Genomic DNA, 57,489 nt, shown 5'->3' on the forward strand with positions numbered 1-57,489 from the left:
CCGACCTGGACTCGAACCAGGGACCTGCGGATTAACAGTCCGTCGCTCTACCAACTGAGCTATCAGGGAAAAGAGGCAATATTATATGTCGCTTGTTTCATATTTGCAAGACTGATACTGCATCATCACAAACACGGCCATCGCCGACTTTCTACTGCCATCAGCGCCGCACTTGCATGCAGCGCCGAAGAAGCAAGATCTTAAAGCACTTTGGCGATCGCGTCAATAACGATGTCGATATTGCGCGAATTCAATGCTGCCACGCAGATACGGCCCGTGTCGACGGCGTAGATCGACTGCTCGCGCAGCGACGCCACCTGCTCCTTGGTGAGACCGGAGTACGAGAACATGCCGATTTGCTGGCGCACGAATTCGAAGTCGTGGCCTGGCGCCTTGGCTTTCAGTTTTTCCACGAAGGCATTGCGCATTTCGCGGATGCGCACGCGCATGCCGGCCAGTTCTTCTTCCCACAGCTGGCGCAGTTCCGGCGTGGCCAGGACGGTGGCGACCACCTTGCCGCCATGGACTGGCGGGTTCGAGTAGTTGGTGCGCACGACGCGCTTCAGCTGCGACAGCAGACGGGCAGCTTCATCGGCGCTGGCGGCGACGACGCTCAGGGCGCCCACGCGCTCGCCGTACAGCGAGAACGATTTCGAGAACGAGTTCGACACCAGCAGCGGGCCGCCCGCGTCGGCAAAGCGGCGCACCACGGCGCCGTCTTCGGCGATGCCGTTGGCGAAACCTTGATAAGCCATGTCCAGGAACGGCACCAGGCCGCGCGCGGTGACGACGGCGATGATCTGATCCCACTGGGCCACACTCAGGTCGGCGCCGGTCGGGTTGTGGCAGCAAGCGTGCAGCACGACGATGGAACCGGCTGGCATGGCGTTCAGGCTGGCCAGCATGCCGTCAAAGTTCACGCCATGGGTGGCGGCATCGTAGTACGTGTAGTTATTCACGACGAAACCGGCGTTTTCGAACAGCGCGCGGTGGTTTTCCCAGCTCGGGTCGCTGATGTAGACCTGGGCACCCGGCGCGAAGCGCTGCAGGAAGTCGGCACCGATCTTCAGTGCGCCCGTGCCGCCGATGGCTTGCACGGTGACGGCGCGGCGCTCTTGAATTACGGCGCTGTCGGCGCCAAATACGAGTTCCTGCACCGCCTTGTCGTAGGCAGCCAGGCCTTCGATCGGCAGATAGGTGCGTGGCGCAGCCTGTTCGATCAGGATGGCTTCCGCCTTGCGTACGCAAGCTAACAGAGGCACCTTGCCGTTGTCGTCATAATAGACGCCAACGCCCAGATTGATTTTGGCGGGATTCTGGTCCGCGTTAAATGCTTCGGTGATGCCCAGGATCGGGTCGCGTGGGGCCATCTCGATGGCGCTAAACAGACTGGCAGAAACAGTTGGGTTCGTCATGATAAGATTGGATTCGATTGGAAGCAGGTTCACAGCGGAGTTGTAGACAGCGCCCCAAAATACAACGCCAGGGCCGCCAGCAGAGCACTATTCTAACAAAGGTCTGATTCACATGCCCGAATTATCTACCGCCAGCGAGGCGGAAAGCGCAATTATCTCTTTCCCGGACTCCCCCTTCAAGCTGCACCAGCCCTTCCCTCCGGCCGGCGATCAGCCCACGGCGATCGCCCAGTTATCCGAGGGGATTGCCGACGGGCTGGCCTTCCAGACCCTGCTGGGCGTGACCGGTTCGGGCAAGACTTACACCATGGCCAACGTCATCGCGCGCATGGGCCGGCCCGCCATCGTCTTCGCGCCGAACAAGACCCTGGCGGCGCAGCTGTACAGCGAGTTCCGCGACTTTTTCCCGCAAAACGCCGTCGAATACTTCGTCAGCTACTACGATTACTACCAGCCCGAAGCCTACGTGCCGCAGCGCGACCTGTTCATCGAAAAGGATTCGTCGATCAACGAACATATCGAGCAGATGCGCCTGTCGTGCACCAAGTCGCTGATGGAGCGGCGCGACGTCATCATCGTCGCCACCGTCTCGGCCATCTACGGTATCGGCAATCCGAACGAATACCACCAGATGATCCTGACCCTGCGCGTGAAGGACAGGGTCGCCCAGCGCGACGTCATTGCGCGCCTGATCCAGATGCAGTACACGCGCAACGAGGTCGATTTCGGCCGCGGCACCTTCCGCGTGCGCGGCGACACCATCGACATCTTCCCCGCCGAGCATGCGGAACTGGCCGTGCGCCTGGAAATGTTCGACGATGAGATCGAGTCGATCCAGCTGTTCGACCCGCTGACGGGCCGCGTGCGGCAAAAAATCCCCCGCTTCACCGTGTACCCGGGTTCGCACTATGTGACGCCGCGCTCCACCGTGCTGCGCGCCGTCGAAACCATCAAGGACGAGCTGCGCGAGCGTCTGGAGTTCTTCCGCAAGGAGAATAAGCTGATCGAGGAACAGCGGCTGGAACAGCGCACGCGCTTCGACCTGGAAATGATGGCGGAAATCGGTTTCACCAAGGGTATCGAGAACTATTCGCGCCATTTGAGCGGCGCGCTGCCGGGCGAACCGCCGCCAACGCTGGTCGATTATCTGCCGCCCGACGCCCTGATGTTCCTCGACGAGTCGCACGTGCTGACGGGCCAGCTGAGCGCCATGTACAACGGCGACCGCTCGCGCAAGACCAACCTGGTCGACTACGGCTTCCGCCTGCCGTCCGCGCTCGACAACCGGCCCTTGAAATTCGAGGAATTCGAACAGAAGATGCGCCAGACCGTGTTCGTCTCGGCCACCCCGGCAGACTACGAAAAGAACCACTCCGACCAGGTGGTCGAACAGGTGGTGCGCCCCACGGGCCTGGTCGACCCGCAGATCATCGTGCGCCCCGCCAGCAGCCAGGTGGACGACCTGATGTCGGAAATCGTCGAGCGCATCAAGAAGGACGAGCGCGTGCTGGTGACGACTTTAACCAAGCGCATGTCGGAGCAATTGACGGAATACCTGGGCGACCATGGCATCAAGGTGCGCTATCTGCACAGCGATATCGAGACGGTGGAGCGCGTGGAAATCCTGCGCGACCTGCGCCTGGGCACCTTCGACGTGCTGGTGGGGATCAACCTGCTGCGCGAGGGCCTGGACTTGCCGGAAGTGTCGCTGGTCGCCATCCTCGACGCGGACAAGGAAGGCTTTTTGCGTTCCGAGCGCAGCCTGATCCAGACCATCGGCCGCGCCGCGCGCAACCTGAATGGCACGGCGATCCTGTACGGCGACCGCATCACGGACTCCATGCGCCGCGCCATCGATGAAACGGAACGCCGCCGCGCCAAGCAGATCGCTTTCAATACGGCCAACAACATCGTGCCGATCGGCGTGAAAAAATCGATCCGCGAAATGATCGACGGCGTCTACAGCCCGCAGGAAGCGCGCGAAACGCTGCAAGTGGCGCAGGAAGCGGCGAAGTTCGAAGCCATGAGCGAAAAGCAGGTGAGCAAGGAAATCAAGCGCCTGGAAAAGCTGATGGTCGACCACGCCAAGAACCTGGAGTTCGAAAAGGCGGCGCAGGTGCGCGACCAGCTGCATGTCCTCAAGCAGCAGCTGTTCGGCGCGCCCGGCACCGACAACGTGGCGTCGATCCTGGGCAAATAAACGGCCGGGCGCTTCGCCCAGCACCAGCCAGCTGCCGACGCCATCCCCATTGAGTCCCGGCAGCTCGACGATCCGCGTGCGCAGGCATTCGAAGTCCACGCGCCGCACTTCCTGTCGACGATGGCCTGAGGCCGGATAGGACAGCTTGACAAAATCACCGCGCGGGCGCGTTTTCCGGCACCTCGGGGAGCGCCGGCTGCATACTTTGCGAAAGCTGTTTACAGTACTGTTGCAAATTTGCATACTAGTGCCATCTTACTCCTGGGAAACATGAACAGATGAGCACCGTCCCTGCGCAGCACCGCCTGGCTTTCCGCCCGCGCCGTCAAGGCTGGGCCGTCGCAGCCGTTGCCGTCTTGCACCTGGCCTTGCTCTGGGCGGTCATGCGGCCAGTCCACAGGAGCGTGGAGCACGATGAGCGCGTCTGGCTGCAGCTGATGCCGCCATTGCCAGCGCCACGGGGATTCGTTGCGCCTGTCGAGCCTGAGCCTGCGCCGCCACGCCCGCAGGCGCTTCCTGCCGATCCGGCAATAGCCACATCGCCACCCAAGGCAACGCCTGCCACCACGCCGCCAGAACAGCCGCCAGACGCGCCCAAGGCTGGCGCCCTCACCCTGGCGCAACGGGCCCTGCAAGCGGCCGGCGCCATCGACCGCCAGCTGCGCGCCGAGCATCCGCAGGAATTTGTAGCGCCGCCCGATACGGCGCAGACGCGCCTGGCGAAAGGCTTTGCGGAAGCGCATGCGGCGGTCAAGCCGAAGTGGTTCGAAGCGGCCCGCATCGAATTGTGGAGCGCGCCGAACGACCCCAAGCGCATTTACCGCATCATCACGGCGACCGGAGAATATTGCATCTACATGCCGGACAAGGGCAACATGACGCTGAACCTCAGCGCACGGTCCGGCTATGCCGGTTTTGGCGAAGGGACTGCGGCACCTTGTCCGATACGGTTCTAGGGCGCAGAAAGCGAGGCGCCGTCCCCTCATGCCAAAATAACAGCCCCGGAACCTGGCGCCGCCAGCGGTGCCACTTGCGCTTCCAGAAACAGGCCGGCACTGCCTGGCAGCAGAGCGCAGACCGGCGTCAAGCAGCCTCAGCAACTATCCACATGAGACCGCATTTCACATCATTATCATGATGCAATAGTGCGTATTTAGCAACAAGTGTAAAAATATAGTTTTTGACGCAGTTGGCGCCACGGCGTAGTGTCGGTCGTCCCGACAACCACGTAATGAGGAGCCTCCCATGGCAAATCCACTGTGCTTAATGATGCCGGTACTACCCGGCACCAATCCGACCGCCATCGCCGCAACATTGGTGGAATACCAGGCGAAGATCAATGCCGCCCTCACCGATATCGGTACCGTGCACTTTGCCCGCTTCACCCTGTTCGACCGCTCCCAGCCCAATCTGCTGCCCAACCTTCAATCGACGGGTACTTCCGATACCCTGATCATCGGCGTGATCACCGAGTATGACGGCAGCTTCAACGACTACATCGAAGATTTCGTGGACCAGCTTGGCGACGTATTCGACGCACTGCTGCAGTTTGTCGTGGGTGGCAAGGCGCTGATGCCCGTTGCCACGCACGTGACCGCATTTGAGGCCTTCATCACGGCCAACGACGCCGCGCAGCACGTGCCCAATACCGGCCTGTATAGCGCCTATCCGCAGACCGTCCAGAAAATCCTCGCCTCGGTCTGAACCGAACACCACGCCGGGGCTGCGCAAGCGGCCCCACCACCCTGCCAGCCACCACCCCAGCCCCCGGAGACAGCATGGCCGATCCCACCATCGATTACGACGACGTGCAAGGCACGATCTTGCGCGGCTACCGCGTCAACCTGGCGCGCCATTTCATCTTCAGCATCACGGATGCGGCGCAGGCACGGCGCATCATCACGGCCCTGCTCGACGGCAGCGACGGCCTGCCATCCATTACCACCGCGCGCCATATCCACCCTAAGCCGCCCTGCTTCCTGAACCTCAGCTTTACCGCTCCCGGCCTGTCGGCGCTGGGCGTTGCCGCGACCGACCTGGCCACCTTTGACCAGGCATTTCAACGGGGCGCCGCCGACCCGGCCAGCGTGAAAGCCGTGGGCGACGTGGGCGACAGCGCCCCCGAACACTGGCTCGGCAACCTGGGACCGGCGACCGAGGCCGGCCAGGTGCATGCGCTGCTGAGCCTATGGGTCAGCGAATCGGCGGAAGTGCTGCAGGCGACCTCGGTCAAGCTACGCCGCGCCTTTGCCGCCGGCTGGCGTGAACTGTATGCGCATGATGGCGTGGCCCTGCCAGGCAACCGCGTGCATTTCGGCTACCGCGACAGCATCGCCCAGCCGGACGTCGATGGCGCCCCGCAGCGCAAGCGCGAGCATGACCCTGATCCGCTCAACAGCGTCATGACGGGGGAATTCCTGCTCGGCTATCAGAATGAGAACGGCGGCACCTACCAGGTGCAGCCGCCGCAGCTGTCCACCAATGGCAGCTATGCCGCCTTCCGCATCCTGGAGCAGGACGTGCCCCTGTTCGACAGCATCCTGAGCCAGGGCGCGGCCAGTTCCGGGCTCAGCACCGAAATGGTGGCCGCCAAGATGTGCGGGCGCTGGCGCAATGGCAATCCGCTCGTGCTCAGGCCGGACGAGGCCGGCCCCGTGCTGCCGGACGCCAGCCTGAACCGCTTTCACTATGTCGATGGGCAACCGGAACTGGATGACACGCTGGGCCTGAAATGCCCGATCGGCGCGCATATCCGCCGCAACAATCCGCGCGACGAAGCCGTCGTGGGCGCCTCCGCCCGCCACCACCGCATCGTGCGGCGCGCCATGCCCTACGGTAGCGAATATGATCCGGCCACCCCCATCGCAGAGCAGCGCGGCCTGGTCGGCTATTTCATCAATGCCAGCCTGCGCAATCAGTTCGAATTCCTGATGAAGCAATGGAACAATGATGATACTTTCGTCAAATCGGCCGTCGGTCCAGCCGGTCCCGAGGCGGGCAATGCCACGCTCAACATCAGCGGCCAGGACGTGTTTCTGGGTGTCAACGACCCGGCCGTCAGTTCCTTCACCTTGCCCGGCGTGGGCCCCAAGGGCAGCGGCAACACGGAACTGCAACATTTCTCGCGCAGCGTCATCACGCGTGGCGGCGTGTATTGCTTTTTCCCCAGCATTACGGGACTGCGCTATCTGGCGAGCCTGGGCTAAGGTGCGGCTGCAAGCGAAACGGCCGCGCGCGAACGGCCAGGTTCGCTTGCACTGATACGGTCATTGCACTATCGTTGCAGCACGCGCGTGTTGCCAACCTGAAAATGTGATGGACGCCGGGGATCGGACACGGGGAACGACAGCTTGCCGGCATTGCCGCCAGCGCATTGCCCCCCCCCGGCGCGCCAGGTGCGCTCGCGCACGCAGCGCGACAATTGTATGGCGCAGCGCGCCACGCCTCGCTTATGATGGGCCAACTCAACCCCTATCATAGCGCTACCGCCCATGCAAACCCTCACGCTGCACCAGAAAGTGTTCTTGCTCCTCTTGAGCATCGTTACCATCGGCTTTGGCTGGATACTGGCGCCGTATGCGGGCGCCATCTTCTGGGGCGTCATCCTGGCGATCCTGTTCGCGCCCGTGTACCGCTGGCTGCTGGCCAAAACCAAGGGGCGCGCCGCCCTCGCGTCGCTGCTGACCTTGCTGCTGATCATCGTCATCGTCATCCTGCCGCTGTCGCTCATTTCCGTGTCGCTCGTGAACCAGGCAGCCAGCGTCGTGGAAATGGTACGTTCGGGCGAGATCACGGTCGGCATGTTCTTCAATAAAATCATGGCAGTGCTGCCGCAATGGCTGATCAACCTGCTCGACCGCTTCAACCTGACCAGCCTGGCCAGCCTGCAGGACAAGCTGGCCGAGGGTGCAACGCAGGTGAGCCAGGTGGTGGCAGTAAAAGCCATCAATGTGGGCCTGTACACCTTCGAATTTCTCACCAGCCTGTGCATCATGCTGTATCTGCTGTTTTTCCTCATGCGCGATGGCTCCGCCCTGTCGGCCCGCATCAAGAACGCCGTACCGCTGAGCCGCAAGTACAAGCAGCGCCTGTTCACCAATTTCACCACGGTGATCCGCGCCACCGTGAAGGGCAACATCCTCGTTGCAATCGCCCAGGGCGCCCTCGGCGGCCTGGCGTTCTGGTTCCTCGACGTGCCCGCGCCCCTGCTGTGGGCCGTGCTGATGGCCTTCCTGTCGCTGCTGCCGGCCGTCGGCGCCGCCCTCGTCTGGGCGCCGGTGGCCGCCTACTTCCTGGCCACGGGCGCCATCTGGCAAGGCGCGGGCCTGGCCGCCTTCGGCGTCTTCGTCATCGGCCTGGTCGACAACGTGCTGCGCCCCATCCTGGTGGGCAAGGATACCAAGATGCCCGACTACGTGGTGCTGCTGTCGACCGTGGGCGGCATGGCCCTGTTCGGCCTGAACGGCTTTGTCATCGGCCCCGTGGTGGCGGCCCTGTTCATCGCCTCGTGGGACCTGTTCGTCTCGGCCAAAGAGTTCCAGGCCGAGGATTGAGACCTGGCACTGGGGAGCGGGCAATGCCACGCCCGACATCAGCATGACCCGGAGCGCTTGCATTGATACGGTCATTGCACTATCGTTGCTGCACGCGCGTGTTGCCAACCCTTTCGCAATGACAGGAGATCCCATCGTGTCGCTGATCCTCTACGGCCATCCCTTTTCCTCGTACACGCAGAAGGTGCTCATCGCCCTGTACGAAAACGCCATACCTTTCGACTTCCGCTGCCTGGCGCCGGACATGCCCCGGCACCTTCAGGAATGGCTGGAGCGCTGGCCGCTGCGCAAGTTTCCCCTGCTGGTGGACGGAGAGCGCAACGTCGCCGAGACCAGCATCATCATCGAATACCTGCAACTGGCCCATCCCGGCCCGCTGCGCCTGCTGCCGGACGAGCCCATGCAGGCGCTGGACGTGCGTTTTCTCGACCGCTATTTCGACCTGCACGTCATGACGCCCGTGCAGCATGCCGTCGGCGCCGCCCTGACCGGCGACCCGGCAAAGACCCGTGAAGGCCGCGCGTTTGCCGGCGAAAAGCTGAACCTCGCCTACGCCTGGCTGGAAAATCACCTGGCCGGCAGGACGTGGGCCGCCGGCGACCACTTCAGCCTGGCCGACTGCGCCGCTGCCCCATCGCTGTTCTATGCGGACTGGACGCAGCCGATTCCCGCCACCTTGCCCCTGCTGCGCGCCTACCGCGCCCGCCTGCTGGCCCGTCCATCGTTCGCCCGCGCGGTAGAAGAGGCACGCCCGTACCGCCACCTCTTCCCCCTGGGCGCGCCGCAGCGCGATTGAGGCAGATCAAGCAAACACAGGCCTGAAAAAACTGCGCTCGTAGCTGACGATGCAGCGCGTCTCTTCTGCATAGCGGAAAGCGGCCTGGCATTCGGCGTCCTGCATCGAGTCGCTGCGGTACTGCTCGTACAGGGCCAGGCTGGGAAACGAGAACATGGCCAGCGCCACGTTGCTGGCCCCCTCGGATGGCAAAAAATAGCCGTGGTGCTGGCCGCCGAAGCGCTCGACCAGCGGTATCCACAGCTTGCCGTAGGCTTCGAATTCCCGCAATTTGTACGGGTCGATGATGTAGCGCAAATAACAGGTGATCATGCGGTTTCCTCGTGAATGTTCAACTCCATCAGCATGCCGGATTCCCAGGAGCCGATGGCGGCCAATGGCGAGCCGGGCAAAAAATCCAGCGCGCAGGGATACATCAAAGCGTGTTGTGTCAGCACGTCGAGGCCCGGCCAGCAATAAAACAGCAGCTTGCCCTTGCCGATGCGTCCCAGCGCGCTGCCGTCGGGTAGCCAGTGCAGGGCGTCGCCCGTGCCGCCGCCCGCCTCCACCGGCACCCTGGCCAGACAGCTCCCATCGGCCAGCGCATACATCGACAGATACTGCGCGCCGCCCGTGTGGTGCAGCACGGCCAGAAATTCGCCGTCCGGCGACGGCGCACATGACATCATGCCCGGCAGCGACAGCGCCACCGTCCCTCCTCCCGCCTGCAGGGGCCAGTCCCACACGCTGCAGTAGTCGGGCGGCTGCACCTGCCCTTCGTCCACCGACTTGACGCCGTGCTGAACCAGCAAACGCCGCCCGCCATCGATGGCGTCGATCGTGTGCATGGCGCGCAGCATCTGGCCCGGGTGCTCCTGCATGAAAAGCACCTCGCCCGTCTGCGCGTCGCGCACGCGCAGGCGGCCATCCCAGCCGCCGTCGGCAAGATACCGGCCGCAGGGTGACCACGCGGGGCCGCAGCCTTCGCCATCCTTCTTGTTCTGGAAGTTCACCAGCAACTGGCCCGCCTCGGCATCCACCACGGCCATCTGGCCCGTCGTGCTCTTGATGGCCAGCCGGCCACCGTCGGGCGAAAACGCCATGCCCGACATGTGCGCGATGAATTTGCCGCGCCACAGCTTCTGGCGCGCCGCCACGTCCCACAGCACCAGGTCGCGCCCCAGCACGGCCAGATGCGCGCCATCGGGCGAGAACCGCACGCCGTAGCTGCAGCCCAGCTTCAAGGGCTTGCGCGTCGCCGTCATGGACGCGCCAGGCGGTACACCACGCTGTCGATATCGTAATGGCGTTCCATGCCCACGTATTGCATGCCCAGGCGCGTCATGACCTTGATCGAGGCGGCGTTGCCGGGATGGGCCACGGCCACCACTTCGGGCGCGCCGACGACGTCGAACGCATGCGCGACGATGGCATTGGCCGCCTCGCTGGCGTAGCCCTGGCCCCAGCTGGTCCGCGCCAGGCGCCAGCCGATTTCAAGGGGGTTGGCCCTGTCGCCGGAGAGGTGCTGCAGGCACGCCATGCCCACCAGCTCACCGTCATCGAGGCGTATCAGCGCCCACCACGAATAGCCCCATTCGGCCCAGCGGCCCATGGTGCGGGCGATGGCCGCGCGCGTCACCTCTTCCGACTCGGGCTGGCCCGCGTTCAGGTAAGTCATCACCTCGGGATCGGTGTTGAGCGTGCGCATGCGCTCGTAGTGGCTCTCGTTGATCGGTTCCAGGCGCAGGCGCGCCGTCGTCAGTATGGTCATCGCATTTCCTTGGACGAAAAAAAAGACGATACACGATCGTCTTTTTTTTGCAAGCGCGCACGCAATTACTTGCCTGCTTCGCCCTTCTTGATCCACGCCGCCAGCTGGTGCGGACGCAGGCCGTCGTAGTCTTCGAACGGCTGATGGATCCACGGATTGTGCGGCAGTTCGTCGAGGAAGTAGTCGGGACGCACGACGGAGCAGCCTTTGAGCCAGATCACGGCCGATTTGACTTCGGTCACGTCAGGGAAGTTTTCCTTCAGGTGACGCGTGACCTTGTCCAGCGTGACGCCCGAATCGGCCAGGTCGTCAACCAGCAGGATGCGGCCGGCCAGCGGGCCCTTGGTCATGGTCATGTACTTGGCGATATCGAGGTCGCCGCGCACCGTGCCCGCGTCTTCGCGGTAGGAGCTGGTCGACAGGATGGCCAACGGCAAATCAAAGATGCGCGAGAACACGTCGCCGGGACGCACGCCGCCGCGCGCCAGGCACAATACCTGGTCGAATTTCCAGCCCGATTCGTAGACCTTGAGCGCCAGGCGCTCGATCAGGCGGTGGTACTCTTCCCAGTTGACCCAGAGATGTTGATCGTTCGATTGTGGGGTAGTCATGATAGTGAAATCTTATTATTAGCGTGATTAAAAAAATCCGCCTTGCGGCGGATTGTGTCCAGCAGCTTACTCGAATGGGTGGCGCAGCACGATCGTTTCTTCACGATCCGGGCCGGTCGAAACCATGTCCACCGGTACGCCGACCAGTTCTTCGATGCGCTTGATGTAAGCGCGCGCCGTGGCCGGCAGGGCCGCCAGCGATTTCGCGCCGACCGTGCTTTCCGTCCAGCCCGGCATCTCTTCGTACACCGGTACGCAACGGGCGGCTTCTTCAGCGCCCGATGGGAAGATGTCCGTGGCGACGCCGTCGATGGTGTAGCCGGTGCACAGTTTCAGCGTTTCGATACCGTCCAGCACGTCCAGCTTGGTCAGGCACATGCCCGTCACGCCGTTGATCTGCACGGAGCGGCGCAGCAAGGCGGCGTCGAACCAGCCGCAGCGGCGGGCACGGCCCGTCACGGTGCCGAATTCATGGCCGACTTGTGCCAGGTGGTGGCCGACGCCCGCATCCGTTGGCAGTTCCGAAGGGAACGGGCCGGAACCGACGCGCGTCGTGTAAGCCTTGGTGATGCCCATGATGTAGTGCAGCATGCCAGGACCGACACCCGAACCGGCGGCGGCATTGCCGGCCACGCAGTTCGACGAGGTGACGAACGGATAGGTGCCGTGGTCGACGTCGAGCAGGGAACCCTGCGCGCCTTCGAACAGCAGGTTCGCGCCGGCCTTGTGCGCCTTGTACAGCGCGCTCGATACGTCGGTGACCATCGGACGCAGACGCGGCACATAGGCCAGCGCGTCGTCGAGGGTCTTCTGATAGTCGACTTTCGGCGCCTTCAGGTAGTTTTCCAGCACGAAGTTGTGGTAATCGAGGTTTTCGGCCAGCTTTTCGGCAAAGCGCTTCTCGTTCAGCAGGTCGGCGATACGGATCGCGCGGCGCGCCACCTTGTCTTCGTAGGCCGGGCCGATGCCCTTGCCGGTGGTGCCGATCTTCGCATCGCCACGCTTGGCTTCACGCGCCAGGTCGATCGCGGTGTGGTAAGGCAGGATCACAGGCGCCGCGTCCGACACTTTCAGGCGCGAGGCGACTTCGACGCCGACCGCTTCGAGCTTGTCGATTTCGCGCAGCACGTCCGGCACGGAAACGACTACGCCGTTACCGATGTAGCAGGCAACGCCTGGACGCATGATGCCCGACGGGATCAGCTGCAGCGCGGTTTTCACGCCGCCGATGACCAGCGTGTGGCCTGCATTGTGGCCGCCCTGGAAGCGCACCACGCCTTGGGCGTGATCGGTCAACCAATCGACGATCTTGCCTTTACCTTCATCGCCCCATTGGGTGCCGATGACAACAACGTTCTTTGCCATAATTTTCTTTGACATCACTCAACCTAAGTTTTTAAGAATCCAGCTACTACCATTATCGGCAAGTACCAGCACGCGATCGCACTCGAACTCGTCTTGTTCATTACTGTGACCCGGCATGCTCTGGATCACGACCTCGCCCGCCTTGCGCAACTCGGCGATTTTTTCCTTCAATTCTGGCGCACTGCCCCACGGCGCGCGGATCGAATGCTTCCGTTCCGCGGTCGGCAACAGGCGCGCCAGTTCGCGCAAATCGAGCGAGAAGCCGGTCGCGGGACGTGCCCGGCCGAACGCTTCGCCGACGTGGTCATAACGGCCGCCGCGCGCAACCGCGTTCGGCAAGCCAGGTACATACAGCGCAAACATCGCGCCACTTTCATATTGGTAGCCGCGCAGGTCGGCCAGGTCAATCGCCACTTCGGCGCGGCCCAGGGCCGATCCTGCCAGCGCGGCCAGTTCGGCCAGCGCTTTCAGCACGCCCGGCAGCGGCGGCAGCACTTCGCGCGCACGTGCCAGCACGTCGATGTCGCCGTACAGGTTCGGCAAGGCCAGCAGCGCATCGCGCGTGACGGCGTCGTAACCGGCAGTCAGGGCGCGCAGGCCAGGCGCATCTTTCGCGCGCAGCAGGCTGTACAGCGCAGCTTCGTCGCGCACGGCGTTCGCGTCTTGCGCAATGATAGCGCGCAACAGGCCGACGTGCGACAAATCCAGGCGCACGCTGTCGAAACCGGCCAGCGCCAGCGACGCGAGCGCCAGTTCCTGGATCTCGGCATCCGCTTCCAGGCCGGCGTGGCCATAGATTTCGGCGCCGATCTGCAGCGGTTCGCGGGTGGAGTGCAGGCCCGACGGACGGGTATGCAGCACGCTGCCGGCATAGCACAGGCGGGTGACGGTGGCACGGTTGAGCAGGTGCGCGTCGATGCGCGCCACTTGCGTCGTCATGTCGGCGCGCAGGCCGAGCATGCGGCCCGACAGCTGGTCGACCAGTTTGAACGTGCGCAGGTCGGTATCCTTGCCAGCGCCGGTCATCAGCGATTCCAGATACTCGAGCAGCGGCGGCATCACCAGTTCATATCCGTACAGACGGAAATTATCCAGCATGAGGCGGCGCAGCTCTTCGATCTTGCGCGCTTCCGACGGCAGAACATCGGCAATATTTTCGGGCAAAAGCCAATTCGGCATGAGGGAGCGAGATACGGAAGAAAGTTGAAAAAATGCATCATGCGAGGCAGCGGCGGGCGCGCCAGGCAAGAGGCCGAACCTGATATTTTACGCGAAAACACGGGCCTTTAGGGATAAGTTGTCCGAATCGCTGCCGCACAGCCCTAAAAACACCGCATTTTACGCCTTCCCGCAACAGCTTGGCAGGCACAAAAAAAACGGGGCCGGCATCGATGCCGGCCCCGCTGCTGCCGCCCCCGTCCTTGCGGCCCGGTGCAGTGCGATGCTGCCTTACTTCTTGGACGGAGCGGCCGTGCCGTTACCCTTGAAGTACTTGAAGAATTCCGAGCTCGGATCGACCACCATCACGTCACCCTTGTCCTTGAAGGTGGCGCGGTAGGCTTCCAGGCTGCGGTAGAACTTGTAGAACTCCGGATTCTTGCCAAACGCTTCCGCATAGATCTGCGACGCCTTGGCATCGCCCTCGCCGCGGATCTTCTCGGCTTCGCGGTAGGCTTCGGCCAGGATCACCGTGCGCTGCTTGTCGGCGTCGGCGCGGATTTTCTCGGAGTCGGCCGAACCGGTCGAACGCAGTTCATTCGCCACACGCACGCGCTCGGACTTCATGCGCTCGTACACGGAGTTGTTGATCTGCTCGACGTAGTCGACGCGTTTCAGGCGCACGTCGACGATGCCCACGCCGATGGCCTCGGCCTCGGCCGCCACCTTGGCCTTGATCGCCTGCATCACCTTGCCACGCTCGCCCGAGATCACTTCGCGCACCGTGCGCTTGGTGATTTCATCGTTCAGCGCGGCCTTGACGATTTGCGACATGCGGTTGCGGGCGCGGCTTTCATCGCCGCCGAAGCTGCGGAAATAGGTCTTCGGATTGACGATGCGCCACTTCACATACGCGTCGACGAGGATGTTCTTCTTCTCGGCCGTGATGAAGCGTTCCGGCTCCGGCGTGTCCAGGGTCAGGATGCGCTTGTCCAGGTAGATGACGTTCTGGAACGGCGGCGGCAGCTTGAAATACAGGCCCGGCGCGCTGATGACTTCCTTGACTTCACCGAGGGCGAAGACGACCGCGTATTTACGCTGATCGACGACGAACACGGTCGAGGACAAGAGCATGATCGCGATAAAGCCCGCGATCAGGGCGGCGACGATACGGTTCATTAGCGGCTCTCCCGTTCACGCGAAGAGCGGCTGTCGCGACGCGAATTGACTTCTACTGTCTGCATGGCTTCCTGTGGCATTACGGTATTGGCTGCGGGTGCGGCCGCTGCGGCGCGCGCTGCCGCGGCCGAGGCGTCCGACGCCGCCTGCTGGGCGATCAACTTGTCGAGCGGCAGGTACAGCAGATTGCTGCCCGTCTTCGCGTCGACCATGACCTTGCTGGCGCTGCTGAACACTTGCTGCATCGTTTCCAGGTACATGCGGTCGCGCGTGACGGCCGGCGCCTTCTGGTATTCGACCAGCACCTGCTTGAAGCGCGACGCATTACCTTCGGAGTTCTCAGTCACCATGGCCCGGTAGGCCTCGGCTTCCTGCAGCAGGCGGAATGCTGAGCCGCGTGCTTTTGGAATGACGTCATTGGCGTAGGCCTGGCCTTCATTCTTCTGGCGCTCACGGTCCTGGCCTGCCTTGACGGCATCGTCGAAGGCGGCTTGCACCTGCTCCGGCGGCTGCACGGCCTGCATCGTCACATTGTTAATCAACACGCCAGCCTTGTAACCATCAAGAATCTGCTGCATCAATTTCTGCGTGTCAAAGGCCACTTTCTCGCGACCTTCATACAGCACGAAGTCCATCTTGCTGCGGCCGACCACTTCGCGGATCGCCGTCTCGGCGACCTGGCGCAGGGTGTCTTCCTGGTCGCGCACGCTGAACAGCCATTCCACCGGATCTTTCAAGGTGTACTGCACCGCGAACTGGATATCGATGATGTTTTCATCATCCGTCAGCATCAGCGACTCGCTGGCCTGCTTGTTGCGCAGCGACTGGCGGTAACCCACTTCCACCGTGCGCACCTGCGACACGTTGACGGTTTCATCGGTCTGGAACGGATACGGCCAGCGCCAGTTGAGACCGGCCGGCGCCGTGCGCGTGTATTGGCCAAACGTCAGCACCACGCCGCTCTGGCCCTCTTGCACGATAAAGGCGCCGCTGGCGAGCCAGATGAAGACGGCGATCACGCCGACCACGCCGGCGGTGATGCCGGCGCCCTTCATGTCGGGACGCGGGCCGCTGCCGCCACCGTTGTTATTGCCGCCGTTGTCGGGACGGTTCTTCTGTCCGAAAAACGCGTTCAGGCGCTGATTGAAATCGCGCCACAGCTGATCGAGGTCCGGCGGACCTTCGCCGGGCTTTTTGCCTTCTTGGGCTTTCTTGCCGTCGTCCTTGCGATTGCCCCAGCGGGGATCGTTCAGGGACAACTTCAAGCCTGTTTTTTTGAGTAGGGAGACAAGCATAACTATCGTGTTCCGACTTGGGAGTGGGTGGAAATCCTATCGTCCTCGCCAGGCTCTTCGTCCTGGTCCGGGGCGGCGCCATCGTGCTGGTCGTACTGACCGTCAAACTGATCTTCCTGTGCTTCATCGTTCTGGTACAGATGGGCCGAACCGGGCGCCTTCCTGGCCATCTCGACGATCGCATCGCGCAGCAGGTCGAGCCCGCTACCCTTCTGCGCACTGACGAACACGCGACTGATCGTAGCATATTCGTCGCGCTCCACCGAAGGCTCCAGCCCGGCCGCATCGATCTTGTTCCACACGAGGATTTGCGGAATATGATCGGCGCCGATCTCTTTCAAGACCAGGTTGACCTGCTCGATCTGCTCCATGCGCACCGGCGACGCGGCGTCGACGACGTGCAGCAGCAGATCGGCATGGATGGTTTCTTCGAGCGTGGCGCGGAAAGCAGCCACCAGCTGATGCGGCAATTCGCGCACGAAGCCGACCGTGTCGGAGATCACCACATTGCCCACTTCCTGGCCCAGGTAAACCCGGCGCGAGGTGGTGTCCAGGGTGGCGAACAGCTGGTCGGCGACGTACACGCCGGCCTTGGTCACGGCATTGAACAGGGTCGACTTGCCGGCATTGGTATAGCCGACGAGGGACACGGAGAATGTGTGATTGCGGCCGCGCGCGCGGCGCTGCGTTTCGCGCTGCTTGTGCAGCTTTTCCAGACGGGCGCGCAAGGACTTGACGCGCTCGCCGATCAGCCGGCGGTCGGTCTCGAGCTGCGTCTCGCCGGGACCGCGCAAGCCGATACCGCCCTTTTGCCGTTCCAGGTGGGTCCAGCCGCGGATCAGGCGCGTGGCCAGATGCTGCAGCTGGGCCAGCTCGACCTGCAGCTTGCCCTCGTGGCTCTTGGCGCGCTGCGCGAAGATGTCGAGGATCAGGCTGGTACGGTCGAGCACGCGCACATTCAGGCGCTTTTCCAGATTGCGCTGCTGGGCGGGCGAGAGGGCGTGATTGAAGATGACGATTTCCAGGCCATCGTTGACGACGGCGTCGCCAATTTCATCGGCCTTGCCGCTGCCGACGAAATACGCGGAATCGGGACTGGAACGCTTGGCCGTGATGGTGGAAATCGGATCCGCACCAGCCGAACGCGACAACAGCATGAGTTCCTCCATGCTGGCGGCGAAGTCGCTGTGACCGAAGTCAACCCCGACTAGTGCCGCGCGCATGATGGCATCTGATGAGTTGCGGCGGACGCCGACGCCGATGCAAACGCATCAGCGCCGCTGGCGCGGACGGGGGCGATGGAGGGTGAAAGGCGCTGGGCCGTCAAGCTCAACGCTTTACTCCGCTTCAGATTCAATATTGAGATTGACGGCACGGGCCGGCACCACTGTCGAGATGGCATGCTTGTACACCATCTGCGTAACCGTATTGCGCAGCAATACGACATATTGATCGAACGATTCGATATGGCCCTGCAATTTAATGCCATTGACCAGGTAGATCGAGACAGGAACATGCTCTTTGCGTAATGCATTGAGGAATGGGTCTTGTAACAGTTGCCCTTTGTTGCTCATAACAGCTCCGTTGTTTATGTTGTTGTGTAAGAATTGGAGGCGACTCGCTTGATTTCAAGTGCTCTCACACCTTTCAAAGAAAGAAAGATGCGTCATAGCTACTGTAACCTGTTTTCGCGATCGCTGTCGCGCATGGCGCATTAACACTTTATTATTTCCGTGCAAAAGCCATTGAATTGGCTGTCGGCGCCGCATTATCTCTGCGGCGCCTTAATATGCACTTAATTTTACTTGCTTGGCGTGCGTGCAAACGGATTTTTACCCGTACGCAGTTCGATGCGCAGCGGCGTGCCGACCAGGGCAAACGTATCGCGGAAATGCTTTTCCAGATAACGCTTGTACGGATCGCCAACGGCGTCGAGCGCATTGCCGTGAATAACGATCACAGGCGGGTTCATGCCGCCCTGGTGGGCATAGCGCAGCTTCGGACGGATCGAGCCCTTGCGGCGCGGTTCCTGCTTCTCCACGGCCTCGATCAGGGCGCGCGTCAGCTTCGGTGTCGACAGGTCGCACATGGCGGCCGCGTAGGCGGCGTTGAGCGATTTCATCAGTGGACCGATGTTGGTGCCTTTCAGCGCCGAAATGAAATGCATCTGCGCGAACGACAGGAAATCGAGCTTGCGGTCGATATCGATCTTGATTTCATCGCGCTGGTGCGATTGCAAACCATCCCATTTGTTCACGGCCACGACCAGCGCGCGGCCCGATTCCAGGATGAAGCCGGCGATATGCGCGTCCTGCTCGGAAATATCCTGCTGCGCGTCGAGCATCAGCACGACCACGTTGGCTTCGGAAATCGACTGCAGCGTTTTCACCACCGAGAATTTCTCGATCGCTTCAAACACCTTGCCGCGGCGGCGGATACCGGCCGTGTCGATCAAGGTGTATTGCTGGCCATCGCGCTCGAACGGAATCTCGATCGAGTCGCGCGTCGTGCCCGGCATGTCGAAGGCGATCACGCGCTCTTCGCCCAGCAGGGTGTTGATCAAGGTCGACTTGCCCACGTTCGGACGGCCGACGAGGGCGATCTTGATGCCGCGGTCGGTCTTTTCCAGCTCTTCAGGCTCATCCGGACGCTGCGCGAACGCCAGGTCCAGCATCACTTCGACGAGGTCGTTGACGCCGTCGCCGTGCGCCGACGAGATCGCATACGGATCGCCCATGCCCAATTCATAGAATTCGGACACGACGGCCGTGTAGCGCATGCCTTCGCTTTTATTAACCACCAGCAAGACCGGACGGCCGCTCTTGCGCAGGAAGTCGACGATGGTCTTGTCATGCGGGGTCAGGCCCTGACGGCCGTCCACGATGAACACCACCACGTCGGCCTCGGCCACGGCCTGCTTGGTCTGCAGTGCCATCTGGTGCATGATGCCTTCCTTGGCGACGGGTTCGAAACCACCCGTATCGATGACCAGGAAGGGACGTTCGCCGACACGGCCTTCACCATAGTGACGATCGCGCGTCAACCCAGGCAAATCCGCCACCAGCGCATCGCGCGAGCGGGTCAGACGATTGAATAAAGTCGATTTCCCAACATTGGGTCGACCTACTAGTGCAATTACCGGCTTCATTGTATTACTCGACCGCGAGAGCGGTCACTGTCCCTGATTGGGTTTGAAAAATCAAATTCGAACCGGCAACAACAGGAGCCGAAACAATCGGGCTACCGTCGGTGCTGACACGACCTATTAATGCGCCATCTTCCCGTGACAGGAAGTGGATATAACCTTGATAGTCGCCGACGGCGACGCTGCGGCCGTAGGAGGCCGGCGTCGACAGGCGGCGGCGCGCCAGCGCCTCATTCTTCCAGGCGCTCTGGCCGCCTTCGCGGCTGAACGCCACCACGGCGCCCTGGGCGTCGGCGACGAACACGAAACGCTGGTCGACGGCCACGCCCACATCGGACGAAACCGGCTTGGTCCAGCGCGGCACGCCCGTGGCGGCATCGAAGCAGCCCGCCTTGCCCTGGTAGGTGACGGCGCACACTTCGCCTTCGAACACCACCGGCGCGCCGGCGATGTCGGAGACGCGCTCCAGTTCGGTAGCGCCGCGCGGTTCGCTGACGACGATCTCCCAGCGTACCACACCGGTGGCCGCCGTCAGTGCCAGCAGCTTGCCGCCCGGCTGGGCCACATAGATATTCGCGCCGCCCAGCACCATGCCCGGCGCATTGCGCAAGGTCAATGCTGGCGTGGCGCGCTGCACCGTCCACTTGCGTTCGCCCGTCTTGGCGTCGAAGCCGACGATGCGGTTGTCCACGCTGCGCACCACGACCACGCCCTGCCCCACGACGGGCGCCGTCAATACTTCGCTGGAGGCCTGTGCCTTCCACAACTGTTTGCCATCGGCGTCAAACGCCAGCACGGCGCCCTTGGCGGCGCCCACGGCCACCACACTGCCATCGCTGCCAGCGCTCGACGTGATGTCGCTGCCGGCCTTGATGCGCCACGTTTCACGGCCGCTGGCCGCATCCAGGCGCGCCAGCGCGCCATCGGCGTTGACCACGTACAGGCTGTTGCCGGCCAGCGCAGGCGTAAACGCGTACACGCCGGCCTTGCCGATCGAATACTTCCAGGCGTCGCGCACGGCAATGCTCGATTTTAACTCGACCAGCTTGGCCGGTTCGGCTTTCGGATCTTTCGAGGCGAACGGGTTCCAGGACGAGCAACCGGCCATCAGGGCCAACAGACTTGCAGCTACCAGCTTTTCAGTGACACGCATAAGTGTTATCCAACCTTTTTCTTGTACTTGTAAGGGCACGGCAGGCGGCGCACAACGCCGCGCGGCCGCACCATCAGTGTTCCTGTCAGGCGGCGGCCTTGTCAGCCTTGGCCTTGTCTTCCGGCACCGTACCGCCGATCGCTTCCAGTTTGACCTGGATCAATTGACGGCCTGGATTGTTCTTGTCCGTCGCGGCTATCGCGGCCAGGTAGGCCGTGCGGGCATCGGCCAGCTTGTTTTGCGCCACCAGGATGTCGCCCTTGCGGTCGGCCACGGCGCCGGCAAATTGCGCCACGGATGCCGTCGCCAGCACTTTCAACGCTTCATCGTAGGCTTTTTCGTCCAGCAAGACACCGGCCAGGCGCAGCTTGGCGATGGCCTTGTACTCTTCCGTGCCATGCTCGGCCACCCATTGCAGCTGGGTCTTCGCTGTTTTCAGGTCGTTCGCGTCGAACGCCACCTTGGCCGCAGCCAGGGCGCTCATCTGCGCATATGCCGTGCCGCTGAAGCGCGATTGCATGTCGCCAGCCGCGCGCATCACCTTGGCCGTGTCCTTGGCGGCGATGGCGTTTTGCAGTTCGTCGTACAACTGGCCCGCCTGCGCCGCCTGCGTGCGCTGGTAATACTGCCAGCCAGCCCAGCCGCTGTAGCCGGCCAGCGCCACGATCAGGACCCAGGAGGTCAGATTGCCATTGCGCTGCCACCAGGCCTTGAGGGTTGCCAGTTGTTCTTGTTCTTCGTGATCGTATGCCATGGGTCGTCAGTTTGAATGAGTAGTTGATCGAGGGTAGTACGGTCTTGCTGCAAATTAATGGTGGTGATGCACGTGGCCGCCAGGACCATGGTCGTGGCCGCAATCGTGGTCGCCGATGATCTGGTCCACCACGTAATCGACGACATCGTCGAACGGCACCGTGTTCTGCTGCGCGCCCGCATCGGCTTCGCGCATGGCTTTCACCGTGGCAACATTGTTGGCGATTTCATCGTCGCCCAGGATCACGGCAAACGCCGCGCCGCTGGCATCGGCTTTTTTCATTTGCGTCTTGAAGCTGCCGCCGCCGTTGCTCGCTGCGCAATGTAGCACAACGTCCAGGCCCGCATCGCGAATCCGCTCGGCCAGCACGAACGCTTGCAAGCCAGCCTGCTCGCCCTGGTGCACCAGGTACACGTCGCACTGGGCCGGGGCTTCCGGTTCAGCCGCATCCTTCATCAGCAGCACCAGGCGTTCCACGCCCATGCCGAAACCGACGGCGGGCGTCGATTTGCCGCCGAACATTTCCACCATGCCATCATAGCGGCCGCCGGCGCAGACCGTGCCTTGCGCGCCGAGCTTGTCGCTGACCCACTCGAACACCGTGCGGTTGTAGTAATCGAGGCCGCGCACCAGGCGTGGATTGATGGTGAACGGGATATTATTGTGGTTCAAGATCTTCTGCACGCCGTGGAAGTGGGCCAGCGATTCTTCGCCCAGGTAGTCCAGCAGCTTTGGCGCGCCATTGACCAGGTCCTGCATGGCAGGATTCTTGGTATCGAGGATGCGCAGCGGATTGCTGTGCAGGCGGCGCTTGGCTTCTTCGTCGAGCAGCTCGCTGTGGCTTTCCAGGTAGGCGATCAGGTCGGCGCGGTGGCGCAGGCGCTCGGCCGCGTCGCCGATCGAGTTCAGTTCCAGGCGGATGCCTTCCAGGCCCAGGTCATCCCACAGGCGGCGCGACAGCATGATGATCTCGGCGTCGATATCAGGGCCCGTGAAACCGATGGCTTCCACGCCGAACTGGTGGAACTGGCGGTAGCGGCCCTTTTGCGGACGCTCGTGGCGGAACATCTGGCCCTTGTACCACAGGCGTTTCGGGCCTTCGTACACGAGGTTGTGTTCGACCACGGCGCGCACCACGCCGGCCGTGCCTTCAGGACGCAGGGTCAGGTTGTCGCCGTTCATCGAGTCGGTGAACGAATACATTTCCTTTTCCACGATATCGGTGACGGCGCCGATGGCGCGCGCGAACAATTTCGTCTCTTCCACGATCGGCGTGCGGATCTGCTGGAAACCGTAGCTTTGCAGCACGGATTGCGCCGTGTTTTCAAACAATTCCCACAGCGGGGCGTCGGCGGGCAGGATATCGTTCATACCTTTGACGGCAGTGATCTTATCGAGTTTTTTATTTTCGGACATAGTGTTCTTCTTTACTTTTTTATCGGATCAGGCTCAGACGGCAACCGTGTTTCCATAGTGACTCTGTACATACTTCAAGACGATGTCCTGGAATTCCTCGACGATGCGTTCGCCGCGCAGGGTGACGACTTTTTCGCCATCCACAAACACGGGGGCGGCCGGCGACTCGCCCGTGCCGGGCAGGCTGATGCCGATGTTCGCATGCTTCGATTCGCCGGGACCGTTGACGATGCAGCCCATCACGGCCACGTTCATCGCTTCCACGCCCGGATACGACTTTTTCCACTCCGGCATCTGCTCGCGCAGATACGTCTGGATATTGTCGGCCAGTTCCTGGAAGGTGGTCGACGTCGTCCGCCCGCAGCCTGGGCAGGCGATCACCATGGGCGCGAACTTGCGCAAGCCCATGGTTTGCAGGATTTCCTGGCCGACGATGACTTCGCGCGTGCGGTCGCCGCCCGGTTCGGGCGTGAGCGAAATGCGGATGGTGTCGCCGATGCCCTCTTGCAGCAGCACGGCCAGGGCCGCAGTGGACGCCACGATGCCCTTGCTGCCCATGCCCGCTTCCGTCAGGCCCAGGTGCAGCGGATAGTCGCAGCGCTGCGCCAGTTCGCGGTACACGGCGATCAGGTCTTGCACACCAGAAACTTTGCACGACAGGATGATCTTGTCGCGCCCCAGGCCCAGCTCTTCGGCGCGCACGGCGTTTTCAATCGCCGACGTCACCAGCGCCTCGTACATGACGGCTTGCGCCGGCCATGGCTCGGCGCGGCCCGCGTTTTCGTCCATGATGCGTGCCAGCAAGGCTTGATCCAGGCTGCCCCAGTTCACGCCGATGCGCACCGGCTTGTCGTACTTGCAAGCCGCTTCGATCATTTGCGCAAATTGCGTGTCGCGCTTGGCGCCCTTGCCCACGTTGCCCGGATTGATGCGGTACTTCGACAGCGCGCGCGCGCAATCGGGATAATCGTTGAGCAGGGTATGGCCGTTGTAGTGGAAATCGCCCACCAGCGGCACGTCGATGTCCATCTTGTCGAGCTGCTCGCGGATGTAGGGGACGGCCGCGGCCGCTTCCGGACGGTCCACCGTCAGGCGCACCAGTTCCGAACCGGCACGCGCCAGTTCCTTGATCTGGATCGCCGTGCCGATGGCGTCGGCCGTATCCGTGTTCGTCATCGACTGCACCACCACGGGGGCGTCGCCGCCCACCCAGATCTGGCGCTGGCCATGCGAGATCAGTACCTTGCGGCTGTCGCGGCGGCCGGAAGGGCCGGAGCCGATCGCTGTTTTCGAGGTAGCCATAATATTATCTTGTGAGTTTGCTTATTTAAACTACTTGCTTAAACGACTGATTTCAATACCTGATTGATGCTTGTTTGATAATTATTTAATGCTCACGCGCGAAATCGTACCGCCCGCCACGGTCGGCAAGTCCAGCTTGGCGCCGCGCAAAGTTGCCTGCACGACACCCGGCTTGCCCACCACCAAGGTGGCTGGGCCCGTGATATCGAATGTTTCCGTGCTGCCCGCCTTGACCATGCGCGAAATCAGCGGCGAAGCGCCGGGACGGCGGATCTCGACCCAGGAATCCTGCTCCACTTTCAGCACCAGCGCATTCGCGCCCACGGCAGGGGCGGCGGCGGCGGCGGGCGGCGTGACGGCGGCCGTCGCCGCTGGCGGCGTTGCCGGCGCAGCTGCTGGCGGCACGGCGGCGGCCGGCGCCGAAGCGGCGGCGGAGGCCGGTGCGCCCGTCTGCGTATCGTTGCCCGGCGGCGGCGGCACGGAAATCAGGGGTACGGATGGCGTCTGCACAGGCGTCAAATCCTGGCCCGGCTTGATCAGGGTCGTTTCCACGGGGCCCACGTCCGCATGCGCCGTTTCTTTCCCGGCCTGCGAGGACAGCAGGCTGGCCGGCACATAGCCGAGTTTATAGGCGCCAAAGGCGGCCGCCACGACGACGGCCACGGCGCCGGCAATCCAGAGGGGAGTCTGGTTCGACGAGCGCTGCGTCATCGACGGGAAGCGCGATTCCGAGAACGTGGCGGAAATCTCGCGCCGTACGGGCGCGGCCGGGTCTTGCGCCGGCGCCGGGTGGACTTCGATCATGGCCACCAGCGGCGCCGCGTCGAGACGCACCACCTTGGCATAGGCGCGCACGAAACCGCGCACCACGGCCACGTTCGGCAAGGCCGCCATGTCGCCCTCTTCCAGCGCGATCACCTGGCGCGGCGCCAGCTTGAGCTGGTCGGCCACCTGTTCCACGGGCCAGCCCAGCGCTTCGCGCTGCGCCTTTAATTGTGCACCTGCCAACGCAAGATTGCCCTGGGGCTGCTGCTGAGGCGTTTCTGCCCACTCTGAATTCATTGGTATCCCTGTCTCACTCATCAAACGCCCCATTTTGATAAGCAGCATATTCGGGGGAGGCGGAATGGTGGTTGCGCAAATGCGCCCCCAGGCCAGCTTCCGCACCCGCATCCCCGAGCTTATGCTGCACCTTGATCCCGAGCCACAGCACATCGGCCGTCTGGCTCTCCATTGTCGCTACTTTACCGAGCCGCTCAAGGTAATGAGCCGCTTGCCGGTAATCCTGCTGTTGGTAATACACGCGCACCAGGCCGGCATAGGTCATTGCCGCGCCAGGTGCGATGCGCTCCGCCTTGAGCCAGTAGCTGGCGGCGCGCGGGTAATCTTTCATGAGCAGGCTGCACGCGGCCGCATTATGCAGCGCAAGTTCAGGCGTGCCATAGGCGGCATCTTGCAATGCGGCATCAAAATACGCCAGCGACTGCGCCGCGTGCCCGGTCTGGCACAGAAACAGGCCATAATTATTGCTCAACTCGGGATTGTGGGGCGCGAGGCGCAATGCGTAAAGAAAATCTTTTTCAGCAGCCACAGGTTGACGCATGGCAGCAAAAATCAGGGCGCGCATGCCGCGCACCTGGGCATTGTCCGGCACCAGCTGCACCGCCTGCTCCGCTTCGGCCAACGCCACCGCAAACTGGTCTTGCATATAATAGGCGCTGGCCAGCTGCAAGCGCAAGGCGGCGCGCTGCTCGACAGAGGCAGCTTGCTCCTTGTCCACGGTGGAAGCACAGCCGGCCAGCAGCACGCCCAGGCTGACAACAGCCGCGGCAAGTACGCCAGGATAAGCCATGCTTCCCCGCATCAGGAGCGGATCTCCACGATCTTGCCGAAGTTGGCGCCAAATTTCTGTTGATACTCAGTCATCTTTTCCATGCGTTCCTGCACCCGCGTGCGGTCCTTGACTTCGCCGGCCAGCTGGCCGCAGGCCGCATCGATATCGTCGCCGCGCGTCTTGCGCACGGTGGTGATGATGCCGCCATCCATCAGCACCTGGGCAAACGCCTTGATGCGCGGGTTTTTCGAGCGGAACAGGCCCGACTCGGGGAAGGGATTGAACGGGATCAGGTTGAACTTGCAGTTCACGCCGAACTCGCGGTCTTGCACCAGCGCCAGCAGTTCGCGCGCGTGCTCGTCGCTGTCGTTGACGCCGTCGAGCATGCAGTATTCGAAGGTGATGAAATCGCGCGGGGCGAATTCCAGATAGCGTTTACAGGCCGCCATCAATTCCTTCAGCGGGTATTTCTTGTTCAGTGGAATCAGCCCGTCGCGCAAGGCATCGTTCGAGGCGTGCAGCGAGACGGCCAGGGCCACCGGCACTTCCTGCGACAGCTTGTCCATCATCGGCACCACGCCCGAGGTCGACAAGGTTACGCGGCGGCGCGACAGCCCGTAGGCGTTGTCGTCGAGCATCAATTTCAGGGCCGTGACGGTCGGCTCAAAGTTCAGCAGGGGCTCGCCCATGCCCATCATCACCACGTTGGTGATCTGGCGCTCGCCTTTCGGGCCTGGCTCAATGCCCTTGGTACGGCGCAATTCGAATTCCGCCATCCACAGCTGGCCGATGATTTCGCCAACGCGGAGGTTGCGGTTGAAGCCTTGCTTGCCCGTCGAGCAGAAGCGGCAATTCACGGCGCAGCCGGCCTGGGTCGAGATGCACAGGGTGCCGCGGTTTTCTTCCGGGATGAACACGGTTTCCACGGCATTGCCATTGCCCACGTCAACGAGCCACTTGCGCGTGCCGTCCGTCGACGTATGGTCGCTGATGATGGCCGGGGCGCGCACTTCGGCGCGCGTGGCCAGCTTGTCGCGCAGCGACTTGGCCAGATCCGTCATGGCGTCGAAATCGGAAGCGCCGAACTGGTGTATCCAACGTTGCAATTGTTTCGCACGAAACGGTTTCTCTCCCAACTCGGCGCAGTAGGCGATGAGTTGCGCGGGATCAAGGTCCAGCAAGTTGGTGAGGGTCGTCGTATTCATGATCTTGTCTATTCTAAAAATCCGTCCCCGCGCGCATCAGGGGCAAAGCACCACAGCGCAGCGGGAACAGGGGGTGATAAGTTATTTCACAGATAACGCCAGGAAATAACGTTATCTAAGGCAATTAAGCCTTCAGTTCTGGGAAGAAGTAAGCGATTTCCACTTTAGCAGCTTCGACAGCGTCGGAACCGTGTACGGCGTTGGCGTCGATCGAATCGGCGAAATCGGCGCGGATCGTGCCTTTTTCTGCTTTCTTCGGATCGGTCGCGCCCATCAGGTCACGGTGGGCCAGAACGGCGTTTTCGCCTTCCAGGGCTTGGATCATGACTGGACCGGAAACCATGAAGTCGACCAGATCCTTGAAGAAGCCGCGCTCTTTGTGCGCTGCGTAGAAACCTTCAGCTTGTTCGCGCGACAGTTGGGTCATGCGTGCTGCAACGATTTTCAGGCCAGCGTTTTCAAAACGGGTGTAGATTTGACCGATTACGTTTTTTGCAACTGCGTCTGGTTTGATGATCGACAGGGTGCGTTCGATTGCCATGTGTGAAAACTCCAATAAAAAGAAAGGTTTAAAACGGTAAATTGATAACTCAATCAACCTTTGATTTTACCATACTCCACCCCATATCACCCAGACAGGCAGGGGGCATCCTTCCCTGCCGCTTGAGTTTAATGAAATCTTAAGCTGCTTTTTTGGCAAATTCCGGCCCTCATGCTATCCTTGGGCAAAGCAGTAATTTGAATTGACAACACGGAGGCACTATGAATCAGAACATGCAACGCACCTTTGACCTGTCGGGGGGCATGCAGCAAGTCCGCCATCAGGTCTTGCGCAACACTTACTGGCTGCTGGCACTGTCCATGATACCGACCGTGCTGGGCGCCTTCATCGGCGTGCAGATGCACTTGCCGATGCTGACCGGCGGCATGGGCTTCATCATCTTCATGGCCGTCGCATTCGGTTTCATGTACGCGATCGAAAAAACCAAGAACTCGGGCCTGGGCGTTGCCGTCCTGCTGGGCTTTACCTTCTTCATGGGCCTGATGCTCACGCCTATCCTGACGCGCACGCTCGGCTACTCGAACGGCGGCATGCTGATCATGACGGCATTCGGCGGCACGGCCACCATCCTGGCCGTGATGGCGACGATCGCCACGGTGTCGAAGCGCGACTTCTCGGCCATGGGCAAATGGCTGTTCGCCGGCGTGATCGTGCTGATCCTGGCATCGGTGGCGAACATCTTCCTGGGCCTGTCGGCACTGTCGATCGTGATCTCCATGGTCGCCATCGCCATCTTCTCGGCCTACATCCTGTATGACGTGCAGCAAATCATCAACGGCGGCGAGACCAACTACATCTCGGCCACCCTGCGCATCTACCTGGACGTGTACAACATCTTCACCAGCCTGCTGTCACTTTTAGGTTTCGCTGGCGGCAGCCGCGACTAAGCGCTGCGATTGAAACAGCAAAAAGCCGACCCGCGGGTCGGCTTTTTTACGTCTGTTTAAACTACTTGATCTTCTCCGCCACCTCCAGCAGGCAGGCGCGGGCGCGGTCCAGGGTCGGGTTGTCGCGCTGGGCCGCATACACGGCATAGGCGGAATGCGAGAATTCGGGCGCGTCGCGCACGCGGTACAGCAAGCCCCCGTCGAGATAAGGCTGCGCGCTGCCGATACGAAAGTAACTGGCACCGCCCACTTCCAGCAGGTAGACGAGGGCCAGCGGCCCCAGCGAAATCGACACGGGCGGGCTGCTCAGCTCCGGATACGCCGCCTGGTGGTTGGCCGCAAAGCTGGGTCCCCAGTCCACGTACACGTACTTATCGGCAAGCATCTGCCCGTCCGCGCGCGTGGTCACCATCACCAGTTTTTCCTCGGCCAGCAACTCGCTGACGAGGCCCGGACGCTGCGGCGGGTTGTACAGCACGGCCAGATCCAGCGAGCCGTCGTGCACGGCGTCGAGCAGGCGCGCGGGGCTGTCGACTTCGGCGCGCAAGGCGATCTCGGGGCAGTCGCGGCTCATGCGTATCAACCAGTCGCCGAGCAGCGGCTGCCACAGGCTCAGCTCGCAGCCGATGCTGACGGCGTCGTCGCGCCCCGGCGGCAAGGCCACCTGGTGGCGCGCCCGCTCCCACACCTGCACCATGGTGGCAGCATGGCGCATGAAGCGTTCGCCGGCTGGCGTCAGGCGCGCGCCCGCCTTGTTGCGCACGAATAGCTGGCGCCCCAGCTGCTGCTCCAGCGTGCGGATGCGGGCGCTGACGGCCGTCTGCGTCACGTGCATGCGTTCGGCAGCCATGATGAAACTGCCGCAGGAAGCCACTTCCAGGAAGGTACGCGCTTGATTGATATCCATCAATCCATCATATCAGGTGCCGCACATCTCAACTCACGCGCTCGTAGCCACCGAGCACGCCCTGCTTCGACAACACCCATTGCCACAGCTGCAAGTCGCGCGCGCGGAAGGCGCCCGCGCACGACAGCAGATAATATGACCACATGCGGTGGAAGCGCTCGCCCAGCTGGGCGGCAAAGCGCGGCCACGCCTGTTCAACATTCGCATGCCAGGCCATCAGAGTCTTGTCGTAGTCGGCGCCGAAGTTATGCAAGTCTTCGGCGACAAACAGGTCGTCGATGGCGTCGCCGATCTGGCCGATAGACGGCAAGTCGCCATTCGGGAAGATGTATTTGTCGATCCACGGGTCGCACGTGGAATGGCGTTTATTTTTGCCGATCGTGTGCAGCAGGAACAGGCCGTCGTCCTCCAGGCAGCGGTGCGCCACTTCCATGAAGGTGCGGTGATTCTTGTGTCCCACGTGCTCGAACATGCCGATGCTGACGATGCGGTCAAATTTTTCATCGGTGTCGCGGTAATCCTGCAGGCGGAAATCCAGCTTTTCGCCGCCCGGCATGCCGCGCGCATACGCAACCTGCTCTTGCGAAATCGTCACGCCCACGCACTGCACCCCGTATTTCTCCGCCGCATAGCGCATGAAACTGCCCCAGCCGCAGCCGATGTCGAGCACGCGCATGCCTGGCTCCAGGCGCAGCTTGCGGCAGACCAGATCGAGCTTGGCTTCCTGCGCCTCGGCCAGATTATTCGCATCCTTCCAGTAGCCGCACGTATACGTCATGCGCGGATCGAGCATGGCCGCATAGAAGGCGTTGCCCAGGTCGTAATGCTCCTTGCCCACCATCCACGCGCGGCGCTCCGTCTGCAGGTTGAACAGGCGCGCATACAGCGCGTGGAAGGCCAGGCGCATGGGGCGCACGTCGTCGGCCACGCGGGCGCGCAGCAGATGGCAAAAGAATTCATCGAGCTGCTGCGCATCCCAGTCGCCATCCATGTAGGCTTCACCGAGGCCCAGGTTGCCGCGGGCAAAAGCCCGCTCGGGCACGCCCGGCTTGCGCAACTGCATGTCCCAGGCGGCGCGGCCATTCAGGCGGATGTCGGCGCGGGCCAGCAATTGCGCCGCTTCGCGGGTGAGGCGCGTGTCGCGCTGGAGTTCAGTATTACTTGCCGGTGCTTGCTGTAACTGTGTCATTTGCTGCGTGTTCATGCCCTGCCGCCTCCAGATGGTTGTCGGTGCCGGCGCGCGCCGACAAGTCCACTCAGAGGCCCGGCGGCACACCAGCCATCAAATTATCCGCCCGCCATGACCATCTGGATAATGAAACATCATGGCCATTCATATCAAAATAATTGCTGCAAAATGATTTCAATCAATTATTTTATGGAAATATCTTATACAAGAAGCGCACCGTAGCATGAAAAAAGCCGCCTGTTCGGCGGCCATTCCCTGCGCGTTCGAGGCAATCCGGATGACGATCAAAAGTCGTGATTCGGTGGATACTTGCTGTAAAAATCGTTATCCCATTTGAAGTTGGTAAACGCCACCGTCATCGATACATCGAGCGCTTCGACGAAATGCCAGCAGCCGACGGGCAGGAACAGGATCTCGCCCGGCGCCAGCACGCATTCGCGCACCTGCACGTCGGCCATCAGCGGATAGCGCCGCACATCGATGTCGCGTCCGTCGACGGGCGTAAAACAGTGGCGCTGGTTGTACACGCGCGCCACTTCGCAGGCGGCCATGATGCGCAGGCGCTTGCGCCCCTTGACTTGCGCCATGAAATTGTTCGTCAGGTCGTGGTGGAACGGCGTCACCGTGCCGGCCGGGCCAAACCATAAAAAACCCGTCGGGCCGCCACTCTGCTCCAGATACTCGGGCAGCTGGCCGATATCGTCCCACAGCTCGCGCAAGGCTTGCCGGTTCTGCGAATTGTTATTCGCCGTCATATAGAAATCATTGGTCGCGCCGCTGTTCTCGACCAGGCTGGCGTACTCGCCGAACGCCATCTTGCGCTTGTGGGCCACGCTGTTCATTTCATACTGGGCGTCCGCTTCGCGGCCGAACTGCACTTCCACTTCGCGCTGCGCGTAATGTTCGCGGAAATACGCCGGACTCCATTTACTCAAGGCGGGCCAGTCGTCCAGCATGCCCGTGATGATGACGGGCTGGTTGGTCGAATAGTATTCGTCGAGGAATTCCTGCGCGGAAAGCCTCTCGCGGCGCGGTATCTCGGGCGGGCGCAGCTGGTTCAGCTTGCGCTGGATGTCGATCACCCAATCGCGCTTGGCCAGGCGGTTCGACAGGCGCACGGCGCCGGCCAGGTAGGGACTCTGCAGCGCCAGCTCCACTTCGCGGCGCGCCAGGGGCTCGGCGATGCCGGCCTGCTGCAGCACCGGCATCAGCGCCGACGGGTGGCTGCCCAGCATGAGGTTTTCCGCGATCCAGCCGCGCCACTCGCGGCTCAGTTCCTGTTCCTGCTGCAGCTCGTGCTGCTTGACTCCGAATGCCGATACCGCCGCCATCGCCCGCCTCCTGTGTTGTGTGTGACCAAACGCGACTAAACGGCCGGACAGCATGGCTATCCGGCCGCGTCTTACGCTACATCAACATTACCGCACTTTCCACACCTCGGTCGCCAGCACGCCATTCGCGTCGCCATCGAGTTCCCACGAGAACGCGCCGCGCAAGCCCTGGTCCTTGACGTATTTCACCTTGGTGCCGATGACGGTCGGATCGTCATAGCTCCACCACTGGCCGCCCGCACCCGTGTACAGGTACAGCTGCTTGGTCACGGGGTGGTAGTAGCGCGTGCCGGACTTGGCGACGAGGATTTTATAGTCCTCGATGCCCGACTCGTAGGTGCCCGGCGCCGTGCCCGTGGCCGCCTGATACAGGCCATCGCCGTTCGGACCCGGCGCCACGCCCGTCCAGCCGCGGCCATAGAACGGTATGCCCAGCAGCAGCTTGTCGCGCGGCACGCCGGCGGCAATCATGTACTGCACCGCCTTGTCGCCCACATATTCGCGCGCCATGCCCGTCGACGGATCGGCAGGGTCGGCATACAGCTGGGCGTTGAAGTTGGTGCTGTTTTCCCAGCCGCCGTGGAAGTCGTACGTCATCAGGTTGATCCAGTCCATGTACTGCGAGTACAGGGCCGGTTCCGTGTTGTCGATCTTGTCCTTGCCGGCACCGACGGCGGCCGTCAACAGGTAGCGCTTGCCGTTGGCGGCGCCCAGCGCATCGAGCTGGCTGCGGAATTCCGCCATCAGCAAGGTGAAGTTGCGCTTGTCGTTGGGGCTGACCGTGTTGTACGGCTGGCCGCCGCCGACCGGGTATTCCCAGTCGATGTCGATACCGTCAAAGATGTTGGCCGCCGCACCCGCGCCGCCGCGACCGCCCTGCACCGGCAAATTGCCCTTGATGTAGATATCGATACACGAGCGCACCATCTGCTTGCGCAACGCATCGGTGGCAGAACCGACGGAGAAGTTCTTCGACCAGCTCCAGCCGCCCAGCGAGATGAACAATTTCAGGTTCGGGTGCGCCGCCTTGAGCTTTTTCAACTGCAGGAAGTTGCCCGACAATGGAGCATCCCACGGAATGGCCTGGCCATCGACGGTGCGCTTCGGCGTGCGGATGTAGTCGGCTTCGGCATCGCCGCCCGTGCCCGCGTCCGGCGAATTCGGATTCGTCGCACCCGGCTCCGTCTTGGTGATCATGCCGCATTCGTAGCCGCCGTTTTTCGGATAGATATTACCGAAGGCATAGTTGATGAAGGTCAACTTATCGGCCACGCCGCTGGAATGCACGTTCGCCACTTCGTAATCGCGGCCATACACGCCCCATTGGGCGAAATAGGAACCGACTTCGCGGCCGGTCGGCGTTGGCGTTGGTGTCGGGGTAGGTGTCGGCGTTGGTGTCGGGGTAGGTGTCGGTGTTGGAGTAGGCGTTGGCGTTGGGGTAGGTGTCGGCGTTGGGGTAGGCGTCGGCGTCGGCGTGGTGCTGCATATCTCCAGGCTGGTCCATGGCTTGCCCGTGCCGGCGGCACCGCTGCTGGTCGACGGGTTGTCGCCCTGCGTCCAGTAGTTGGCGCGGTAATTCGTGCCCGCATAGCTGACGGTGGCGCCCGCGCTGTAGGCCGTGCCGGCCACCCACGCCAGTGCGCACGTGCCGCCGGTTGGCGTCGGCGTCGGGGTAGGCGTCGGGTTCGGCGTTGGCGCCGGAGTCGGTGTGGGCGTCGGGGTTGGCGTCGGAGTAGGTGTTGGTGTCGGCGTGGTGCCGCCGTCGCAGGTTCCGCCGGCACTCCACAGGCTCGGCGTGGCAACGGGATTCCAGCCCGAGCCCACGTGATCGGTCTGCGTCACCAGGGCCGTGTAGTTGGCGCCCAGGTAAGTAACCACCGTGCCGGCGTTATACGTGCCGCCCTCCTGCCACGGCACGCAAGCGACCACCGTGCTGGCCGCCAGCAATTGCGAGCCAGCCGGTGCGCTGGCATCGCCGCCACCGCCGCAAGCCGCCAGCACGCCACCACTGGCCAGACATACCATCATGTTCCTGATTGTTTTTTTGAGTATTAAATTTTCCACGCTGTCTCCTGTTCAGGTTTGCGGAAATACCACTCTGCGTCAATAAAAAGCTACCCTGTGATCTTGTTTTTTTGCAGTTGCAAGAACAGCATGCTGCTGAAAAAATAGGCGGTCAAGTGGTTTTGAAGTGGCCTCAAAGTGAGCAATACCACTTTGTGCAGAAAGCGCAGCGGCTTATGCGAACGGCGTGTTGTCCTACTGGACAATGAAAAAAACGGCAGAGGGAGGATGAAAAAAGACGCTGGATCGGGAAAAGACAGACCAGTTTTTTAATACACTGTAAGTGGTATTGCGCTTGCTTGCTACGCCGTTGAATACGGCAGCGGCGGGTGCCTGCCTGGCCACCCGCCGCGTCAGACAGACTTACTGAGGTAAATCAAATACCGCCATCGACTCGACGTGCGACGTATGCGGGAACATGTTCACCACGCCCGCCTTGCTCAATACATAACCCGCTTCCAGCGCCAGGATGCCGGCGTCGCGCGCCAGGGTGGACGGACTGCACGACACGTACACAATGCGCTTGGGCAGCAGGTCGGGACGCACTTGCGACAGGCCGACCAGCGCCTGGCACAGGGCCATGGCGCCATCGCGCGGCGGGTCGACGAGGATACGGTCGAACTTGCCCAGCGCGATCAGGTCATCCGTCGTGACTTCGAACAGGTTGCGCGTCGAGAACGAGGTTTTTTCCGCCAGGCCATTGGCCAGCGCGTTTTCCAGCGCCCGCTCCGTCAGGGTCGTGCTGCCTTCGATGCCCACCACTGCGCTGCCTTGCGTGGCCAGCGGCAAAGTAAAATTGCCCAGGCCGCAGAACAGGTCGGCTACACGGTCCGTCGGCTGCACTTCCAGCAGGCGCAGGGCTTTAGATACGAGCACGCGGTTGATGTGGTGGTTCACTTGCGTAAAATCAACAGGCTTGAACGGCATCTTGACGCCGAATTCTGGCAGCAGATAATGCAATTGCTTGTCCAGCGGGTAGAACGGCACGGCCGTTTCCGGACCCTTCACCTGCAGCCACCATTGCACGCCGTACTCGTCGGCAAAAGCCTTCAGTTTCGTTTCGTCATCCGCCGTCAACGGCGCCATGATGCGCAAGACCATGGCCGTGACGTCTTCGCCCACGGCCAGCTCGATCTGCGGCATCTGGTCGAAGATGGACAGCGAAGCAATCAATCCGCGCAGCGGCAGCAGCATGGCGGAGATGTGCGGCGGCAAGATTTCGCAGCTATCCATGTCGGCAACAAACGCCGATTTCTTTTCATGGAAGCCCACCAGCACGGCATCCTTCTTCTTGACGTGGCGCACGGACAGGCGCGCGCGGTAGCGGTAGCCCCAGGTCGGGCCATACATGGGGCGCATGATGCTTTGCGGACGTACCTTACCGATATGCCACAGGTTGTCTTCCAGCACGCGCTGCTTGATGGCCACCTGGGCCGACGGCTCCAGGTGCTGCATGGAGCAGCCGCCGCAGTTGTCGAAATGCTTGCACTTGGGCGTCACGCGCATCGATGACTCGCGGTGCAGCGCCGTCATGCGGGCCATTTCCCAGTTTTTCTTCTTCTTGAACGTCACAAAGCTGACGCGCTCGCCCGGCAACGCGCCTTCGACAAACACGACCTTGCCCGGCGAGCCGTCTTCGTTCTCAATATGGCCAACGCCACGGGCGTCCATGTCGAGCGATTTGATTTCGATGATATTTTCTTGCATAGCGATCAATAGGTAAGAGTGGGCCAGGACGCAGGGCCGCGCTGGAACTTGCAAACAATGGGGGAAAGGTCAGGCGCCGCGAGCGGGGCGTATGATAGCAGATGCGGCCCCGGAAATACCGGGACCGGGCGTCCTAGAGCAGAGAGTCGCGCACGACGCCGCGCGCCGCCATGGCCCGTTTGAGCTTGATCAAGGCTTCCTGCTGGATCTGGCGTACTCTTTCGCGCGTGACGCCCATTTCCTCGGCCAGGGTTTCCAGGGTGGCGGGATCGTCATTGTCGAGGCCGAAGCGGCGCATGATCACCACGCGCTGCTTGTCGGGCAGCTTGGTCAGCCAGTCGCGCACCAGCACCGTCATTTCATGGTGTTCCGCGCGCGCGTCGGGGCTGTCTTCGCTGGCGCCCGGCAGCATGTCCATCAAGGACGATTGCGGGTCGTTGTCGAGCGGCGCGTCGAGCGAAGTAGCGTGTTCGGACAGGGCCAGGATATCCTGCACCTCTTCCACGGGACGGCCCACCAGGTGGGCGATGTCTTCCGCGGTGGCATCCTTGCCATCGTGGTGCTGGGCTTCCAGGTGGTACTTGCCGCGCAGAATTTGATTCAGTTCGCGCACCATGTGCACGGGCAGGCGCACCGTGCGCGCCTGGTTCATGATGGCGCGCTCGATGCTCTGGCGTATCCACCAGGTCGCATAGGTAGAAAAACGGAAACCGCGCTCGGGTTCGAACTTGTCGATGGCGCGCATCAGGCCGATGTTGCCCTCCTCGATCATGTCGAGCAAGACCACGCCGCGGTTGATGTAATGCTTGGCGATCGACACGACCAGGCGCAGGTTATGCTCGATCATGGTTTGCCGGGCTTCGAAGTTGCCCTGCTTGGCCAGGGTGGCGTAATGCACCTCTTGCGCCGCCGTCAGCAGGGGCCGCGTGCCGATCTGGTTCAGGTAGTGCTGCGTGGTATCGGTCGACAGCTCGGCCGCCAGCACTTTTTTCAGTTCATCGACACTTTCGACCAGCACGCTGACGCTGGCCACTTCGCCGCCCTCGCCCGCGTCGACGGCGTCAATGCCGTCGAGTTCGCCGGCATCGTCCGTCACGACTTCGTCTGCTCCGTCTTCCGGCAGTTCCGGGTCATCGTCCAGCTGGTCGTGCGGCGCGTGTGTCATTGCTTTACCTAACGGTTAGGCAGGAATTTCGAAGGGTCGACAGGCTTGCCCTGCTGGCGGATTTCAAAGTGCAGCTTCACGCGGTCGGCATCGGAATCGCCCATTTCGGCGATGGCCTGGCCTTTGTTGACGTTCTGCCCTTCCTTCACCAGGATGCTGCGGTTATGCGCATACGCCGACAATAAACTATTACTGTGCTTCACGATGACAAGATTACCATAACCACGGATTCCGCTCCCGGCATACATGACTTTTCCCGCGCCGGCGGCCACCACTTGCTGGCCCGCCTTGCCGGCGATATCGACGCCCTTGTTCTTGCCTTCGTCGAAAGTGCCGATGACCTTGCCTTCGGAAGGCCACATCCAGCTGATCTTCTCGTCGCCAGGCGCCGATGCCGCAGGGGCTGCCGCGGCGGCCGGTGCAGTGGTGACGGCCGGGGCCGGCGCTGGCGCGGGTTTGACGTCGCCGTTGCCGCCATCGGCGCGCAGCTCGGCCAGGGTGGCGTCGGAATACGCGCGCTTCTCGCCGCGCGGGCCCGTTTTCTTCGGCACGGCAGGTGCGGCCGGCTTGACTTCCGTCACCGGCGGCATGACGATGGCCGACGTCTGCGCGCCGCCCGTATCGCCATTCGGCGGCAGCACGCGCAGCACCTGGTCGACCTTGATGTCGTTCGGGTTGCTCAAGTCATTCCAGGCCACCAGGTCGCGGTAATTCTGGCCATGTTCGAGGGCAATGCGCAACAGGGTGTCGCCGCGCTTGACCGTGTAATAGGCTGGGTCGCGGTCGCGCGGATCGCTGGCGGCGGCGCTGCTGCCCGATGGATGGCGCTCGACGACGGGTGCCTGGACGCCCGTCGTGCCGCAGCCGCTCAACAGCGCGGCCAAGGTGATGCTACATAGAAGTATGTTACTTTTCTTAATCATTCGCATGTAATTGTATGTCCTGCTTGCTAGCTGATCCGGGGATCATATGGTGCCCGGGCGCAAAGGCACGAAATGGCAATCTTCCAGGGTTTGGCTAGTCCATTCCATTTTCCCCACCCGGGTAATGAGTTGTAAGTGTTGCAATTTAGCCCCCACCGGCGCAACCAGACGCCCGCCGGGCGCCAGCTGTTCCAGCAGGGCTTGCGGGACTTCCAGGCCGGCTGCGGCAAGGATGATCCCGTCGAAGGGCGCCGCCTGCGGCAGGCCAAGCATACCATCTCCGTACTGCAAGCGCAGATTCGACACGCGCAGCGGGCGCAGATTGGCCTTCGCCAGCTCGTGCAGGGGCCGGATGCGCTCGATCGAATACACCTCTTTCGCCACCAGCGACAGCACCGCCGCCTGGTAGCCGCAGCCCGTGCCGATTTCCAGCACGCGCTGCAAGCTGCCGCCCTGGCGCATCACTTCGATCATGCGCGCCACGATGTACGGCTGCGAAATGGTCTGGTGGTGGCCGATGGGCAAGGAGGCGTCGATATACGCCTGCGACGCCAGCGCCTCGTCCATGAACATGTGGCGCGGCACGGCCTGCATGGCGTCGAGCACCAGCTGATCCTTGACGCCCTGTTTCGCGATGCGCGCCACCATGGCACGGCGCACGGCCTCCGAGACGAGGGGATTTTGCCGCGGCGGCGGCACCACCGCCGGCTGCGCCCGCTCATTGGCGATGGCTTGCGCGCGCGACGGCGCGATGGGCGCCGTTGCGCCATGGTGCGGCGCCCCGCCCCGCGCCGCGTTCTGAGCCGCATTCTGCGTGGCCGTCTGCGGCGTGGCAATGCGCGACTGGGCCAGCGACTGGCCCCCGCCCTGCCTGGCGGGCTTGCCGGCCAGCGAATCGAGGGTAAGGGGGAAGGTACGCGGCTTGTCAGTCATAGTGGGCGGTCATGCCAGGCCTTTTGCCAGTGCATCGAGTTGGGTGGTATGGGTCAGGTCGATCTGCAGCGGCGTGATCGATACTTGTCCATGTTCAACGGCGTAAAAGTCCGTGCCGGGACCGCCTTCCTTGGCAGCGCCGGCGGGGCCGATCCAGAAGATTTCACGGCCACGGGGATCGAGCGCGCGGATCACGGGTTCGGCCGAGTGGCGCTTGCCCAGGCGCGTGGCCGCCATGCCTTGCAACTGCTCGTAAGGGATAGCGGGTATGTTCACATTCAGCAAATACGGTTTCTGCAGGGCGTCGAACTGGCGCTCGACGATTTCCCTGGCCACGCGGGCGGCCGCGTCCAGGTTGGCCCAGCCAAACTGCGACTGGGAAAAGGCGATGGCGGGAATGCCGAACAGATAGCCTTCCGTGGCGGCGGCCACCGTGCCCGAATACAGGGTGTCGTCACCCATGTTGGGGCCGTTGTTGATGCCGGACACCACCAGGTCGGGGCGCTCGATGAGCATGCCCGTCAGCGCCACGTGCACGCAGTCGGTGGGCGTGCCGTTGACAAAATAAAAACCGTTGGCGGCCTTGTGCACGGACAAAGGCCGGTCCAGCGACAGCGAATTGGATGCGCCCGAGCGGTTGCTGTCGGGCGCCACCACGACGATCTCCGCAATGGGTGCGAGCGCGTCAGCCAGTGCCGCCAGGCCTGGCGCCAGGTAACCGTCGTCGTTACTGATAAGAATTCTCATAACGAGATTTTACCTGAAGCAATGCCAACACTGCGCGTGCCGCACGCCGATAGACAGCATTATTTGTGCCGCCGCGCTGACATGGCGCAAGGCGTCAGCGCTGCTCGGTGCGTGCCTCGGACAGCGCCCCCTCCAGCGCCTGCACTTCATCCTCTTGCAAGGCCAGCAAGGCATTCAAATCTCCTTGCAATTTGTACATTCTTTTCAGCTGCGCCATGCCGCGCCTGCGCAGCTTGCCCGGCACGCCCGGGCGAAGCAGGCAAGACTTCAAATGTTCGGCCAGTTCGCCCGCCTGCGCATACTGTTCACGCTCTATCATGCCTTGCAACATCGCGATCATGCTGGCCAGCGTATCCGGCTCGGCCCCTTCGTGCCCGTTGGCACGGCCGGCCAGGATGGTTTCCTGCAAATGCCGCGCGCCGTCGAGCACGCTATCCGCATGCCCCGTGACGGGGGCGTTCAACAGCCGGTCGCTGCCGCTGAGCACGGCGTCTTCCAGCAGGCGCGCCGCCTCGCTGTCGCCCTGCTGCTGCAAGGTGCCGGCCAGTTGCGTCTTGCTGTGCAAGGTATCGAGGTGGTCTTCGCCCAGCAGGCGCGCGTGCACTTCCAGCACCTGTTCCTGCACGCTGCGCGCCGCATCGAGTTCGCCGCGCCGCAGCAGCGCTTCGGCCAGCTTGCGCTGGCTCATCAGGGTTTCCGGATGGTCGAGTCCATGCGTGCGCTCGCGCGCCGCCACCTGGTCTTCGTGCAACTGGCGCGCGCCGGCCCAGTCGCCCTGCCCCGCCACGATATCGGCCAGCAAGTCGCGCGTGGCCAGGGTGGCCGCATGGTCGCTGCCCAGGCGCCGCTCCTGCGCCTGCAGGACGGCAGCGAGCAGGCGCCGCGCGCCGTCCAGGTCGCCTTCGCGCCCCAGCGCCTGCGCCAGGGCCAGCTTGCTGCGCAAGGTATCGCCATGCTCGGCGCCAAACAGGCGCTCGCGCGCCGCCACCACCGTGGCCAGCACTTGCCGCGCCTGCGCCAGCCGGCCCATGCGCAGCAAGGTGGCGGCGCGCCCATTCATCGCTTCCAGGGTCAGCGGATGCTCGCCGCCCAACTGGCGCACGTAGGCGGCCAGCACGGCATCCTGCAGCAGCAGCGCCGTCGCCAGCTCGCCCTGCAGCAACAGGGTTTGCGCCAGGCAAGCTCTGGCTGCCAGGGTATCGGGATGTTCGCCGCCCAGCACGCGCTCGCGCACGTCGACCACGTCTTCTTCCAGGAAACGGGCTTCCTCGAGCTTGCCCAGCTGGCGCAGCAGGCGCGCCATGCCGCTCTTGCACGCCAGGCTGTCGGGATGCTCCTCGCCCAGCAGGCGCACGCGGATCTCGACGCTCTGGCGAAAGGCCTCGAGCGCCTGCGCGCTGCGGCCGTCCTTGCGATACAGTTCGCCCAGGCGCGCCAGGTCGCGTGCCAGCGGCAGCGCCACGGCGCGGGCCGGCTCGGCCAGCAAGGCCTGGCGCGCTTCGCCGATGGCGCCCAGCAAGGCGATTTCGCGGCCCGATTGCCACGGAAAGTAGCCGCCCGTCATCCAGTGCAGGAAGGCTTCGAAGGTGCGCGTGAGGGAAAAGCGGTCGCCGCCCTGGTCGATGCGCACGGCCAGCTGCTCGCCATAGGCAAAGGTTTTCGTCTGCTGCAGCTGGACTTCGTCAAAATAGCTGTCGAGGGAGATTTGCGGCAAGCCGTAGGAAGTGCGCAGCAGGCGCTCGAACATGGGCTGGAAGCCGGCGATGCCCTTGTGCGCGTCGCCGCGGCGCCACTCGGCCCGCTGCGCGCCGTCGCCCATTTCTATGCGCGAGGGCAAGGGATACACGAGCAGCGGACGCTGTTCGTCCTCATGGCTGCGGCGGTATTCGATGGCCCGCGTGACGAGCGCATCGACGCCTTCCAGGCTTTGCCGGTTCGGCGTGAAGACCACTACCAGCTTTTTCGGCAGCAAGGTGGTGCAGATGCCGGCGCTGTCCGTGCGCCCCGTGCGCGAATCGACCAGCACGTAGCGGAAGTGCTGGGCCAGGGTATCGGCAAAGCAGCGGAACAGGGCCGGGCAGGTATCGAACAGCTGGTCCCAGCGCATCTGCGCCAGGCGCTCGCTGTAGCTGGCGTCGAAGCGCCCCGCGCGCATCAGGTACAGGGGACTGCCCTGGTCGACGCGCACCACGTACTGCTGCCAGTCGATGGCGTCGAGCACGCGCTGGGCCAGCGCCGCATCGTCGCGGCCTGCGCCCTGCCCGCCGCCGCCTTCCAGGCTGAAGCGTTCTAGCTGCTGGCGGCAGGCCTCGAAGAATTCCAGTACGCCCGGACGCTCCTCGTGCTGCTCGAAATAATGGTGCAGGCCCGGCGCCTCCATGTCCCAGTCCAGCATCAGCACGGGCACGCTGGCGTTTTCGCGGCGCGCCAGCAAAACGGCGATGTTCGACAGGGCCATGGTGCGGCCGGTACCGCCCTTGTAGGAATAGAAGGTGACGACTTCGCCAGGGGCGCTCAAAGGTGGCAGGGAGAGGCGTTGGCATTCCATGACTGTACCTTTTACGTGATTAACGTGGAAAGTGGGGAGGCGGAATGGTGCGCCATTCCGGTGGAATGGCGGGCAACACGAAACGGCTGCAATCGTGGCCGGGCGGTGTTGACCGCTTGAGCAAGTGGTAATGCGTGGCGATGCGCTGCACGATGCGTTCGATGTCGGGCAGGTATTGCGGATTCGATTTCAGGTCGCCGCTGGCCAGGGTGTAGCCGGAGAAATCGACGTACAGCCCCGACTCCGTGATTTGCGGCGGCAAACCGTCCGGATGGCGTGTCATGATGATGGGGATGATCAGGTGACTGGGCAGCTCATACCAGGCGCGCCGCTCCTGCTCGATTAGTTGCATGGCGGCAAATTCGCGCCGCGTGTAGCCGTGCGCTTCATATTTCGGCGTGTACAGCACGATCATGCAGACGCTCTGGCACATGGCGCGCGCCACGCGCAGGTCGATATCGTCGCCGCCCCCCAGTTGCTCGCTGTCGATGAACAACACTTCCTCGCGATCGAGGTGCGGCTCCAGATAGCACGCCAGCGCCTCGATCAGGTCATTCTTGAACTTGTTCATGAACGCATATTGGCCGTGTGCATAGCTCAAGAAACAGCCGTAGCGGATCTCCATGGCATCCCCCTGTTCCCCGTGCGGCCCTGCCATCGCCGCGCCTTCATCCTGCAAGGCATGAGTTCACTGTAGACCGCCCGGCAACAACCCTGTTTGCGCTGGCGCAAAGATGTGTCTGGCGTCCTGGACATGAAGGAAAAAGCCAGAAACTGGCGCGATCGCGCCCATTCCTGGCATGCCAGGCGCGCAGGCAGGCGCCGCGCGAAAAACGCTACTCGCCTGATAACAAAGGGAAATATGCCGACGCGCGGATGGCGCCGGCTGGGTGGACTAGATGCCCTTGGCGGGCAGGTTGCGGAAGAACTCGACCACTTCGGCGGTATCGCGCGTGCGCTTGAACGGCGGCAGGCTTTGCCAGATGCGCTTGCCGTACGGCTTGGAAATGAGACGGGGATCGCAGATCATCAGCACGCCGCGGTCGCCCTCGTCGCGGATCAGCCGTCCGGCGCCCTGCTTCAGGTTGATGATGGCTTCCGGCAGCGAGTGGTGCATGAAGCCGTTCTTGCCCTGCTTTTCCATCACTTCGATGCGCGCGGCCAATACCGGATCGTCGGGCGGCGCGAACGGCAGCTTGTCGATGATGACGAGGGACAGCGCATCGCCGCGCACGTCGACGCCTTCCCAGAAGCTCTGGCTGCCGATCAGCACGCCGTTGCCGGCGGCGCGGAACTGGTCGAGCAATTCCGTGCGGCCCTTTTCTCCCTGCACGAACAGGGGGAAGTTCAGGCCGCGCTGCCTGAATTCGTCGGCCAGGCGCTCGGCCGCCCGCTTGACGGCGCGCAAGGTGGTGCACAGGAAGAAGGTGCGCCCGCCCGCCGCCTCGATGATGGGCAGGGCGCAGTCGATGACGGCGTCCGTGTAGCCCAGCGAGTTCGGCTGCGGCAGATTTTGCGGCACGAACAGCAAGCCCTGCTGGCCATAGTCGAACGGGCTCGGCCACGTGTGCGACGGTTCGCCCGTCAAGCCCATCTGTTCGGAAAAATGCTTGAAATCGTTTTTCACGGCCAGGGTGGCGGACGTGAAGATCCAGCTGCGCGGCGTGCCTTCGCGCTGGTTGTTGAAGATCGGCGCGATCGACAATGGCGTTTTATGCAATTGCAGGGAGCTGGAAAACGCTTCCACCCAGAACACGGCTTCTTCGCCGGCCGCCACTTTGGCTTTCGGATCGAACTTCCAGCCGCTCAGCTGCTGCGCCAGTTCGACGCCGCGCACGCGGCACTGTTCCAGGGTTTCCGCCCGCTCCGCCTGGGTTTCCAAGACGGCCACCATGCCGTCGAGCTCATCCTTGAGGGTGTCGAGCGCGGGGAAGAAATCGCTGGACGGGGCGATCTGCGGCAAGGACAGGCGCACGATATCCTGCGGGAACGTCAGGCGCAGGTCGCGCGCCGCCTTTTCCACCACCGTGACCGTCTTGGCCCAGTCGATGCCGCGCGCATGCGCGAGGCCCTCGGCCAGCACGTCGCGGCACAGTTCCAGGATTTGCGAGGTGGACACTGTGTTGCCAAAGAACAAGGTGGCCGTATCGGGCAGCTGATGTGCCTCATCGAAGATGATGGTATTGGCCGACGGCAGCAATTCCGCCACGCCCGTGTCCTTCAGGGCCACGTCGGCAAAGAATAGATGATGGTTGACCACCACCACGTCGGCCTGCTGGGCTTCCTTGCGGGCCTTCATCACGAAGCAATCCTGGTAATACTGGCATTCGGCGCCCATGCAGGTGTCGCGCGTGGACGTCACCAGATTCCAGATCATGGCGTTTTCCGGCACCTTGGCCAGTTCCGCCTTGTCGCCCGAGCTCGTCATCTTGATGAAGCGCGAGATTTCGCGCAGGTGGCCCACGTCGTCGCGCGACGTCATGCGGCCGTTCTGCAAGGTGCGTTCCAGGTGATAGTGGCAAACGTAGTTCGAGCGGCCTTTCAGCAAGGCGACGGAGACAGGCGCCTGCAGCGCGGCGCGCACGGTGGGGATATCGCGCAGGAACAATTGATCCTGCAAGTTCTTCGTGCCGGTGGAAACAATGGTCTTGCCGCCCCACATCAGGGCCGGCACCAGGTAGGCAAACGTTTTACCTGTGCCCGTGCCCGCCTCGGCGATCAGGGTCGTCTGGCTGTCGATGGCGCTGGCGATGGCCTTGGCCATTTCCGTTTGCGAACGGCGCGGCTTGTAGCTGCCCACGGCCGGACCGAGCGGGCCGCCGGCGCCGAACAGGCGCTCGATGTCGGCATCGTGCTTGCCAGGCGCCGCCTGCGGTTCGGCTGGCAGACTGGCTTGCGGATCGGCAGGCTGGCCATCTGGGTTTACTGGCAATAAATTGTGATCGGTCAAAATATACTTAGGTGAAGACTGGACTGGACGCTACTGGCGCCCCTCAGGCGGGAACGTCGGGCACCAACTGCATTTTCAGCAAGGTGATGTGATCCTTCAATTGCAATTTGCGCTTTTTCAGGCGGCGCAGTTGCAGCTCGTCATGGTGGCCATCGAGTATCAGCAACTCGATGACGGCATCGAGGTCGCGGTGTTCCACGTTGAGTTCAATCAGGCGCCGCTCTATTTGCTGTGCATCGCTCATGTGTTGCGTTCCAGGCAGTGTTGGTAACAGTGTTGGGAAACCGGCGCGCGCAGCATACGCAGGCAGCCATGGTGCATAGTTTAACCTGCCGCGCGCGTTAGGGCACGCCATTTCCGGCATGCCCCATGCGCGGCGGCGTTATTTGGCCGGCGGCACGGGCACTGGAACAGGGACAGCAGCGGCCGGCGTGCCGGCAGCCTCCGCGGCGGCCTTGGCAGCCTTGGCCTGCGCTTCGGCCTGGCGCTCGGCCAGCCGTTGCGCCACTCTTTGCTGGCGTGCCACGGCGTCAGCCTGTTTTTTCGCATACGCCGCTTCGCGGGCCGCGCGGCGCGGCGCGTCGGCGGCATCGGCGGCAGCCTGTTTCGCCACCTTCGCCGCTTGCGCAGCTTCGCGCTCGGCAACGCTCTTGCCTTCCGGCTTGGGCGGCGCCGGCTCGGGCGTGACCACTTTCACGGGCTTGGGCGGAGCCGCGGCCCGCTGCTCGGCGTCCAGGCGCGCATCTTCCTGGGTCCGGGCCAGGTCGATATCGCGCAGGCGCACGGATTCGGCGCGCTTGAAGTAATTCGCTTCCGCTTCGACGGCGCGCAGGCGCACGAGGATCAGGCGGCGCTTTTCCTTGGCCTTGTCCAGGCAATTGTTCACGAAGAACTTGTCGTAGCACTCCAGTTCGCGCGCGGCGAACTCGTTTTCCGCGGCCTCGCGCTCGCTGGCGACCTGCTTCAGCTTGGCGTCCGCTTCGTCCACCGACAAGGTGGCGGGCACCTGCGGTACACCGACCTCATCCAACGCGGCACCGCCCTGGTGCGCGCAGCCGGATAATGCCAGGACCAGGCCCAGCGCCGCACCCAGCTTGTATAGTGTATTTGCCATCATCTTCCTTATCCCTGCCTCAAACGATCGCGTCGGCCGCGCCGCGCTGTTCTTTTTCCATGTATTCGCGCGATTGCATCTCGATGATACGCGAAACGGTGCGGTGAAACTCGTTGGCCAGCGTGCCGTTCGTGTACAGCTGCTCGGGCGCCACTTCGGCCGACATGATCAGCTTGACTTTCTGATCATAAAACACGTCGATCAGCCAGGTAAAGCGGCGCGCTTCGGACGACTGCGCCGCCGACATGGCCGGTATCCCGGACAATATCACCGTATGGAAGCGGCTGGCGATTTCCAGGTAATCATTTTGCGAGCGGGGCCCGCCGCACAGGGTGGCGAAATCGAACCAGATGATGCCGCCGGCGCGGCGCAGGCAATGGATTTCGCGGCTCTCGATGCGGATGCGCGCATCTTCGTCGGCCGTCTCGGCGATGCGCGTGTAGGCGTCGCGCAGGGAGCGGTCCGTGTCCGCACCGAGCGGGGTATAGTAACTTTCCACCTGTTCCAGGGCGCGGCCGCGGTAATCGACGCCGGCGTCGACGTTCATCACGTCGAGCTTGTCCTTCAGCAGCGCGATGGTCGGCAGCATGCGGTCGCGGTGCAGGCCGTCCGGATACAGCAGGTCGGGGTCGTAATTCGAGGTCATGATGAAGGACACGCCATTGGCGAACAGGGCCGACAGCAGGTTGTACAGGATCATCGCGTCGGCGATGTCGGAGACGTGGAATTCATCGAAACAGATGAGGCGGTATTTCTTGGCGATGCGCTTGGCCACCTCGTCGAGCGGGTCGGCCACGCCTTTCAATTCGTCGAGCTGCTGGTGCACGCCGCGCATGAATTCGTGGAAGTGCAATCGCGTCTTGCGCACCAGGGGCACGACCGAATAAAAGCTGTCCATCAGGAACGATTTGCCGCGCCCTACCCCGCCCCACATGTACACGCCTTTCGGCACGGCGGGACGGTTGATCAGGCGCTTGAAGGTGCTCGAACGCTGGCCCTTGTAAGCCACCCACTCGTCATAGCACAGCTGCAGGCGGTCGACCGCGCGCCGCTGGGCGGCATCGGCCTTGAAATCACGCTTCTGCAGCGCGTGCTGGTAAAACTCTTCTACGTTCATGGGATTCGCTTTAACGCACAAGGGCGCCGGCGGAAAAAATCCGCGAGCGCCCCTGCTGGACTAACTACAATTAAAAGTTCAACGTACGCTTGTCAACCGCCAGTGCCGCTTCCTTGGTCGCTTCCGACAGGGATGGGTGAGCGTGGCAGATGCGCGCGATGTCTTCGGCCGAAGCCTTGAATTCCATCGCCACGACGGCTTCGGAAATCAGTTCGGAGGCCATCGGGCCGACGATGTGCACGCCGAGGATTTCATCGGTGGTCGCATCGGCCAGGAATTTCACCATGCCCGAGGTGTCGCCCAGCGCGCGCGCACGGCCGTTGGCCATGAACGGGAAGGTACCGGCCTTGTAGGCGATGCCTTCGGCCTTCAGGGTTTGCTCGGTCTTGCCGACCCACGCGATTTCCGGCGAGGTGTAGATCACCCAAGGAATCGTGTTGAAGTTGGTGTGGCCATGCTGGCCGGCGATACGCTCGGCCACGGCAACGCCTTCTTCTTCGGCCTTGTGCGCCAGCATCGGGCCACGCACGACGTCGCCCACCGCCCACACGTTCGGCAGGTTGGTCTTGCAGTCGCCGTCGACGGCGATGAAGCCGCGCTCGTCCAGCTGCAGGCCGACCTTGTCGGCGCCCAGGCCGTTCGTGTTCGGCGTGCGGCCGATCGAGATGATGAGCTTGTCGAACACGGCTTTTTGCGCTTCGCCCTTGGCGTCCACGAATTCCACGGTGACGTCTTTCTTGCCTGGCGTGATCGCACCGATCTTGCAACCGAGGTTGATCTTCAAGCCTTGCTTGGTGAACAGCTTCGACGCTTCCTTGGCGATCTGCTCGTCGACGGCGCCCAGGAAGACCGGCAGGCCTTCCAGCACGGTGACGTCGGAACCCAGGCGGCGCCAGACGCTGCCCATTTCCAGGCCGATCACGCCGGCGCCGATGACGCCCAGCTTGGCGGGTACGGCGTCGATGGCCAGTGCGCCCGTGTTCGACAGGATCAGTTTCTCGTCGAAAGGTGCGCCCGGCAGTTCGCGCGCGTTCGAACCCGTGGCGATGACCACGTGCTTGGCGCTCAGGGTTTCGTTGGCTTCGCCCGTCACGCTGATGTCATACGTGCCAGCGGCGGCGGCAGCGAAAGCGGCGCGGCCGTGGAAGAAGGCGATCTTGTTCTTCTTGAACAGGTACAGGATGCCGTCGTTGTTTTGCTTGACGACGGTGTCCTTGCGCTTGAGCATCTGGCCCAGGTTCAGCTTCAGGCCGGCGACGTCGATGCCGTGCTCGGCGAAGCTGTGGCCCGCGTGTTCGAAATGCTCGGACGATTGCAGCAGTGCTTTCGACGGGATGCAGCCGACGTTGGTGCAGGTACCGCCAGGCGCGGCGCCGCCCTTGGCGTTCGACCACTCGTCGACGCAAGCGACGGAAAAGCCCAGCTGCGCTGCGCGGATGGCGGCGATGTAGCCGCCAGGGCCCGCACCGATGACAACTACGTCAAATTGTTTAGTACTCATGTTTTGTTATTCCAATCTCTTCGTCTGGTACGAAAATCCACAATAGAAGGTAAATCACCACGCCAAAGCCGAAGGTCAATGTAAACAGGACGAAGACGAGGCGCCAGATCCACGCTTCCATGCCGGAAGCGCGGCCCAGGCCGCCGCACACACCGCCGAACCAGCGGTCGTTGCGCGAACGGCGCAGGCGGTTGAATTCCTGCACCAGGTCGTTCGCCGGGCCGGAGCCGGCAGCGGCGCCGGACGCGTTGTCCGGCTTGTCCAGGTTGATATTGCTCAAGAGCTTGGCTTTCGCTTGCGCGAATTCCGCGTCGCTCAGGGCGCCCGCCAGGTGCAACTCGTGCAGACGCTTGATTTCTTCAGAGACGTTCATGGGAATCCTCTTTCATTGAGATCAGCCAGCTGCGTCTTCTGGCAAGGGGTATCAGCTACATTGCCCCGGCGGCTAAGCCGGGGGACTACAGTGCTTACAGGTCCAGCAGCAGGCGTGCAGGATCTTCCAGCGCTTCTTTCATCGCCACCAGGCCCAGGACGGCTTCGCGGCCGTCGATGATGCGGTGGTCGTAGGACATGGCCAGGTAGTTCATCGGACGCACCACGATCTGGCCGTTTTCCACGACAGCGCGGTCCTTGGTCGCATGCACGCCCAGGATCGCCGATTGCGGCGGGTTGATGATCGGGGTCGACAGCATGGAGCCGAAGGTGCCGCCGTTCGAGATCGAGAACGTGCCGCCCGTCAGGTCGTCCAGGGTCAGCTTGCCTTCCTTGGCTTTCGCGCCGAATTCACCGATTTTTTTCTCGATGTCGGCGATCGACAGCTGGTCCGCGTTGCGGATGATAGGCACGACCAGGCCGCGTGGCGAACCGACAGCGATGCCGATGTCGAAGTAGCCGTGGTAGACGATGTCGTTGCCGTCAACGGAAGCGTTGATGATCGGGTACTTTTTCAGGGCAGCGACGGCGGCCTTGACGAAGAAGGACATGAAGCCCAGCTTGACGCCGTGCTCTTTCTCGAACTTGTCCTTGTACTTGTTGCGCAGGTCGATGACCGGCTGCATGTTCACTTCATTGAACGTGGTCAGGATGGCGTTCGTCGATTGCGATTGCAGCAGGCGCTCGGCGATACGTGCGCGCAGGCGGCTCATCGGCACGCGCTCTTCAGGGCGGTCGCCCAGGCTGGCGGCCGACGGCGTGGCAACTTGCTGCAGCGCTGGCTTGGCAGCGGCTGGCGCCAGTGGCGCGACAGCTGGCTTGGCGGAAGCGGCCAGGGCGTCGCCCTTGGTCACGCGGCCGTCTTTGCCCGAACCGGCGACGTCGCCAGCGGACAGGCCTTTTTCGGACAGGATCTTGGCGGCGGCAGGCATGGCGACATCGCCTTTGGTCGCAGCGGCTGGCGCGGACGCGGTAGCGGCGTCTTGTGCGGCGGCAGCCAGGGCTGGTGCAGGCACGGCGGACACTTCCATCGGGCTGACCTTGGCCGAGCCGTCGGTGTCGATGATGGCGATGACTTCGCCGGCGACGACGGTGGCGCCGTCAGCCTTGATGATTTGAACGATCACGCCGGCGGCGGGCGCCGGCAGTTCCAGCACTACTTTGTCGGTTTCGATATCGATCATGTTTTCGTCGCGCGCAACTGCTTCGCCGACTTTCTTGTGCCATGCCAGCAGGGTCGCTTCCGCAACCGATTCCGACAACTGGGGAACTTTGACTTCGATTTGTGCCATGTAAAACTCCGTTTATTTTGTTATTGCGGCGCCGACCCTGCGTAGCAAGGACGGCGCTCCGTCATCATCTTGATCAGGCGCAATGCGCATCGCACGGCGCCCGTTATCCTTACTTGGTCAGGATAAAACCCTTCAGCTTCGAGAATGCCGTTTCCAGCAGGTCTTTTTGCTGGGCGTAGTGCTTGTCATAGTAACCGACAGCAGGCGACGCCGAAGCAGGACGGCCGGCGTAGGCCAGACGCTGACCCGATTCCAGGCCTTCGAAGATGTTGTGCTGGATCTGGAACCAGGCACCCTGGTTTTGCGGCTCGTCCTGTGCCCAGACGACTTCGACCAGGTTCGGGAACTTCTTCAGTTCAGCAGCGAACGACTTGTGCGGGAACGGATACAGCTGTTCCAGGCGCACGATGGCCGTGTCGGTCTGGCCGCGGGTCTTGCGTGCGTTGACCAGGTCGTAGTAGACCTTGCCCGAGCAGGCGACCACGCGCTTGACTTTCTTGGCATCGATTTTGTCGTCGACTTCGCCGATGACGGTCTGGAAACCGCCCTTGGCCAGGTCGGTCAGCGGCGAACCGGCATCCTTGTTGCGCAGCAGCGACTTCGGCGTCAGGATGACCAGCGGCTTGCGGAACTGGCGCACCATCTGGCGGCGCAGCAAATGGAAGATCTGCGAAGCCGTCGTCGGCTGCACCACTTGCATGTTGTTGTCTGCGCACAGCTGCAGGAAACGCTCGGGACGCGCGGACGAGTGCTCAGGACCCTGGCCTTCGTAACCGTGCGGCAGCATCATGACCAGGCCCGAAGCGCGGCCCCACTTCACTTCGCCGGAGCTGATGAATTGGTCGATCACCACTTGCGCGCCGTTGGCGAAGTCGCCGAACTGGGCTTCCCAGATCGTCAGGGTGTTCGGTTCAGCGGTCGAGTAGCCGTATTCGAAGGCCAGTACGGCTTCTTCGGACAGCACCGAGTCGATGACGGTGAACGGCGCCTGGTTTTCCGACACGTTTTGCAGCGGAATGTAGGTACCGGCATCCCAGCGCTCGCGGTTCTGGTCATGCAGCACGGCGTGGCGGTGCACGAAGGTGCCGCGGCCAGCATCCTGGCCCGTCAGGCGGATGGCGTAGCCGGACGACACCAGCGAAGCGTAGGCCAGATGTTCGCCCATGCCCCAGTCCAGGTTCATTTCGCCGCGGCCCATGGTGGCGCGGTCGCCCAGGACTTTCTCGACCAGCGAGTGGACCTTGAACTGTTCCGGCACGGTGGTGATGCGCGCGGCCAGGCGTTTCAGTTCCGTCATCGGCACGGCCGTGTCGGCCGAGTCGGTCCATTTCTTGTTCAGGAACGGCAGCCAGTCGACGGCGTACTTGTTCTTGAAGTTCGAGATGACCGGATCGACGGTGTGCTTGCCGGCGTCCATGGCGTCGCGGAAGGCGGCCACCATCTTGTCGCCGCCATCGGCAGGGATCACGCCTTGCGCAACCAGCTTGTCCGCGTACAGCTTGCGGGTGCCTGGATGCTGGCCGATGCGCTTGTACATCAGCGGCTGCGTCAGCGCTGGCGTATCCTGCTCGTTGTGGCCCAGCTTGCGGTAGCAGATGATGTCGAGGACGATGTCCTTCTTGAATTCCATGCGGTAGTCGAGCGCGATCTGCGTCGCCAGCACCACGGCTTCCGGATCATCGGCGTTGATGTGCAGGACCGGCGCTTCGATCATCTTGACGACGTCCGAGCAGTACAGGGTCGAGCGCGAGTCGCGCGGGTCCGAGGTGGTGAAACCGATCTGGTTGTTGATCACGATATGCACCGTGCCGCCCGTGCCGTAGCCGCGGGTCTGCGCCAGATTCAGGGTTTCCATGACCACGCCCTGGCCGGCAAAAGCGGCATCGCCGTGCACCAGGATAGGCAGCACTTGCGCGCCATGCACGTCGCCGCGGCGATCCATGCGGGCCTTGACGGAACCTTCGACCACAGGGTTGACGATTTCCAGGTGCGACGGGTTGAACGCCAGCGACAGGTGGACCGGGCCGCCCGCGGTGGAGATGTCCGACGAGAAGCCTTGATGGTACTTCACGTCGCCGGCAGGCAGGTCGTCGCCATGCTTGCCTTCGAATTCTTCGAACAGTTCCTGCGGCGCCTTGCCCAGGGTGTTCACCAGTACGTTCAGACGGCCGCGGTGGGCCATGCCGATGACGATTTCCTGCACGCCTTTTTCGCCGGCGCGCTGGATGGTTTCATCCATCGAGGCGATGAACGTTTCTCCGCCTTCCAGGGAGAAGCGCTTCTGGCCCACGTAGCGGGTATGCAGATAGCGTTCCAGGCCTTCAGCCGCGGTCAGGCGGTCGAGGATGTGGATTTTTTTCTCTGGGGTGAAATTCGGGGTGGAGCGGATCGATTCCAGTTTCTCTTGCAGCCAGCGCTTTTCGGCCGGGTCGGAGATGTACATGAATTCGGCGCCGATCGAACGCGTGTAGGTATCGCGCAGATAGTTCAGCAGATCGCGCAGGGTGGCGGTCTCGGGGCCAAAATAGGTATTGCTGATGTTGAACACGGTGTCCATGTCCGCGTCGGTGAAACCGTAGAAGCTCGGCTCCAGTTCCGGGATCATCGGACGTTCCTGGCGTTGCAGCGGGTCCAGATTGGCCCAATGCGAACCGAGGTAGCGGTAAGCGGCGATCAGTTGCGTGGCGGCGACGCGCTTGCGGCCCATTTCAGCATCGAAGGAAGCGGTCACTGTGCGGATCGGACCTGCTTTTGCGCGCTCGGCGAACGAGGCGACGACGGAGGCATGCGCCACGTCAGGCTTGTTGGTGCCGTCGACGGCAGGCACGTGCTGCATGGCGTCGAAGTAGGAACGCCAGTTATCGGGTACCGAGCCTGGATTGTTCAGATACGCCTCGTACAGGTCTTCCACGTACGGAGCATTCCCACCGAACAGGTAGGAGTTGGTCGTTAATTGCTGCATATATTGCTCACCTTTCTTCGCGCTTCGCGAGGAATTAGCGGGTTAATCTAACCTTCCGCGACACGGCCTGACCGGTTAGCGGATTGCACATCAAGTTGTGGGGAAGGGCTTTTTTATTGCACCAGCATTCTGCATACCGTCATTTAGAATAGCACGCGGTATTGTAACGCAACAACTGCAAGTTGAATTTTATTTGGCAAGCAAATGTAAGCTGTGTTGTTGATTTTCCCGGGCTTGCAAGCCTGTCACTGTTATGCTTACAACACATCGGCGGCCCTGCCAGCGTGCCGCCTGCGACCAACTGGTCTGCCTGGCAACGGCGGCGCGATGGCTGCCAGCCAATCGGCATCGCCGGCAAACCACTCCACCAGGAAGTCGAGCATGGTGCGCAGCAGCGGCGACATATGCTGGCGCGAGGTATAGACACCGTAGATGCCCATGTCCTGCGGCTGGTAGGCGGGCAGCAGTTCCACCAGCTGGCCGCTGGCGATCAGCGGCGCGGCCGAATAGCGCGGCTGCATGGCGATGCCCGCCCCCGCCACCGTGGCCACCAGCAGCACCAGAGACTCATTCGCCGACAGGCGGCCGCTGACGGGCACAGTGAGCGCTTCCCCATGAAGAGTGAACTGCCACAGACTCTTGCCGAAATACGTGTACGTCAGGCAGTTGTGCAGGGCCAGGTCTTCCGCCCGGCGCGGCGTGCCGTGCGCGGCCAGATACGATGGTGCGGCGCACACCACCGAGGCGCAACTGGCCAGCTGGCGCGCGATCAGGTTCGGTTCGAGCGCGTTCGTGATGCGGATCGCCAGGTCGATGCGCTGCTCTACCAGATTGACGGCGCGGTTCTCCATCTGCAGGTCGACGGCGGCGCGCGGGTAGCGCCGCAGGTAAGCGGTCACTGCGCCAGCGAGCGCCGTCTGCGCCAGGGATTGCGAACAGGTGATGCGCAGCAAGCCGTGCGGCGTATCAAGACCCTCGGGCGACGTGACGGCCATGGCGCCGGCCACTTCCAGCATCTGCCGGCAGCGCGCCAGCGTCGCGTCGCCCGCATCCGTCAGACTCAAACGCCGCGTGGTGCGGTGCAACAGGCGCGCCCCCGCCCACTGCTCCATCTCGGCCAGGTAGCGCGTCACCATGGCGCGCGACATGTCGAGCGCCTCGCTGGCGGCCACCATGCTGCCCCGCTCGGCGATGGCGACGAATACTTGTGCGGCGGTGATACGGTCCATCTGCAACCCTCCCTTGATTCATCCGATCCATGCAACTAAGTATTGCAATCTACCCTATTTGTCGCGCCTGGTCGAAAGGATAATATGCGACAAGAGTATCTGATATCGAAAGAATAATATGCTTGCATGCGCCGCCCGCCTCTCCCGCACCCTGGAAACCTTCCGCCTCGATGTGCTGGGCCGCGCACCGTCCACTTCGTTGCTGCTGAGCGGCGCGGCCGATGTCATCCTCGTCAATGCCCAGTTCCTGCGCGACGATGCGGCGCAGTTAGCGCACACCATCGCCGCCAGCGGCAAGCGCCTGACCACCATCTATATCAGCGCGGCCGAACCGCAAGCGTATTTCGGCCTGGGCGTGCTGCGGCAAGCCTTTCCGCAAGCCCGCATCCTCGCCAGCGGCGCGACGGTCGAGGCGATCCGTCGCCAGGCCGGCGCCAGGGTTGCCCACTGGGGCGGCATCCTCAAGCACAATGCGCCGCGCTGCATCGTCCTGCCGCACATTCACGATGGCGCCAGCCTGCAACTCGAAGGCGGCAGCGTTTGCCTGCAGTCGCTGCTGGCGGCGCTCGACTAAGTCATGCCTCTTCCGCGCGCATAAAAAAACGGGCCGAAGCCCGTTTTTTTGTTTGCTCAATACCGCTCTGGATTAACGCTTGTCCAGTGGCAGTACTTCACGCGTGGTCGAACCGACGAACAGCTGGCGCGGACGGCCGATTTTTTGCTCTGGGTCGGCGATCATTTCGTTCCACTGGGCGATCCAGCCGATCGTACGGGCCATAGCGAAGATACCGGTGAACAGCGACACAGGGATGCCCAGCGCCGATTGCACGATGCCCGAATAGAAGTCGACGTTCGGGTACAGTTTGCGCGACACGAAGTACTCGTCGTTCAGCGCAATCTTTTCCAGTTCCATCGCCAGCTTGAACAGCGGGTCGTCTTGCAGACCCAGTTCTTGCAGCACTTCGTAGCAGGTTTCACGCATCAGCTTGGCGCGTGGGTCGAAGTTCTTGTACACGCGGTGGCCAAAGCCCATCAGCTTGACGCCCGAGTTCTTGTCCTTGACTTGCGCGATGAAGGCAGGGATGTTCTCGACGGTGCCGATTTCCTTCAGCATGTTGAGTGCCGCTTCGTTGGCGCCGCCGTGGGCAGGACCCCACAGGCAGGCGATACCGGCAGCGATACAGGCGAACGGGTTGGCGCCCGACGAACCGGCCAGACGGACGGTCGAAGTCGATGCGTTCTGCTCGTGGTCCGCGTGCAGGATCAGGATGCGGTCCAGGGCGCGCACCAGCACGTCGTTGACCTTGTACTCTTCGCACGGGTTGGCGAACATCATGTGCATGAAGTTGGCGCTGTACGACAGGTCGTTGCGTGGGTACACGAACGGCTGGCCGACCGAGTACTTGTAGGTCATGGCGACCAGGGTTGGCATCTTCGCGATCAGGCGGATGGCCGACACTTCGCGGTGACGCGGGTCGTTGATGTCCAGCGAGTCATGGTAGAACGATGCCAGCGCGCCGACGGTGCCCACCAGGACCGACATCGGATGCGCGTCGCGGCGGAAGCCGCGGAAGAAGAATTGCATCTGTTCGTGCACCATCGTGTGCTTGGTGACGGTGTCGACGAACTTGGCTTTCTGCGCCGCGTTCGGCAATTCGCCGTTCAGCAGCAGGTAGCACGATTCCATGAAGTCGGCGTTGACGGCCAACTGTTCGATCGGGTAACCACGGTACAGCAGCTCGCCCTTGTCGCCGTCGATGTAGGTGATCGACGAGTTGCAGGCGGCCGTCGACATAAAGCCTGGGTCGTAGGTGAACTTGCCGCTACCGGCGTACAGTTTGCGGATGTCGATGACGTCCGGGCCAACCGTGCCTTTGTAGATTGGAAATTCAAGCGATGGGCTGCCATCGGAGAACGACAGGGTAGCTTTTGTGTCAGAGATATTCATGGGCTCTTCCTTCTCGGGAGTGAGTCGAAATTAAAATCAAAAATTCTGGCTGCAATTCGCACCGCACTCGGCAGTGCTACAGCGCGCCACTCGCACCGTTTGCAATATATCGCCCAGGCGTCTAGGCAATGCGCAGTCGTTGCAGCAGTGCGCGCACATGCGGCAGATCGACTTCGCCTTCCGGCTCTTTACGGGCCAGTACCAGATCCATTAACGCATTGTCCGACAAATCCAGCAAACGCGTCAGCGCGTCAACTTCTTCATCGGTCAATTCGGTTTCATACGCATCGAGAAAACGGGTCAGGATAATGTCGTTTTCCAGCAGGCCACGGCGTGAACGCCAGCGCAGGCGGGCGCGGTTGGCCGGGTCGGCCTGATGCGAGGACAAAATTGATTCTGTCATTTGGTTTACCACTTTACGTGTGCCTTGCGGCACGATGCTGCTTTGCAGGCGCCGCCTGCAGGCAAGAGAGGATACCCTCTTCCCGCAAACGGCGCCCGGCGGACGCGATCACGAGGATCAGATCGCGCGGCGGACCATCAATTCCTTGATCTTGCCGATCGCCTTGTTCGGGTTCAACCCTTTCGGGCAGACATCGACGCAGTTCATGATCGAATGGCAGCGGAACAGGCGGTACGGGTCTTCCAGGTTGTCCAGACGCGCGCCCGTGGCTTCGTCGCGCGAATCGGCGATGAAGCGGTAGGCTTGCAGCAGGCCGGCCGGGCCGACGAACTTGTCCGGATTCCACCAGAACGACGGGCACGACGTGGAGCAGCATGCGCACAGGATGCACTCGTACAGGCCATCGAGTTCTTCGCGCTGTTCCGGCGACTGCAGGCGTTCTTTTTC

General features: G+C 62.5%; 51 protein-coding genes (1 of these 51 only partly in view). 8 read left to right on the forward strand and 43 right to left on the reverse strand.

Translation table 11 applies throughout. The features are described from left to right. Positions 1-200: 200 nt before the first annotated feature. Entirely contained in the window at positions 201-1,415 is a 1,215-nt protein-coding gene (locus IGS61_RS25460) for an amino acid aminotransferase (RefSeq protein ID WP_230542145.1), read from the reverse strand. A gap of 112 nt (positions 1,416-1,527) precedes the next feature. Here IGS61_RS25460 and uvrB point away from each other — a divergent pair, with 112 nt between their 5' ends. The 6 genes from uvrB (at position 1,528) to IGS61_RS25490 (ending at position 8,964) form a co-directional block, all read left to right on the forward strand. Further along, positions 1,528-3,615, forward strand: a complete 2,088-nt coding sequence (gene uvrB / locus IGS61_RS25465; protein ID WP_230542146.1) for an excinuclease ABC subunit UvrB — start codon at positions 1,528-1,530, stop codon at positions 3,613-3,615. 278 nt (positions 3,616-3,893) lie between these two features. Continuing rightward, on the forward strand, positions 3,894-4,571 hold the full coding sequence (locus IGS61_RS25470; protein WP_230542147.1) for a hypothetical protein: 678 nt from the start codon (positions 3,894-3,896) through the stop codon (positions 4,569-4,571). A 289-nt stretch (positions 4,572-4,860) separates the two neighbouring features. Then, a complete protein-coding gene (locus IGS61_RS25475) occupies positions 4,861-5,319 on the forward strand; it encodes a hypothetical protein (protein ID WP_230542148.1) in 459 nt (152 codons plus the stop codon). 74 nt (positions 5,320-5,393) lie between these two features. Next, positions 5,394-6,821: a Dyp-type peroxidase gene (locus IGS61_RS25480; protein WP_230542149.1), complete on the forward strand. Its 1,428-nt coding sequence runs from the start codon at positions 5,394-5,396 to the stop codon at positions 6,819-6,821. Positions 6,822-7,106: 285 nt separating this feature from the next. After that, on the forward strand, positions 7,107-8,168 hold the full coding sequence (locus IGS61_RS25485) for an AI-2E family transporter (RefSeq protein ID WP_230542150.1): 1,062 nt from the start codon (positions 7,107-7,109) through the stop codon (positions 8,166-8,168). A 136-nt stretch (positions 8,169-8,304) separates the two neighbouring features. After that, the gene (locus IGS61_RS25490) at positions 8,305-8,964 is read left to right on the forward strand and encodes a glutathione S-transferase family protein (protein ID WP_230542151.1); all 660 of its coding nucleotides are present in this window, start codon (positions 8,305-8,307) and stop codon (positions 8,962-8,964) included. 6 nt (positions 8,965-8,970) lie between these two features. Here IGS61_RS25490 and IGS61_RS25495 read toward each other — a convergent pair whose 3' ends face one another. The 19 genes from IGS61_RS25495 to ndk form a co-directional block, all read right to left on the reverse strand. Next, positions 8,971-9,276, reverse strand: coding sequence for an NIPSNAP family protein (locus IGS61_RS25495; protein ID WP_034752016.1), 306 nt, complete (start codon positions 9,274-9,276; stop codon positions 8,971-8,973). Continuing rightward, complete coding sequence (locus IGS61_RS25500) at positions 9,273-10,208, reverse strand: WD40 repeat domain-containing protein (protein ID WP_230542152.1); 936 nt, start codon at positions 10,206-10,208, stop codon at positions 9,273-9,275. Before IGS61_RS25500 ends, IGS61_RS25495 begins: the two co-directional genes overlap by 4 nt. Then, positions 10,205-10,714 (reverse strand): GNAT family N-acetyltransferase, encoded by a 510-nt coding sequence (locus tag IGS61_RS25505; protein WP_230542153.1) that lies wholly within the window; start codon positions 10,712-10,714, stop codon positions 10,205-10,207. Before IGS61_RS25505 ends, IGS61_RS25500 begins: the two co-directional genes overlap by 4 nt. A 65-nt stretch (positions 10,715-10,779) precedes the next feature. Beyond that, entirely contained in the window at positions 10,780-11,325 is a 546-nt protein-coding gene (locus IGS61_RS25510; RefSeq protein ID WP_034752020.1) for a phosphoribosyltransferase, read from the reverse strand. 66 nt (positions 11,326-11,391) lie between these two features. Next, positions 11,392-12,705: an adenylosuccinate synthase gene (locus tag IGS61_RS25515; protein ID WP_034752021.1), complete on the reverse strand. Its 1,314-nt coding sequence runs from the start codon at positions 12,703-12,705 to the stop codon at positions 11,392-11,394. 3 nt (positions 12,706-12,708) lie between these two features. Further along, positions 12,709-13,869, reverse strand: coding sequence for an ATP phosphoribosyltransferase regulatory subunit (locus IGS61_RS25520; RefSeq protein WP_230542154.1), 1,161 nt, complete (start codon positions 13,867-13,869; stop codon positions 12,709-12,711). Positions 13,870-14,139: 270 nt separating this feature from the next. Beyond that, on the reverse strand, positions 14,140-15,027 hold the full coding sequence (hflC, locus tag IGS61_RS25525; RefSeq protein ID WP_230542155.1) for a protease modulator HflC: 888 nt from the start codon (positions 15,025-15,027) through the stop codon (positions 14,140-14,142). After that, positions 15,027-16,322: an FtsH protease activity modulator HflK gene (gene hflK / locus IGS61_RS25530; protein ID WP_230542156.1), complete on the reverse strand. Its 1,296-nt coding sequence runs from the start codon at positions 16,320-16,322 to the stop codon at positions 15,027-15,029. The genes hflC and hflK overlap by 1 nt, the downstream gene beginning before the upstream one ends. A gap of 2 nt (positions 16,323-16,324) precedes the next feature. Beyond that, positions 16,325-17,545 carry a GTPase HflX gene (hflX, locus tag IGS61_RS25535; RefSeq protein WP_230542157.1) on the reverse strand — a complete coding sequence of 407 codons (1,221 nt, stop codon included), beginning with the start codon at positions 17,543-17,545 and terminating at the stop codon, positions 16,325-16,327. Between the two features lie 114 nt (positions 17,546-17,659). Then, positions 17,660-17,896 carry an RNA chaperone Hfq gene (hfq, locus tag IGS61_RS25540; RefSeq protein WP_008450615.1) on the reverse strand — a complete coding sequence of 79 codons (237 nt, stop codon included), beginning with the start codon at positions 17,894-17,896 and terminating at the stop codon, positions 17,660-17,662. Positions 17,897-18,123: 227 nt separating this feature from the next. Further along, on the reverse strand, positions 18,124-19,470 hold the full coding sequence (gene der / locus IGS61_RS25545; RefSeq protein WP_070221915.1) for a ribosome biogenesis GTPase Der: 1,347 nt from the start codon (positions 19,468-19,470) through the stop codon (positions 18,124-18,126). A gap of 4 nt (positions 19,471-19,474) precedes the next feature. Then, a complete protein-coding gene (gene bamB / locus IGS61_RS25550) occupies positions 19,475-20,620 on the reverse strand; it encodes an outer membrane protein assembly factor BamB (RefSeq protein WP_230542158.1) in 1,146 nt (381 codons plus the stop codon). An 85-nt stretch (positions 20,621-20,705) separates the two neighbouring features. Next, on the reverse strand, positions 20,706-21,374 hold the full coding sequence (locus tag IGS61_RS25555; protein ID WP_092710303.1) for a YfgM family protein: 669 nt from the start codon (positions 21,372-21,374) through the stop codon (positions 20,706-20,708). Between the two features lie 54 nt (positions 21,375-21,428). After that, positions 21,429-22,790, reverse strand: coding sequence for a histidine--tRNA ligase (hisS, locus tag IGS61_RS25560; protein ID WP_076566952.1), 1,362 nt, complete (start codon positions 22,788-22,790; stop codon positions 21,429-21,431). 33 nt (positions 22,791-22,823) lie between these two features. Continuing rightward, positions 22,824-24,092 carry a flavodoxin-dependent (E)-4-hydroxy-3-methylbut-2-enyl-diphosphate synthase gene (ispG, locus tag IGS61_RS25565; RefSeq protein ID WP_230542159.1) on the reverse strand — a complete coding sequence of 423 codons (1,269 nt, stop codon included), beginning with the start codon at positions 24,090-24,092 and terminating at the stop codon, positions 22,824-22,826. 81 nt (positions 24,093-24,173) lie between these two features. Continuing rightward, entirely contained in the window at positions 24,174-25,100 is a 927-nt protein-coding gene (locus IGS61_RS25570) for a helix-turn-helix domain-containing protein (protein ID WP_329958090.1), read from the reverse strand. Positions 25,101-25,167: 67 nt separating this feature from the next. Then, positions 25,168-25,956: a type IV pilus biogenesis/stability protein PilW gene (gene pilW / locus IGS61_RS25575; protein WP_329958091.1), complete on the reverse strand. Its 789-nt coding sequence runs from the start codon at positions 25,954-25,956 to the stop codon at positions 25,168-25,170. Continuing rightward, the gene (gene rlmN / locus IGS61_RS25580; protein ID WP_230542162.1) at positions 25,956-27,131 is read right to left on the reverse strand and encodes a 23S rRNA (adenine(2503)-C(2))-methyltransferase RlmN; all 1,176 of its coding nucleotides are present in this window, start codon (positions 27,129-27,131) and stop codon (positions 25,956-25,958) included. The genes pilW and rlmN overlap by 1 nt, the downstream gene beginning before the upstream one ends. Positions 27,132-27,255: 124 nt before the next feature. After that, positions 27,256-27,672 (reverse strand): nucleoside-diphosphate kinase, encoded by a 417-nt coding sequence (gene ndk / locus IGS61_RS25585; RefSeq protein ID WP_070223377.1) that lies wholly within the window; start codon positions 27,670-27,672, stop codon positions 27,256-27,258. Between the two features lie 221 nt (positions 27,673-27,893). Between ndk and IGS61_RS25590 the strand changes: the two genes are divergently transcribed. Beyond that, positions 27,894-28,580: a Bax inhibitor-1/YccA family protein gene (locus tag IGS61_RS25590; protein WP_034752039.1), complete on the forward strand. Its 687-nt coding sequence runs from the start codon at positions 27,894-27,896 to the stop codon at positions 28,578-28,580. A gap of 61 nt (positions 28,581-28,641) precedes the next feature. Here IGS61_RS25590 and IGS61_RS25595 read toward each other — a convergent pair whose 3' ends face one another. The 20 genes from IGS61_RS25595 to IGS61_RS25690 form a co-directional block, all read right to left on the reverse strand. Beyond that, positions 28,642-29,487: a LysR family transcriptional regulator gene (locus tag IGS61_RS25595; RefSeq protein WP_230542163.1), complete on the reverse strand. Its 846-nt coding sequence runs from the start codon at positions 29,485-29,487 to the stop codon at positions 28,642-28,644. 28 nt (positions 29,488-29,515) lie between these two features. Further along, a complete protein-coding gene (cfa, locus tag IGS61_RS25600) occupies positions 29,516-30,691 on the reverse strand; it encodes a cyclopropane fatty acyl phospholipid synthase (RefSeq protein ID WP_230542164.1) in 1,176 nt (391 codons plus the stop codon). Positions 30,692-30,960: 269 nt separating this feature from the next. After that, a complete protein-coding gene (locus IGS61_RS25605) occupies positions 30,961-32,007 on the reverse strand; it encodes a cupin-like domain-containing protein (RefSeq protein ID WP_230542165.1) in 1,047 nt (348 codons plus the stop codon). 87 nt (positions 32,008-32,094) lie between these two features. Next, complete coding sequence (locus IGS61_RS25610) at positions 32,095-34,035, reverse strand: glycosyl hydrolase family 18 protein (RefSeq protein WP_268994064.1); 1,941 nt, start codon at positions 34,033-34,035, stop codon at positions 32,095-32,097. Between the two features lie 399 nt (positions 34,036-34,434). Then, a complete protein-coding gene (gene rlmD, locus IGS61_RS25615; protein ID WP_230542166.1) occupies positions 34,435-35,778 on the reverse strand; it encodes a 23S rRNA (uracil(1939)-C(5))-methyltransferase RlmD in 1,344 nt (447 codons plus the stop codon). 133 nt (positions 35,779-35,911) lie between these two features. Continuing rightward, the gene (gene rpoS / locus IGS61_RS25620) at positions 35,912-36,943 is read right to left on the reverse strand and encodes an RNA polymerase sigma factor RpoS (protein WP_077407335.1); all 1,032 of its coding nucleotides are present in this window, start codon (positions 36,941-36,943) and stop codon (positions 35,912-35,914) included. Positions 36,944-36,951: 8 nt separating this feature from the next. Further along, entirely contained in the window at positions 36,952-37,866 is a 915-nt protein-coding gene (locus IGS61_RS25625; RefSeq protein ID WP_230542208.1) for a peptidoglycan DD-metalloendopeptidase family protein, read from the reverse strand. Positions 37,867-37,908: 42 nt separating this feature from the next. Next, positions 37,909-38,799 (reverse strand): protein-L-isoaspartate(D-aspartate) O-methyltransferase, encoded by an 891-nt coding sequence (locus IGS61_RS25630; protein ID WP_230542167.1) that lies wholly within the window; start codon positions 38,797-38,799, stop codon positions 37,909-37,911. 9 nt (positions 38,800-38,808) lie between these two features. Beyond that, positions 38,809-39,546: a 5'/3'-nucleotidase SurE gene (gene surE, locus IGS61_RS25635; RefSeq protein ID WP_099762953.1), complete on the reverse strand. Its 738-nt coding sequence runs from the start codon at positions 39,544-39,546 to the stop codon at positions 38,809-38,811. A 94-nt stretch (positions 39,547-39,640) separates the two neighbouring features. Beyond that, entirely contained in the window at positions 39,641-42,094 is a 2,454-nt protein-coding gene (locus tag IGS61_RS25640) for a tetratricopeptide repeat protein (RefSeq protein ID WP_230542168.1), read from the reverse strand. 19 nt (positions 42,095-42,113) lie between these two features. After that, positions 42,114-42,719, reverse strand: coding sequence for a toll/interleukin-1 receptor domain-containing protein (locus tag IGS61_RS25645; protein WP_230542169.1), 606 nt, complete (start codon positions 42,717-42,719; stop codon positions 42,114-42,116). A 270-nt stretch (positions 42,720-42,989) separates the two neighbouring features. Further along, positions 42,990-45,026, reverse strand: coding sequence for an ATP-dependent DNA helicase (locus IGS61_RS25650; protein ID WP_442908106.1), 2,037 nt, complete (start codon positions 45,024-45,026; stop codon positions 42,990-42,992). Positions 45,027-45,087: 61 nt separating this feature from the next. After that, the gene (locus IGS61_RS25655) at positions 45,088-45,288 is read right to left on the reverse strand and encodes a YdcH family protein (protein WP_034752051.1); all 201 of its coding nucleotides are present in this window, start codon (positions 45,286-45,288) and stop codon (positions 45,088-45,090) included. 138 nt (positions 45,289-45,426) lie between these two features. After that, positions 45,427-46,158: a hypothetical protein gene (locus tag IGS61_RS25660; protein ID WP_230542170.1), complete on the reverse strand. Its 732-nt coding sequence runs from the start codon at positions 46,156-46,158 to the stop codon at positions 45,427-45,429. A 19-nt stretch (positions 46,159-46,177) separates the two neighbouring features. Then, on the reverse strand, positions 46,178-47,275 hold the full coding sequence (gene zapE, locus IGS61_RS25665) for a cell division protein ZapE (protein ID WP_230542171.1): 1,098 nt from the start codon (positions 47,273-47,275) through the stop codon (positions 46,178-46,180). A gap of 70 nt (positions 47,276-47,345) precedes the next feature. Continuing rightward, the gene (gene lpdA / locus IGS61_RS25670; protein ID WP_230542172.1) at positions 47,346-48,776 is read right to left on the reverse strand and encodes a dihydrolipoyl dehydrogenase; all 1,431 of its coding nucleotides are present in this window, start codon (positions 48,774-48,776) and stop codon (positions 47,346-47,348) included. Further along, positions 48,766-49,149, reverse strand: a complete 384-nt coding sequence (locus IGS61_RS25675; RefSeq protein WP_230542173.1) for a PspC domain-containing protein — start codon at positions 49,147-49,149, stop codon at positions 48,766-48,768. Before IGS61_RS25675 ends, lpdA begins: the two co-directional genes overlap by 11 nt. A 94-nt stretch (positions 49,150-49,243) precedes the next feature. Beyond that, positions 49,244-50,500, reverse strand: coding sequence for a 2-oxoglutarate dehydrogenase complex dihydrolipoyllysine-residue succinyltransferase (odhB, locus tag IGS61_RS25680; protein ID WP_230542174.1), 1,257 nt, complete (start codon positions 50,498-50,500; stop codon positions 49,244-49,246). 109 nt (positions 50,501-50,609) lie between these two features. Next, positions 50,610-53,462 carry a 2-oxoglutarate dehydrogenase E1 component gene (locus IGS61_RS25685; RefSeq protein WP_230542175.1) on the reverse strand — a complete coding sequence of 951 codons (2,853 nt, stop codon included), beginning with the start codon at positions 53,460-53,462 and terminating at the stop codon, positions 50,610-50,612. Positions 53,463-53,719: 257 nt separating this feature from the next. Then, positions 53,720-54,691, reverse strand: coding sequence for a LysR family transcriptional regulator (locus tag IGS61_RS25690; RefSeq protein ID WP_230542176.1), 972 nt, complete (start codon positions 54,689-54,691; stop codon positions 53,720-53,722). Positions 54,692-54,809: 118 nt separating this feature from the next. Here IGS61_RS25690 and IGS61_RS25695 point away from each other — a divergent pair, with 118 nt between their 5' ends. Further along, positions 54,810-55,265, forward strand: coding sequence for a hypothetical protein (locus IGS61_RS25695; protein WP_230542177.1), 456 nt, complete (start codon positions 54,810-54,812; stop codon positions 55,263-55,265). 72 nt (positions 55,266-55,337) lie between these two features. On the opposite strand, the gene gltA is transcribed toward IGS61_RS25695, so the two are convergent. The 3 genes from gltA to IGS61_RS25710 form a co-directional block, all read right to left on the reverse strand. Next, positions 55,338-56,639: a citrate synthase gene (gltA, locus tag IGS61_RS25700; RefSeq protein WP_034752071.1), complete on the reverse strand. Its 1,302-nt coding sequence runs from the start codon at positions 56,637-56,639 to the stop codon at positions 55,338-55,340. A 121-nt stretch (positions 56,640-56,760) separates the two neighbouring features. Further along, positions 56,761-57,042 (reverse strand): FAD assembly factor SdhE, encoded by a 282-nt coding sequence (locus IGS61_RS25705; protein ID WP_034752073.1) that lies wholly within the window; start codon positions 57,040-57,042, stop codon positions 56,761-56,763. A gap of 117 nt (positions 57,043-57,159) precedes the next feature. Next, positions 57,160-57,489, reverse strand: partial view of a succinate dehydrogenase iron-sulfur subunit gene (locus tag IGS61_RS25710; protein ID WP_034752075.1) — the 3' portion only. It continues 381 nt past the right edge of the window; the window shows 330 of its 711 coding nt (coding positions 382-711); its start codon lies beyond the right edge, outside the window; it ends in the stop codon at positions 57,160-57,162.

It is taken from the genome of Janthinobacterium sp. FW305-129, from assembly GCF_020858115.1.
GTDB lineage: Bacteria > Pseudomonadota > Gammaproteobacteria > Burkholderiales > Burkholderiaceae_D > Janthinobacterium.

Bases quoted from the DNA above. Each gene is read 5' to 3' on its own strand.
- IGS61_RS25460 (WP_230542145.1), bottom strand. From the start codon at position 1,415: ATGACGAACCCAACTGTTTCTGCCAGTCTGTTTAGCGCCATCGAGATG.
- uvrB (WP_230542146.1), top strand. From the start codon at position 1,528: ATGCCCGAATTATCTACCGCCAGCGAGGCGGAAAGCGCAATTATCTCT.
- IGS61_RS25470 (WP_230542147.1), top strand. From the start codon at position 3,894: ATGAGCACCGTCCCTGCGCAGCACCGCCTGGCTTTCCGCCCGCGCCGT.
- IGS61_RS25475 (WP_230542148.1), top strand. From the start codon at position 4,861: ATGGCAAATCCACTGTGCTTAATGATGCCGGTACTACCCGGCACCAAT.
- IGS61_RS25480 (WP_230542149.1), top strand. From the start codon at position 5,394: ATGGCCGATCCCACCATCGATTACGACGACGTGCAAGGCACGATCTTG.
- IGS61_RS25485 (WP_230542150.1), top strand. From the start codon at position 7,107: ATGCAAACCCTCACGCTGCACCAGAAAGTGTTCTTGCTCCTCTTGAGC.
- IGS61_RS25495 (WP_034752016.1), bottom strand. From the start codon at position 9,276: ATGATCACCTGTTATTTGCGCTACATCATCGACCCGTACAAATTGCGG.
- IGS61_RS25500 (WP_230542152.1), bottom strand. From the start codon at position 10,208: ATGACGGCGACGCGCAAGCCCTTGAAGCTGGGCTGCAGCTACGGCGTG.
- IGS61_RS25505 (WP_230542153.1), bottom strand. From the start codon at position 10,714: ATGACCATACTGACGACGGCGCGCCTGCGCCTGGAACCGATCAACGAG.
- IGS61_RS25510 (WP_034752020.1), bottom strand. From the start codon at position 11,325: ATGACTACCCCACAATCGAACGATCAACATCTCTGGGTCAACTGGGAA.
- IGS61_RS25515 (WP_034752021.1), bottom strand. From the start codon at position 12,705: ATGTCAAAGAAAATTATGGCAAAGAACGTTGTTGTCATCGGCACCCAA.
- IGS61_RS25520 (WP_230542154.1), bottom strand. From the start codon at position 13,869: ATGCCGAATTGGCTTTTGCCCGAAAATATTGCCGATGTTCTGCCGTCG.
- hflC (WP_230542155.1), bottom strand. From the start codon at position 15,027: ATGAACCGTATCGTCGCCGCCCTGATCGCGGGCTTTATCGCGATCATG.
- hflK (WP_230542156.1), bottom strand. From the start codon at position 16,322: ATGCTTGTCTCCCTACTCAAAAAAACAGGCTTGAAGTTGTCCCTGAAC.
- hflX (WP_230542157.1), bottom strand. From the start codon at position 17,545: ATGCGCGCGGCACTAGTCGGGGTTGACTTCGGTCACAGCGACTTCGCC.
- hfq (WP_008450615.1), bottom strand. From the start codon at position 17,896: ATGAGCAACAAAGGGCAACTGTTACAAGACCCATTCCTCAATGCATTA.
- der (WP_070221915.1), bottom strand. From the start codon at position 19,470: ATGAAGCCGGTAATTGCACTAGTAGGTCGACCCAATGTTGGGAAATCG.
- bamB (WP_230542158.1), bottom strand. From the start codon at position 20,620: ATGCGTGTCACTGAAAAGCTGGTAGCTGCAAGTCTGTTGGCCCTGATG.
- IGS61_RS25555 (WP_092710303.1), bottom strand. From the start codon at position 21,374: ATGGCATACGATCACGAAGAACAAGAACAACTGGCAACCCTCAAGGCC.
- hisS (WP_076566952.1), bottom strand. From the start codon at position 22,790: ATGTCCGAAAATAAAAAACTCGATAAGATCACTGCCGTCAAAGGTATG.
- ispG (WP_230542159.1), bottom strand. From the start codon at position 24,092: ATGGCTACCTCGAAAACAGCGATCGGCTCCGGCCCTTCCGGCCGCCGC.
- pilW (WP_329958091.1), bottom strand. From the start codon at position 25,956: ATGCGGGGAAGCATGGCTTATCCTGGCGTACTTGCCGCGGCTGTTGTC.
- rlmN (WP_230542162.1), bottom strand. From the start codon at position 27,131: ATGAATACGACGACCCTCACCAACTTGCTGGACCTTGATCCCGCGCAA.
- ndk (WP_070223377.1), bottom strand. From the start codon at position 27,672: ATGGCAATCGAACGCACCCTGTCGATCATCAAACCAGACGCAGTTGCA.
- IGS61_RS25590 (WP_034752039.1), top strand. From the start codon at position 27,894: ATGAATCAGAACATGCAACGCACCTTTGACCTGTCGGGGGGCATGCAG.
- IGS61_RS25595 (WP_230542163.1), bottom strand. From the start codon at position 29,487: ATGGATATCAATCAAGCGCGTACCTTCCTGGAAGTGGCTTCCTGCGGC.
- cfa (WP_230542164.1), bottom strand. From the start codon at position 30,691: ATGAACACGCAGCAAATGACACAGTTACAGCAAGCACCGGCAAGTAAT.
- IGS61_RS25605 (WP_230542165.1), bottom strand. From the start codon at position 32,007: ATGGCGGCGGTATCGGCATTCGGAGTCAAGCAGCACGAGCTGCAGCAG.
- IGS61_RS25610 (WP_268994064.1), bottom strand. From the start codon at position 34,035: ATGATGGTATGTCTGGCCAGTGGTGGCGTGCTGGCGGCTTGCGGCGGT.
- rlmD (WP_230542166.1), bottom strand. From the start codon at position 35,778: ATGCAAGAAAATATCATCGAAATCAAATCGCTCGACATGGACGCCCGT.
- rpoS (WP_077407335.1), bottom strand. From the start codon at position 36,943: ATGACACACGCGCCGCACGACCAGCTGGACGATGACCCGGAACTGCCG.
- IGS61_RS25625 (WP_230542208.1), bottom strand. From the start codon at position 37,866: ATGATTAAGAAAAGTAACATACTTCTATGTAGCATCACCTTGGCCGCG.
- IGS61_RS25630 (WP_230542167.1), bottom strand. From the start codon at position 38,799: ATGACTGACAAGCCGCGTACCTTCCCCCTTACCCTCGATTCGCTGGCC.
- surE (WP_099762953.1), bottom strand. From the start codon at position 39,546: ATGAGAATTCTTATCAGTAACGACGACGGTTACCTGGCGCCAGGCCTG.
- IGS61_RS25640 (WP_230542168.1), bottom strand. From the start codon at position 42,094: ATGGAATGCCAACGCCTCTCCCTGCCACCTTTGAGCGCCCCTGGCGAA.
- IGS61_RS25645 (WP_230542169.1), bottom strand. From the start codon at position 42,719: ATGGAGATCCGCTACGGCTGTTTCTTGAGCTATGCACACGGCCAATAT.
- IGS61_RS25655 (WP_034752051.1), bottom strand. From the start codon at position 45,288: ATGAGCGATGCACAGCAAATAGAGCGGCGCCTGATTGAACTCAACGTG.
- IGS61_RS25660 (WP_230542170.1), bottom strand. From the start codon at position 46,158: ATGGCAAATACACTATACAAGCTGGGTGCGGCGCTGGGCCTGGTCCTG.
- zapE (WP_230542171.1), bottom strand. From the start codon at position 47,275: ATGAACGTAGAAGAGTTTTACCAGCACGCGCTGCAGAAGCGTGATTTC.
- lpdA (WP_230542172.1), bottom strand. From the start codon at position 48,776: ATGAGTACTAAACAATTTGACGTAGTTGTCATCGGTGCGGGCCCTGGC.
- IGS61_RS25675 (WP_230542173.1), bottom strand. From the start codon at position 49,149: ATGAACGTCTCTGAAGAAATCAAGCGTCTGCACGAGTTGCACCTGGCG.
- odhB (WP_230542174.1), bottom strand. From the start codon at position 50,500: ATGGCACAAATCGAAGTCAAAGTTCCCCAGTTGTCGGAATCGGTTGCG.
- IGS61_RS25685 (WP_230542175.1), bottom strand. From the start codon at position 53,462: ATGCAGCAATTAACGACCAACTCCTACCTGTTCGGTGGGAATGCTCCG.
- IGS61_RS25690 (WP_230542176.1), bottom strand. From the start codon at position 54,691: ATGGACCGTATCACCGCCGCACAAGTATTCGTCGCCATCGCCGAGCGG.
- IGS61_RS25695 (WP_230542177.1), top strand. From the start codon at position 54,810: ATGCTTGCATGCGCCGCCCGCCTCTCCCGCACCCTGGAAACCTTCCGC.
- gltA (WP_034752071.1), bottom strand. From the start codon at position 56,639: ATGAATATCTCTGACACAAAAGCTACCCTGTCGTTCTCCGATGGCAGC.
- IGS61_RS25705 (WP_034752073.1), bottom strand. From the start codon at position 57,042: ATGACAGAATCAATTTTGTCCTCGCATCAGGCCGACCCGGCCAACCGC.